This is a genomic window from Streptomyces sp. NPDC022552 (assembly GCF_055561875.1).
The window spans coordinates 1-57,190 of sequence record NZ_JBVHGJ010000006.1 but is presented as its reverse complement, the minus strand read 5'-3'; the positions used below and the strand labels follow the sequence as shown (position 1 = coordinate 57,190).

Annotated in this window: 52 protein-coding genes (1 of these 52 cut by a window edge); 29 read left to right on the top strand and 23 right to left on the bottom strand. The window is 71.8% G+C overall.

The window, feature by feature from the left end; all coding sequences use genetic code 11:
- The 3 genes from ACZ3OF_RS17945 to ACZ3OF_RS17935 all read right to left on the bottom strand — a co-directional run.
- A protein-coding gene (locus ACZ3OF_RS17945) for a hypothetical protein (RefSeq protein ID WP_361445744.1) crosses the window boundary here: on the bottom strand, positions 1-149 show its 5' portion. 196 nt of this gene lie to the left of the window's left edge; 149 of the gene's 345 nt are visible here — the first part of the coding sequence; the start codon lies at positions 147-149; its stop codon lies beyond the left edge, outside the window.
- A 107-nt stretch (positions 150-256) separates the two neighbouring features.
- Entirely contained in the window at positions 257-1,780 is a 1,524-nt protein-coding gene (locus ACZ3OF_RS17940; protein WP_467305483.1) for a carboxylesterase/lipase family protein, read from the bottom strand.
- Between the two features lie 81 nt (positions 1,781-1,861).
- Complete coding sequence (locus ACZ3OF_RS17935; RefSeq protein ID WP_467305481.1) at positions 1,862-4,498, bottom strand: SpoIIE family protein phosphatase; 2,637 nt, start codon at positions 4,496-4,498, stop codon at positions 1,862-1,864.
- Between the two features lie 177 nt (positions 4,499-4,675).
- Here ACZ3OF_RS17935 and ACZ3OF_RS17930 point away from each other — a divergent pair, with 177 nt between their 5' ends.
- On the top strand, positions 4,676-6,040 hold the full coding sequence (locus tag ACZ3OF_RS17930; RefSeq protein ID WP_361675718.1) for an NAD(P)/FAD-dependent oxidoreductase: 1,365 nt from the start codon (positions 4,676-4,678) through the stop codon (positions 6,038-6,040).
- Positions 6,041-6,085: 45 nt separating this feature from the next.
- Here ACZ3OF_RS17930 and ACZ3OF_RS17925 read toward each other — a convergent pair whose 3' ends face one another.
- Complete coding sequence (locus ACZ3OF_RS17925) at positions 6,086-7,168, bottom strand: magnesium and cobalt transport protein CorA (RefSeq protein WP_467305838.1); 1,083 nt, start codon at positions 7,166-7,168, stop codon at positions 6,086-6,088.
- Positions 7,169-7,348: 180 nt separating this feature from the next.
- Here ACZ3OF_RS17925 and ACZ3OF_RS17920 point away from each other — a divergent pair, with 180 nt between their 5' ends.
- Both ACZ3OF_RS17920 and ACZ3OF_RS17915 read left to right on the top strand, forming a co-directional pair.
- Positions 7,349-8,698 carry a serine hydrolase domain-containing protein gene (locus ACZ3OF_RS17920; protein WP_467305477.1) on the top strand — a complete coding sequence of 450 codons (1,350 nt, stop codon included), beginning with the start codon at positions 7,349-7,351 and terminating at the stop codon, positions 8,696-8,698.
- A gap of 87 nt (positions 8,699-8,785) precedes the next feature.
- Entirely contained in the window at positions 8,786-9,379 is a 594-nt protein-coding gene (locus tag ACZ3OF_RS17915; protein WP_361675727.1) for a hypothetical protein, read from the top strand.
- Positions 9,380-9,381: 2 nt separating this feature from the next.
- Here ACZ3OF_RS17915 and ACZ3OF_RS17910 read toward each other — a convergent pair whose 3' ends face one another.
- The 5 genes from ACZ3OF_RS17910 to ACZ3OF_RS17890 all read right to left on the bottom strand — a co-directional run bounded on the left by ACZ3OF_RS17910 (position 9,382) and on the right by ACZ3OF_RS17890 (position 13,998).
- Positions 9,382-9,978 carry an LURP-one-related family protein gene (locus tag ACZ3OF_RS17910; RefSeq protein ID WP_361675730.1) on the bottom strand — a complete coding sequence of 199 codons (597 nt, stop codon included), beginning with the start codon at positions 9,976-9,978 and terminating at the stop codon, positions 9,382-9,384.
- Positions 9,979-10,092: 114 nt separating this feature from the next.
- A complete protein-coding gene (locus tag ACZ3OF_RS17905) occupies positions 10,093-11,043 on the bottom strand; it encodes a tellurite resistance/C4-dicarboxylate transporter family protein (protein ID WP_467305475.1) in 951 nt (316 codons plus the stop codon).
- A 189-nt stretch (positions 11,044-11,232) separates the two neighbouring features.
- Positions 11,233-12,144: a carbohydrate kinase family protein gene (locus tag ACZ3OF_RS17900; RefSeq protein WP_467305473.1), complete on the bottom strand. Its 912-nt coding sequence runs from the start codon at positions 12,142-12,144 to the stop codon at positions 11,233-11,235.
- A gap of 76 nt (positions 12,145-12,220) precedes the next feature.
- A complete protein-coding gene (locus tag ACZ3OF_RS17895) occupies positions 12,221-13,000 on the bottom strand; it encodes a class II aldolase/adducin family protein (RefSeq protein ID WP_467305471.1) in 780 nt (259 codons plus the stop codon).
- Positions 12,997-13,998, bottom strand: coding sequence for a C-terminal binding protein (locus ACZ3OF_RS17890; protein WP_467305469.1), 1,002 nt, complete (start codon positions 13,996-13,998; stop codon positions 12,997-12,999). Before ACZ3OF_RS17890 ends, ACZ3OF_RS17895 begins: the two co-directional genes overlap by 4 nt.
- 215 nt (positions 13,999-14,213) lie before the next feature.
- On the opposite strand from ACZ3OF_RS17890, the gene ACZ3OF_RS17885 reads away from it, so the two are divergent.
- Positions 14,214-15,113 (top strand): Lrp/AsnC family transcriptional regulator, encoded by a 900-nt coding sequence (locus tag ACZ3OF_RS17885; RefSeq protein ID WP_361675745.1) that lies wholly within the window; start codon positions 14,214-14,216, stop codon positions 15,111-15,113.
- Positions 15,114-15,155: 42 nt separating this feature from the next.
- Entirely contained in the window at positions 15,156-16,082 is a 927-nt protein-coding gene (locus ACZ3OF_RS17880; protein WP_361675748.1) for a universal stress protein, read from the top strand.
- Between the two features lie 224 nt (positions 16,083-16,306).
- On the opposite strand, the gene xylB is transcribed toward ACZ3OF_RS17880, so the two are convergent.
- Positions 16,307-17,794 carry a xylulokinase gene (gene xylB, locus ACZ3OF_RS17875; RefSeq protein ID WP_361675751.1) on the bottom strand — a complete coding sequence of 496 codons (1,488 nt, stop codon included), beginning with the start codon at positions 17,792-17,794 and terminating at the stop codon, positions 16,307-16,309.
- Between the two features lie 166 nt (positions 17,795-17,960).
- Between xylB and xylA the strand changes: the two genes are divergently transcribed.
- The 13 genes from xylA to ACZ3OF_RS17810 all read left to right on the top strand — a co-directional run bounded on the left by xylA (position 17,961) and on the right by ACZ3OF_RS17810 (position 33,055).
- Positions 17,961-19,145 (top strand): xylose isomerase, encoded by a 1,185-nt coding sequence (xylA, locus tag ACZ3OF_RS17870; RefSeq protein WP_467305465.1) that lies wholly within the window; start codon positions 17,961-17,963, stop codon positions 19,143-19,145.
- A 290-nt stretch (positions 19,146-19,435) separates the two neighbouring features.
- Positions 19,436-20,077, top strand: coding sequence for a GntR family transcriptional regulator (locus ACZ3OF_RS17865; RefSeq protein ID WP_361445792.1), 642 nt, complete (start codon positions 19,436-19,438; stop codon positions 20,075-20,077).
- Positions 20,078-20,081: 4 nt separating this feature from the next.
- The gene (locus ACZ3OF_RS17860; RefSeq protein WP_361675757.1) at positions 20,082-20,990 is read left to right on the top strand and encodes a dihydrodipicolinate synthase family protein; all 909 of its coding nucleotides are present in this window, start codon (positions 20,082-20,084) and stop codon (positions 20,988-20,990) included.
- The gene (gene araD, locus ACZ3OF_RS17855; RefSeq protein ID WP_361675760.1) at positions 20,987-22,795 is read left to right on the top strand and encodes an L-arabinonate dehydratase; all 1,809 of its coding nucleotides are present in this window, start codon (positions 20,987-20,989) and stop codon (positions 22,793-22,795) included. Before ACZ3OF_RS17860 ends, araD begins: the two co-directional genes overlap by 4 nt.
- Before the next feature lie 89 nt (positions 22,796-22,884).
- On the top strand, positions 22,885-23,841 hold the full coding sequence (locus ACZ3OF_RS17850) for a carbohydrate ABC transporter permease (RefSeq protein WP_361675762.1): 957 nt from the start codon (positions 22,885-22,887) through the stop codon (positions 23,839-23,841).
- Positions 23,838-24,767 carry a carbohydrate ABC transporter permease gene (locus ACZ3OF_RS17845; protein WP_467305460.1) on the top strand — a complete coding sequence of 310 codons (930 nt, stop codon included), beginning with the start codon at positions 23,838-23,840 and terminating at the stop codon, positions 24,765-24,767. The genes ACZ3OF_RS17850 and ACZ3OF_RS17845 overlap by 4 nt, the downstream gene beginning before the upstream one ends.
- Complete coding sequence (locus ACZ3OF_RS17840) at positions 24,764-25,939, top strand: Gfo/Idh/MocA family protein (protein ID WP_467305458.1); 1,176 nt, start codon at positions 24,764-24,766, stop codon at positions 25,937-25,939. Before ACZ3OF_RS17845 ends, ACZ3OF_RS17840 begins: the two co-directional genes overlap by 4 nt.
- Positions 25,930-26,775, top strand: coding sequence for a DUF6807 domain-containing protein (locus ACZ3OF_RS17835; RefSeq protein ID WP_467305456.1), 846 nt, complete (start codon positions 25,930-25,932; stop codon positions 26,773-26,775). The genes ACZ3OF_RS17840 and ACZ3OF_RS17835 overlap by 10 nt, the downstream gene beginning before the upstream one ends.
- Entirely contained in the window at positions 26,772-28,367 is a 1,596-nt protein-coding gene (locus ACZ3OF_RS17830) for a glycoside hydrolase family 43 protein (RefSeq protein ID WP_467305454.1), read from the top strand. Before ACZ3OF_RS17835 ends, ACZ3OF_RS17830 begins: the two co-directional genes overlap by 4 nt.
- Positions 28,364-29,704, top strand: a complete 1,341-nt coding sequence (locus ACZ3OF_RS17825) for an ABC transporter substrate-binding protein (protein ID WP_361675774.1) — start codon at positions 28,364-28,366, stop codon at positions 29,702-29,704. Before ACZ3OF_RS17830 ends, ACZ3OF_RS17825 begins: the two co-directional genes overlap by 4 nt.
- On the top strand, positions 29,701-30,540 hold the full coding sequence (locus tag ACZ3OF_RS17820; RefSeq protein WP_361675777.1) for a rhamnogalacturonan acetylesterase: 840 nt from the start codon (positions 29,701-29,703) through the stop codon (positions 30,538-30,540). The genes ACZ3OF_RS17825 and ACZ3OF_RS17820 overlap by 4 nt, the downstream gene beginning before the upstream one ends.
- Entirely contained in the window at positions 30,537-31,844 is a 1,308-nt protein-coding gene (locus ACZ3OF_RS17815) for a pectate lyase family protein (RefSeq protein ID WP_467305450.1), read from the top strand. The genes ACZ3OF_RS17820 and ACZ3OF_RS17815 overlap by 4 nt, the downstream gene beginning before the upstream one ends.
- Positions 31,845-31,945: 101 nt before the next feature.
- Positions 31,946-33,055: a pectinesterase family protein gene (locus ACZ3OF_RS17810; protein WP_361675780.1), complete on the top strand. Its 1,110-nt coding sequence runs from the start codon at positions 31,946-31,948 to the stop codon at positions 33,053-33,055.
- 122 nt (positions 33,056-33,177) lie between these two features.
- Here the strand turns inward: ACZ3OF_RS17810 and ACZ3OF_RS17805 are convergent, their stop codons facing one another.
- The gene (locus ACZ3OF_RS17805) at positions 33,178-36,078 is read right to left on the bottom strand and encodes a glycoside hydrolase family 48 protein (protein ID WP_361675783.1); all 2,901 of its coding nucleotides are present in this window, start codon (positions 36,076-36,078) and stop codon (positions 33,178-33,180) included.
- A gap of 259 nt (positions 36,079-36,337) precedes the next feature.
- Here ACZ3OF_RS17805 and ACZ3OF_RS17800 point away from each other — a divergent pair, with 259 nt between their 5' ends.
- From ACZ3OF_RS17800 to ACZ3OF_RS17785, 4 genes are all read left to right on the top strand, one after another.
- Positions 36,338-37,846, top strand: a complete 1,509-nt coding sequence (locus ACZ3OF_RS17800) for a cellulase family glycosylhydrolase (protein WP_361675786.1) — start codon at positions 36,338-36,340, stop codon at positions 37,844-37,846.
- 15 nt (positions 37,847-37,861) lie between these two features.
- A complete protein-coding gene (locus ACZ3OF_RS17795; RefSeq protein ID WP_361675789.1) occupies positions 37,862-39,625 on the top strand; it encodes a glycoside hydrolase family 6 protein in 1,764 nt (587 codons plus the stop codon).
- A gap of 145 nt (positions 39,626-39,770) precedes the next feature.
- Entirely contained in the window at positions 39,771-39,983 is a 213-nt protein-coding gene (locus ACZ3OF_RS17790) for a DUF4287 domain-containing protein (protein WP_361675791.1), read from the top strand.
- A gap of 357 nt (positions 39,984-40,340) precedes the next feature.
- Positions 40,341-41,192, top strand: coding sequence for an MBL fold metallo-hydrolase (locus ACZ3OF_RS17785; protein WP_361675794.1), 852 nt, complete (start codon positions 40,341-40,343; stop codon positions 41,190-41,192).
- Positions 41,193-41,222: 30 nt separating this feature from the next.
- Here ACZ3OF_RS17785 and ACZ3OF_RS17780 read toward each other — a convergent pair whose 3' ends face one another.
- The 3 genes from ACZ3OF_RS17780 to ACZ3OF_RS17770 form a co-directional block, all read right to left on the bottom strand.
- The gene (locus tag ACZ3OF_RS17780) at positions 41,223-41,489 is read right to left on the bottom strand and encodes a hypothetical protein (protein WP_361682125.1); all 267 of its coding nucleotides are present in this window, start codon (positions 41,487-41,489) and stop codon (positions 41,223-41,225) included.
- A gap of 52 nt (positions 41,490-41,541) precedes the next feature.
- The gene (locus tag ACZ3OF_RS17775) at positions 41,542-42,948 is read right to left on the bottom strand and encodes an FAD-binding oxidoreductase (protein ID WP_361682122.1); all 1,407 of its coding nucleotides are present in this window, start codon (positions 42,946-42,948) and stop codon (positions 41,542-41,544) included.
- A gap of 64 nt (positions 42,949-43,012) precedes the next feature.
- Entirely contained in the window at positions 43,013-43,522 is a 510-nt protein-coding gene (locus tag ACZ3OF_RS17770) for a DinB family protein (RefSeq protein WP_467305443.1), read from the bottom strand.
- Positions 43,523-43,955: 433 nt separating this feature from the next.
- Here ACZ3OF_RS17770 and ACZ3OF_RS17765 point away from each other — a divergent pair, with 433 nt between their 5' ends.
- The 3 genes from ACZ3OF_RS17765 (at position 43,956) to ACZ3OF_RS17755 (ending at position 47,681) form a co-directional block, all read left to right on the top strand.
- Positions 43,956-46,454, top strand: coding sequence for a SpoIIE family protein phosphatase (locus tag ACZ3OF_RS17765; protein WP_361682114.1), 2,499 nt, complete (start codon positions 43,956-43,958; stop codon positions 46,452-46,454).
- 132 nt (positions 46,455-46,586) lie between these two features.
- Positions 46,587-46,844, top strand: coding sequence for a type B 50S ribosomal protein L31 (locus ACZ3OF_RS17760; RefSeq protein WP_361445846.1), 258 nt, complete (start codon positions 46,587-46,589; stop codon positions 46,842-46,844).
- Between the two features lie 69 nt (positions 46,845-46,913).
- On the top strand, positions 46,914-47,681 hold the full coding sequence (locus ACZ3OF_RS17755; protein WP_361682111.1) for an alpha/beta fold hydrolase: 768 nt from the start codon (positions 46,914-46,916) through the stop codon (positions 47,679-47,681).
- 39 nt (positions 47,682-47,720) lie between these two features.
- Here the strand turns inward: ACZ3OF_RS17755 and ACZ3OF_RS17750 are convergent, their stop codons facing one another.
- The 3 genes from ACZ3OF_RS17750 to ACZ3OF_RS17740 form a co-directional block, all read right to left on the bottom strand.
- Positions 47,721-47,918 (bottom strand): hypothetical protein, encoded by a 198-nt coding sequence (locus ACZ3OF_RS17750; RefSeq protein ID WP_467305438.1) that lies wholly within the window; start codon positions 47,916-47,918, stop codon positions 47,721-47,723.
- 90 nt (positions 47,919-48,008) lie between these two features.
- Positions 48,009-48,506, bottom strand: a complete 498-nt coding sequence (locus ACZ3OF_RS17745) for a peptidylprolyl isomerase (RefSeq protein ID WP_361445852.1) — start codon at positions 48,504-48,506, stop codon at positions 48,009-48,011.
- Between the two features lie 57 nt (positions 48,507-48,563).
- Positions 48,564-48,782, bottom strand: a complete 219-nt coding sequence (locus ACZ3OF_RS17740; RefSeq protein WP_361682105.1) for a hypothetical protein — start codon at positions 48,780-48,782, stop codon at positions 48,564-48,566.
- Positions 48,783-48,954: 172 nt separating this feature from the next.
- Between ACZ3OF_RS17740 and ACZ3OF_RS17735 the strand changes: the two genes are divergently transcribed.
- Entirely contained in the window at positions 48,955-49,476 is a 522-nt protein-coding gene (locus ACZ3OF_RS17735; RefSeq protein ID WP_467305434.1) for an AMIN-like domain-containing (lipo)protein, read from the top strand.
- Positions 49,477-49,530: 54 nt separating this feature from the next.
- Here the strand turns inward: ACZ3OF_RS17735 and ACZ3OF_RS17730 are convergent, their stop codons facing one another.
- The 5 genes from ACZ3OF_RS17730 to ACZ3OF_RS17710 all read right to left on the bottom strand — a co-directional run bounded on the left by ACZ3OF_RS17730 (position 49,531) and on the right by ACZ3OF_RS17710 (position 53,877).
- Positions 49,531-50,031: an NUDIX domain-containing protein gene (locus ACZ3OF_RS17730; RefSeq protein WP_361605979.1), complete on the bottom strand. Its 501-nt coding sequence runs from the start codon at positions 50,029-50,031 to the stop codon at positions 49,531-49,533.
- A gap of 165 nt (positions 50,032-50,196) precedes the next feature.
- Entirely contained in the window at positions 50,197-51,090 is an 894-nt protein-coding gene (locus ACZ3OF_RS17725) for a YhjD/YihY/BrkB family envelope integrity protein (protein WP_361682096.1), read from the bottom strand.
- Between the two features lie 126 nt (positions 51,091-51,216).
- Complete coding sequence (locus ACZ3OF_RS17720) at positions 51,217-51,585, bottom strand: luciferase domain-containing protein (RefSeq protein ID WP_361682093.1); 369 nt, start codon at positions 51,583-51,585, stop codon at positions 51,217-51,219.
- A 289-nt stretch (positions 51,586-51,874) separates the two neighbouring features.
- Entirely contained in the window at positions 51,875-52,483 is a 609-nt protein-coding gene (locus ACZ3OF_RS17715; protein WP_361682091.1) for a hypothetical protein, read from the bottom strand.
- Positions 52,484-52,680: 197 nt separating this feature from the next.
- Entirely contained in the window at positions 52,681-53,877 is a 1,197-nt protein-coding gene (locus tag ACZ3OF_RS17710; RefSeq protein WP_467305428.1) for a PP2C family protein-serine/threonine phosphatase, read from the bottom strand.
- 349 nt (positions 53,878-54,226) lie between these two features.
- Here ACZ3OF_RS17710 and ACZ3OF_RS17705 point away from each other — a divergent pair, with 349 nt between their 5' ends.
- Genes ACZ3OF_RS17705 through ACZ3OF_RS17695 form a run of 3 tightly spaced genes read left to right on the top strand, consistent with a single transcriptional unit; the run spans position 54,227 to position 56,731 of the window.
- A complete protein-coding gene (locus ACZ3OF_RS17705; RefSeq protein WP_467305426.1) occupies positions 54,227-55,099 on the top strand; it encodes an AAA family ATPase in 873 nt (290 codons plus the stop codon).
- Positions 55,096-56,499 carry a vWA domain-containing protein gene (locus tag ACZ3OF_RS17700; RefSeq protein WP_467305423.1) on the top strand — a complete coding sequence of 468 codons (1,404 nt, stop codon included), beginning with the start codon at positions 55,096-55,098 and terminating at the stop codon, positions 56,497-56,499. Before ACZ3OF_RS17705 ends, ACZ3OF_RS17700 begins: the two co-directional genes overlap by 4 nt.
- Positions 56,500-56,524: 25 nt before the next feature.
- Complete coding sequence (locus tag ACZ3OF_RS17695; RefSeq protein WP_361682082.1) at positions 56,525-56,731, top strand: helix-hairpin-helix domain-containing protein; 207 nt, start codon at positions 56,525-56,527, stop codon at positions 56,729-56,731.
- 10 nt (positions 56,732-56,741) lie between these two features.
- On the opposite strand, the gene ACZ3OF_RS17690 is transcribed toward ACZ3OF_RS17695, so the two are convergent.
- On the bottom strand, positions 56,742-57,190 hold a 449-nt coding region (locus ACZ3OF_RS17690), incomplete at its 5' end, for an Hsp70 family protein (protein WP_467305420.1).

Genomic DNA, 57,190 nt, shown 5'->3' with positions numbered 1-57,190 from the left:
GCCGCCTTCACGGTGCCGAGGAGGGCGCGCAGCGCGCGGGAGGTGTCGTCCATCCCGAATCCGTGGTCGCTGCCGTTCTCCGGGTCGAACAGCGGCCGGAGACGGTCCTCGATGAACGCGGTGATCCGCTCGAAGTGCTGGACGTCCATCGGGTTCTCCCTGTCCTGCCGTTCCCCCGCGGGGGCGGTCGGCCTGTCGCGTGCTTCTGTCGTCCGCGCGGTGTTCCGTCCCGCGCCCGCTGATTATCCCGTGTCCCCTACCGAAGCGACGGTGGGGCCATCCGTACGCCGTTCCAGAGGGCGTGCGCGGGTGCCGCGCCCTCCGCGCGGTCGCCCGGCACGTCCCAGACGTGGACGGTGGGTGCGGTGGCATCGCTGAGCGGGGCGGTGAACGGGGCCCAGCCCGGGTCTCCGGTGGCGGCGAAGGCCGCCCAGGCGTGGACCATCCGCCGGGACAGGGCCCGGTCGTCGGTGTCGGCGGGGCCGCCGGTCAGGAAGTCGACACCCATGGCGTCCAGGGTCCCGAGGGCGAAGGGCACGTCGGCCGCGTGCCAGGCGCGTACCGGGCTGCCGTCGGGGCGGGTGCGGCGCCGGTCGAAGCGGGACAGGAACGTGCGGCCGCCGGCTCGGGCATGGGCCTCGGCGAGACGGACGGTGGGCACGGTGAAGACCGCGTCGCCCGCGAGGGCCAGGAAGACGTCGAGTACCGGTGCGTCGGGCATGAGGGCGCGGTACGCGGCGACCAGGGCCGGGGAAAGACCGTAGTCGGCGGCGAACCGGGCGAGTCCGTCGTCGGTGGTGACCGTCGGCATGCTGCCGACGTGGTGCATCAGCCAGTACTCCTCGGTGGTGTGGCAGACGAGGAGGTCGACGGGGTGTGCCGTGCCGTCGGCGGTCGGGGCCTCGACCGGGTCCCGGGTCAGCAGGACGCCGTCGAGGACGGGGCCGTAGAGGACGGTGTCGTAGTGGAGGAAACCGGAGGCGGCGTCGCCGGCGTACCGCGCCACCACCCGGTCGGAGGCGTCGACGAGATCCTGCGGCGTGGTGGAGACAAGGCCCTGGGCGGTGGGGGTGACACCGGCGGCCTCGGCCACCTCTCGGGCCAGGCGCTCGGCGAACTCCGGCGGGAAGAACGCGTCGGGAACGCTGTGGGCGATGGCACGGCGGAACAGTCCGCCGGCCCGTGCACTGCTCATCAGACAGGCGATCGAGCCGCCGCCCGCGGACTGTCCGGCCACGGTGACGTTCTCCGGGTCGCCGCCGAAGGCCGCGATGTTGTCGCGTACCCACTCCAGTGCGGCGATCTGGTCGAGCAGTCCCCGGTTGTCGGGGAAGCCGGGCACGTGCCCGAAGCCCTCGAAACCGATTCGGTAGTTGCAGGTCACCACGACGGTGCCGGCGCGGGCCAGGGCGGATCCGTCGTAGTCGGGCTGGGCGGAGGAGCCGAAGGTGTAGGCGCCGCCGTGGATCCAGAAGAGGACGGGCAGCGGCTCCGAAGTCTCCACCGGGGCCCAGACGTTGAGCGTGAGGACGTCTTCGTCGTCCGGCTGCCAGGCCGGGGAGCCGGGCAGCTCCGCCGACTGCGGGGCGACGGGGCCGAAGCGAGTGCACTCCCGTACCTCGACCCAGGTCTCCGCCGGCCTCGGCGCCTGGAAGCGCCCGGCGCCGAACGGCGGTGCGGCGTACGGAATGCCCAGGGTGATCCGCAGCCCGTCGGCGACCGTGCCGCGCACCGGTCCTCGCTTCGTCACGACGGTGTGGTCGGCGGTACCCGCACGCACAGGTGGATCTCCCTCTCGTCGCCGTCGGCCTCTCCGCGCGGCAGCACACCCTGACACGCGGCGCGGAGGCCGGACAATCGATTAAAGATCTTGAGCGAGGCCCTGGGGGGTGTGCGCGTCGGTGCCGTCGCCCTCCAGGGGCTGTTCGGCCCAGATGACCTTGCCCTCGGCCGTGTAGCGGGTCCCCCAGCGCCGGGTGAACTGGGAGATCAGGAAGAGGCCGCGGCCGCCCTCGTCGGTGGTGCGCGCGTGGCGCAGGTGCGGCGAGGTGCTGCTGGCGTCGAAGACCTCGCAGATCAGGGTGCGTTCGAGAATCAGGCGCAGCCGGATGGGGCCGGAGGCGTGCCGGATGGCGTTGGTGACGAGTTCGCTGACGACGAGTTCGGTGGTGAAGGCGAGTTCGTCCAGGCCCCACGCGGTCAGCTGGCGGGCGGCCATCACACGCGCGCGGGCGACGACGGCCGGGTCGGCGGGGAGGTCCCAGACGGCGACCTGACCGGCCGCCAGACCGCGGGTCCTGACGAGGAGGAGGGCCGCGTCGTCGGTGTACGGCCTGCTGGGCGCCAGTTCGTCGACGATGCTGCGGCAGAGTTCGTCGAGCGGCAGGTCACGGGATTCCAGGACGCGGCGCAGCCCTTCCTTGCCCGCTCCGGGCGCGGCGATGATCCCGTCGGTGTAGAAGGCCAGGACGCTGCCCTCGGCCAGCGGCAGCTCGACGGATTCGAAGGGCAGTCCGCCGACGCCGAGCGCCGGTCCGGGCGGGAGTTCCGGGAAGGTGACCGTGCCGTCGGGCGCCCGCACGGCGGGCGCGAGGTGGCCGGCGCTCGCCAGGTCGCAGCGCAGACCGACCGGATCGTAGACGGCGTAGAGGCAGCTGGCGCCGACGCCCGCGGGGGTGGCCGCGCCGCCGAGCTCGCCCACGGGGCCCTCCCGGGTGACCTGCAGGACGAGGTCGTCGAGATGGGCCAGGAGGTCCTCGGGCCCGAGGTCCAGATCGGCGAGGGTCCGTACGGCGGTACGGAGCTGACCCATGGTGGCGGCGGCCTCGATCCCGTGGCCGATGACCTCGCCGACGACGAGGGCGACCCTGGCACCGGACAGGGGGATGACGTCGAACCAGTCGCCTCCGAGGCCGGACAGTTCGTCGGCCGGCCGGTAGAAGGAGGCCGCGTCGACGGCCTCCTGGACCGGAACACCGTGCGGCAGCAGGCTGCGCTGGAGTACGAGCGCGGCGGCACGCTCGCGGGTGTAGCGGCGGGCGTTGTCCAGACAGACGGCGGCGCGGGCCACGAGCTCCTCGGCGACCCGCAGGTCGTCCTCGTCGAACGCCTCGTCCTGTCGGGCGCGGAAGAACGTGGCCACGCCGAGGGTGACGCCTCGGGCGAGGATCGGCACGACGATCGCCGTGTGCGGCTCGGGGGCGAGGGGCGCCTTCGGCTCGGCGTCCGTGGGCTCGGATTCCGTCGGCTCGGCGTTCGTGGGCCCTTCCGGTGGGCCGGCGTTCGTGGGCCCTTCCGGTGGGCCTGCGTCCGGTGGCTCGGAAGCCGTGGGCGCGGTGTCCGGCGCCTCGGCGTCCGGTGGCTCCTCGCTCCGGGACAGGGGCACGGGGATGGCCGCGTCGCGTGTCGTGGCGTCCAGCGTGGCGGCACGCCAGGAGCGGCCGTGGGCCAGGGAGCCGATCTGGGGTGACGACGGCAGGTACCCGCACGGCTCCCCCGGCTCCACCATCACCTCGATCCCACCGGGGACGGTCTGCACGCCGGCACGCATCAGCTGTACGGACGTGGCGGCGGCCGTGGGCCCGGGGGACGGCTCGGCGCCTCTGACGACGGTGTCCAGCAGATCCACGGCGACGAAGTCCGCCAGTCCGGGCACCGCCACGTCGGCCAGGTCCTGGGCGGTGCCGAGCACGTCCAGGCTGCGGCCGATGCGCTCGCTGGCCAGGGCCATCAGGGCGAGCCTCAGTCGGGCGCGGTAGCGGTCGGTGATGTCGACGACCGCGTAACAGACGCCGAGGACGCGGCCGTTGTCGTCCTCCAGCCGGACCATCGACATGGCGTGGGCGTGGTCCCGGCCGGGATGGGACCGGGGCCGGCCCACGTGCTCGTACCCGAGGACGGGCTCACCGGTCGCCAGCACCTGGCGCATCTTCGACTCGACGAGGTCAGCGTTCATCCCAGGCTGGATCTCCGCGAAGCGCCTGCCGCGCCGCTCCTCGACCGTGCCACCACCGAACTGCTCGAGGGCGGTGTTCGACCAGACGCACCGCAGGTCGGTGTCGACCAGGCAGAGCCCGACGGGCATCCGGGTGACCATCCGCTCCAGGAGGGCGGGGCCCATGGTCCACTTCCGGGACGGTGCCGCACCCACGGCGACGACGATCCATCGGGCCGGGCCCGCCTCGCCGGGCAGCGGCAGCACGGTGACGTCCACGGCGATCGTGCGGCCGTCCCGGTGACGTGCGAGCAGGACGCCCGACCAGCCGCCTTCCCGCTCCGAGGCCTCGAGGATGCCGGGGAGCCGGGCGGCCTCGTCCGCCGCGAGCAGGGCGCCGACGCGTCGGCCGCTCAGCTCCGCCGCGGGGTAGCCCAGCAGCTGCTCGGCCGCGTACGGGCGGCCGACGACCGCTCCGTGCTCGTCGAAGACGAGGACCACGGAGTCGGCGACGCCGAACACCGCCTCGTGCGCGGTGGTGTCTGTGCCCTCAGGTCTCCCCACGGCCGTCGGCTCCGTTTCTCACACACCCGCCCTGTTTTTCCCTTCTACCACACTATGACCATGCTCCGACCGTTAGGTCCGATTCTGGCGTCACCCCTTCGGCGGACGGTCCGGGTTTTCGATCGGCCCGAGAGGTTAGTCAGCTCTCTAGGACCGACGATCCGGGAGGCGGGCAGCGTGACGCGACCGAAGATTCTCGTGGTGGGCGCCGGCTTCGCCGGGGTCGCCTGTGTGCAACGGCTGGAGCGGCGGCTGACGAGCCGCGAGGCGCGGATCTCGCTGCTCTCGCCCTTCTCGTACCAGCTCTACCTGCCGCTCCTCCCCCAGGTGGCCTCGGGCGTGCTGACCCCCCAGTCGGTCGCGTTGTCGCTGCGGCGCAGCAAGCGTCACCGCACGCGGATCATCCCCGGCGGCGCGATCGGCGTGGACACCAAGGCGAAGGTCTGTGTCGTACGGACGATCACGGGTGAACTCATCGACGAGCCGTACGACCATCTGGTCCTGGCGCCCGGCAGTGTCACCCGCACCTTCGACATCCCGGGTCTGGGGGAGCACGCGCGGGGCATGAAGACGCTCGCCGAGGCGGTCTACATCCGTGATCACGTGATCGCCCAGCTCGATCTGGCCGACGCCGGGCACGACGAGGCGGAGCGGGCGGCGCGGCTGTGCTTCGTGGTGGTGGGCGGGGGCTACGCGGGGACGGAGACGGCCGCCTGCCTGCAGCGGCTGACCCACGCCGCGGTCCAGCGCTATCCGCGGCTCGACCCGAAGCTCATCAAGTGGCATCTGGTGGACCTCGCGCCCAAGCTCATGCCCGAGCTGGGCGACAAACTGGGCCGAGCGGCGCTGGAGATCCTGCGGCGGCGCGGGATCGAGGTCTCGCTCGGGGTCTCGGTCGCCTCCGTGGACGCCGAGGCCGTGACGCTGACCGACGGGCGGGTGCTGCCCAGTCGCACCCTGATCTGGACGGCGGGCGTCGCCGCCAGTCCGCTGATGGCCACCCTCGGAGCCGAGACCGACCGGGGCCGGCTGGTCGTCGGCTCCGACATGGTCGTCCCCGGCGTGGACGGTGTGCACGCCCTCGGCGACGCCGCCGCCGTACCGGACCTGGCCAAGAACGAGAAGGGCGCGATCTGCCCGCCGACGGCCCAGCACGCCATGCGGCAGGGAAAGCAGGTCGCCGACAACGTCGTCGCCGCGTTGCGCGGCGAGCAGACATACCCGTACCACCACCGGGATCTGGGCCTGGTGGTGGATCTGGGCGGACGGGACGCCGTGTCCAAGCCGCTCGGCATCGAACTGCACGGCACCCCCGCGCAGGCGGTGGCCCGGGCGTACCACTGGTCGGCGCTGCGGACCAATGTCGCCAAGACACGGGTGATGACGAACTGGCTGCTCAACGCCGTGGCCGGGGACGACTTCGTCCGTACGGGATTCCTGTCGTCCCGGTCCGGCACGCTCGCGGACTTCGAGCACACGGACGCCTATCTCACGCCGGAGCAGGTACGGGCCCACACCGCGGCCCTGAACGCTCAGGTCTGACAGCGCTCCACCGGGGCTCGGGGCGTCGGGCCGTCCGCCCGGGCGTCAGAGCCAGCCGTTGCGGCGGAAGCTGCGGTGCAGGAGGAAACACGCGACGGCCATCGCGCCGACGACCAGCGGATAGCCGTAGGTCCAGCGCAGTTCGGGCATGTTGTCGAAGTTCATGCCGTAGACCCCGCAGACCATCGTGGGGACGGCGATGATCGCGGCCCACGCCGTGATCTTGCGCATGTCCTCGTTCTGGGCGACCGTCACCTGCGCGAGATGGGCCTGGAGGATCGAGTCGAGGAGCGCGTCGAACGACGTGATCTGCTCCGTGATCCGGGAGAGATGGTCGGCGACGTCACGGAAGTACGGCTGTATCTCCGCCGAGACCAATGGCAGCGGCGACGCGGCCAGGGCCTGCAGCGGGCGGTCGAGCGGTGCGACCGCCCGCTTGAGTTCGAGGAGTTCCCGCTTCAGCTGGTAGACGCGGCCCGCGTCGCCGCGGGAGGCCTGTTCGCTGAAGACGGCCGTCTCGACGGCGTCTATGTCGTTCTGTACGGCGTCGGCGACCGCGAGGTAGTCGTCCACGACGTGGTCGGCGATGGCGTGCAGAACGGCCGCGGGCCCCTTGGCCAGCTGTTCGGCGTCCGCCTCCAGCGCCTCCCGCAGCGGGCCGAGCGAACCGTGCCGCCCGTGCCGGACCGTGATGACGAAATCCGGTCCGGTGAAGACCATGAGCTCGCCCGTGTCGACGACCTCGCTGGTGGCGGTGAGCTCTTCGTGCTCCACATAGCGGACGGTCTTGAAGACGGCGAAGAGCGTCTCGTCGTACCGCTCCAGCTTCGGCCGCTGGTGCGCGTGCACGGCGTCCTCGACGGCGAGCGGATGCAGGCCGAACAGCTCGGCGAGCCCGGCGAACTCCTCGACGGACGGCTCGTGCAGCCCGATCCACACGAACCCGTCGCCCGACTTGCGGACCCGTCGCACCGCCTCTTCGGCGGGGCAGGCCCCGCGCTGCCGCGCCCCGTCCTCGTACAACACACAGTTGACGACCGAGCTGCCCAGCGGCGAGCGTGCCGGATGGCTCAGGTCGACGGTCCGGCGGTAGGCACGGCGGACGGTGCGCCTCAGATTGCGGATTATCGGCACGTCAGGCTCCTCGGGACGATCAGCGGACAGTGTGCCACCGACGGACCGTGGGGCGGGACTCCTGACAAATGTCACACGTTCCTGTGAACAAGATCCTCCCGGGGGTGGAGAGCGGGCCGGGGGACGGCGATCAGGATGAATCCACCGCACTCGTCGAGGAAAGAGGATCCACCCATGTCTTCGTCCCACAGGGCCCGGCTCACGGCCGTCGCCGCGGCCACTCTGATCACCCTCTCCGTCTCGGCGTTACCGGCTCGGACCGCCGTCGCCGCGGAGCCCGGCTCCGCCGCAGCCGCGGCCTCCGCGGCGGTGACGCCGGCCGGTCGCGGCCATCTCGACCGCGCGGCGCTGCGCGGTTCCCTCGACGCGTTCCACAAGGCCGGGATGTACGGCGCCTATTCGGCGGTCCGTGACGGATCCGCGCAGTGGCGGGGAGCCACCGGCTTCGCCGATGTCGACAGCCGCCGGCCCACCAGGCCGAACTTCGAGCACCGGGTCGGCAGCATCACCAAGACCTTCACGGCCGTCGCCGTCCTGCAGCAGGCCGGCGCCGGGCGGATCGACCTCGACGCTCCCGTGGGCCGGTACCTCCCCGACATCGTGCCCGGCGAACGCGGCCGGCTGGTGACCGTGCGGATGCTGCTCAACCACACCAGCGGCATCGCCGACTACGTCCTGCCCGCCTTCCCCGGCATCCTCGAGAATCCCGGCAAGGCCCTCGACGAGAACCGCCTCCGTCGCATAGCCCCCGAGGAGCTCGCCCGCCTGGGTCTCGCGGCGCCGCCCGTCGCGGAACGCGGGACGCACTCGTACTCCAACACCAACTACATCCTCGCCGGGCTGCTCCTGGAACGCGTGACCGGCGAGAAGGCCGAGGCGTACATCACCCGTAACGTCATCCGGAAGGCCGGGCTGCGCCACACGTACTTCCCGAGCTCGCCGTCCCTCAAGGGACCGCACTCCCGGATGTACGAGTCGTTCTTCGGCCTGATCGACCCGCCGCGCGACTACAGCGTCACCGACATGTCGTGGGCGGGCACGGCCGGCGCCCTCGTCTCGACGACGAGCGACCTCAACGACTTCTACCGCACGCTGCTCAGCGGCCGGCTGCTCGGCGCGGCGGAGCTGCGCGCGATGAAGACCACCGTCCCCGCCTACGAGACCCAGCCGGGCGAGGAGCCGCTGATGCGCTACGGCCTCGGCATCTACACCCTGAAGATGCCGAGCGGCGGCTGGTACTGGGGCCATGACGGTGCCGTCTTCGGGGCCGGTACCTGGGCACTGTCCACCGAGGACGGCCGTCGTCAGGTCGCCATCGGCTACAACCTGATGAAGTACCAGCGCTTCGACGAGCAGGGCCGACCGCTGCCCGATCCGATCACGCAGGCGTTGTCCGCCCATGTCGACGGCGCCCTGGCCGGCACGTCCTCGGCTCCGCGCGGTACGGCCGCGGCCCAGCCGGCGCAGGGACCCGCCGGCCTTCTCAACGGCCCGGACGCGCTCCACCAGGCGACCCTGCGGTAGGTCCAACCGGGCGCCCCGGACCGGACGTCCGCGCGGTGGGCGACCCCGTTTTCACGAAGCCGGAGGCATGCGTCATGATCACCGGTCATGAGAGCTCTTGTCGGCATCGAACTGCCGGGCTTCCGACTCGTCGAGCCCGATGTCTGGGTCAGTGACGCGGGTGATGTGCTGTCGCTGCACTTCTTCGCCCTGCGTCCGGACCTTCCCGCGTCGTTGGACGACGGCCCGTCGCTGCGCGCCGCGCTCACCCGCGTGACCGCGGACGCCGGCGGCGGGCTGATCGAGGCCTCGGTGAAGTCACTGGGCGAGCTGCCCGCGCTGCGCCAGATACTCAAGCTGCCGATGCCCGGGCAGGCCCATGGGCAGGTCTTCATCGGCAGTTTCACCGTTCCCCGTGCGGAGTGCAGCACGGTGGTGAAGATCCAGGCGCCCGAGCGCGGGACGACCGGGATGCGCGAGGCGATGGTGATGGCGCAGGTCGGTCCCGACGCGTTCTACCGGGCCCATCCCTACGCCCCGGAGGTCCAGGGCGGTCTGCCGTTCCACGCGGCGGACCACGCCCGGTACGACGCCGAGTTCCCCGACCATCCGCTGACCCGGGTCAGGAACGTCCTCGGCGCGCTGGCCGAGGGCGTCAGCGTGGCACCCGAGTTCGCGGCGCTGCCGCCGTTCACGGGCTGACGTCACCGGGACTGCAGGGCGTCCAGGGCGACGGCCTGGGCTATCGCCAGGCGGCGGTCGAGGTGCTCGTCGTGGATGGAGAGGACGTAACGGTCCCGCAGGCCCAGCCGCTTCTCCACCGACATGACGGGGCGCTCCGAGGCGGCGAAGTCGAAGTGGTACGGCCAGGCGAACGGCACCAGGTCGACGAAGGGGACGACGTTCCAGGCGCGGCGCAACAGGGCCACGGCCCTGTTGCGCTCCACGCCCGTGGTCTCGGCCCATGCGCCCTCCTGGCTCATGTGCCAGGTGCTGCGCAGCAGGGAGGCGGCGAAGTCCTTGCGCAGCCTGCCGACGAGGGTGCCCGAGGCCGCGTGGATGTCGTACGTCGCGCCGAGGTCCACGATCTGCCGGGCCTGGAAGGTGAAGAGGACCTGCCGCTGGGACTCGTCCGTGTAGAACGTGATTCTTTCCTTCAGAGCCATGCGCTTCTGGTGGGCGAACGCGACGATGTCGCCTTCCGCGCCGTCCGGTCCTGCCGCGTGCACCACGTAGCGATTGGCCATCGGTGTGAGCTTCTGGCGGATGTGAAAACGGTGCTGCGACTGTTCGAGACCCATGGTGCGCTCCCCCTCGTCGGTGACTTCCCGACGATGATCGCGTCCTGCGCGCACCGGCCGCAGTCACCGAAAGTCGTTCCCCGGGGAGACGAAGGGATCGGCTGCCCCCGGGGCCTAGGTTCCCCGCGGGGCGACCGCCCGTCGGGGAAGAGCGCGCACCGTTGCCACGAGGGTGACGAGCCAGGCGGCCGCCGCGGCCCACAGCAGGACCTGGCCGAGGGGGTCGAGCCAGTCGACGGCCGCGGCCGTCGACGTGGAGAGACAGGCGGCAGCCGTCATGCCCATCGGGAAGACGGTGGCCCAGCGCCGTGCGTCGTAGTCCAGGCGCGGTCGCAGCAGCTCGGCGAGGAGCAGGACGACGTACCAGATCAGGTCGAGGACCAGCAGGAACAGGGTGAGGCCCCGCAGGGAGGTGTGGGTCACGCCCGTCCACACACCCGTGGCGAGCAGCTTGGAGCCCGCGAGGGCGGAGATGGCCATGGCCCCTCCCGCCACCCACTGGTCGCCGGCGCCCGCGCCGATCTGCCCGAAGTCGAAGCGGACCAGGGCCGCGAGGTAGAGCAGCAGCCCGAGGACGAAGAAGACCAGTGACGTCCGGGCGAGCCAGTCGCCCGCCGAGGGTGTGAGGATGGCGCCCAGGACCGCGAGCGCTTCGGTGGCGACGCAGATCAGGAACACACCGCCCGGCATGCTGCTCCGCAGATGCCTCAGGACCGCCGTGAGCAGCACCGCCCACAGGACCGCCGATCCGGCGAGGAGCACAGCGGCCAGGTGGGTCCAGTCGAGGAGGGCCACGCGGGCGCCGAGCACGGTGGTGGCGGCGACGGCGGTCAGCGCGGGCGGGGTGTCGGCCTCGGCGACCCAGCGGGGACGGCTGTGCAGCAACCGGGTGGCGAAGTCGAAGGCGAGCAGCAGCCACAGTGCGCCCGCGAGGCCGAGGAGCGTGCGGGACACCGTCTCGCGGCCGGTCAGATGGAAGCCGACCGAGATGATGCCGGTGGCCATCACCGCCGCGCCCGCGGCGGGTGGCAGTTCGGCCCACCAGCGGGCAGTGCGCTCGTTCATGATCCCCATCGCAACGGCTCTCCACCGTGTCCGCCACTCGGCGCGCGCGGAGGAGCCGAACAACACCCGGTGGGCGGCCTCGGCGAGACGGTTCCGGCGACGCGGGCCCCGGCCCCCGGCGAGGCGGTGCCCGCGGCGAGGTGGTGCCGGTGGACGGGCCTGGTGCCGGGCCCGTCCACCGGGCGGAGGTCAGGCCTGGGCGGTCGCCAGGAGTGCCTCGGGGGTGATGAGCGCGGTGGAGCCCGGAGCCGTACAGGCATGGGCTCCGGCGACCGCACCCAGGCGGGCGCAGTCCAGCACGTCCCGGCCGGCGAGCCTGCCGTAGAGGAAGCCGCTGACGTACGCGTCGCCGGCGCCGTTGCTGTCCACCACGGGGGCCTCGGGGGCGACCGCCGGGATGTGGTGCGGCGTCGGGTCGCCGTCCCGGGTCAGGACGTAGGAGCCGTCCGCACCCGCGGTGGCGACCACGGTCCGGGCGCGGCCCTCGCGCAGGATCTCCCGCATCAGCGCCGGCGTGTCGTCGCCCGCCCCCGCCGCGCTGAAGAAGACGAGGTCGGAGCGGAGGGCGAACTCCCGGTGGTGGTCGCTGCGTCCGTCCCAGTCGTGCAGATCGGTGGAGACGGGGACACCGAGCTCCTCGATGTCGTCGTACAGGAAGCGCGCGAAGTTCATGATGGAGACATGGACGTGCCGCGCGCGGCGCAGGCGGGGCAGGTAGTACTCGCTCGGCATGCGCAGGTCCGCCGGGTCCCGGCCGTCGTAGAAGGACATCCGGCGTCCGGTGGCGTCCACCAGGTTGACCGCGCGCCGGGTCCCGGAGGGCGAGATCACCGGGTCGAACTCCACGTCCCCCTCGGCCATGCGCCGCCGTACGAGCGTGCCGATCCAATCGTCGCCCACGCAGTCGAGGAGTGCGACCCGCAGGCCGAGGGCCCGGGTGCCGAGGGCCACGTTCCCGCCGGTGTGCCCGGGCCACTCCTCGATCGGCCCGACGTGGACCGAGTCGGCGAGGGGGACCGGCAGGGCGTCGACCCGGATGACGGTGTCCACTCCGCTGCCACCGACCACCACGACGTCGTACCGGTCGTGTTGTTGACTCACTCTGCCGCCTCTCAGGTCCCGCCGGGACCAGTATGGCGGGTGGGTGGGACGGCGGAGCCGCCGCGCCGCCGGCCGGTCAGTCCTTGTAGTCCGGGCAGGTCCGGTCCAGGAGGCGGAGCATCGCCGACCACGCCAGGCCGTACGCGTCGTCGTCCTCGAAGTCCGACGCCGCCTCGCCTGTGAGCTGCCGGGCGGTGTACTCGCAGACCTCGGCGGGTGGGACGACCAGGGGGACGCCGCTCGACTGGGCGGCTACCTGGATCTCGCAGGCGCGCTCCAGGTAGTACATGCGCAGGAACGCCTGGGCCGCGCTCTCGCCGACCGTCAGCAGGCCGTGGTTGCGCAGGATGAGGGCGGGGTGGGTACCCATGTCGTCGACCAGGCGGCGCTGTTCGTCGAGGTTGAGGGCCACGCCCTCGTAGTCGTGGTAGCCGACGCGATCGTAGAACTCCATAGACATCTGGTTGAGCGGGAGGAGCCCGCCCTCCTGCGCGGCGACGGCGCAGCCCGCCTTGGTGTGGGTGTGCAGGACGCAGTGCGCGTCGGCCCGGGCCGCGTGGATCGCGCTGTGGATGACGAAGCCCGCCGGGTTGACCGGGTGGGGGGTCGGCTCGACGGGGTTGCCGTCGAGGTCGATCTTCACCAGGTTGGAGGCGGTGATCTCCTCGAAGAGCAGCCCGTAGGGGTTGATGAGGAAGTGGTGGTCGGGCCCGGGCAGTCGCAGGGAGATGTGGGTGAAGATCAGGTCGGTCATCCTGAAGTGGGCCACGAGCCGGTAGACGGCGGCGAGTTCGCGGCGCAGCCGGAGCTCCTCGGCGGTCCTCGTCCGTGCGGCGTGCGGCGTTGCGGTGGTCATGCGAGGACTCCTTCGAGGGCGGTGGCGGTGGGGTCGACGACGGGGGTCAGCGGGCGGCCGGTGCGGTGCCAGGCGATGACGTTCTCGACGGGCCCGCACACGTACGCGCGGCGCGAGGTGTCGGACAGGAAGGCGCTGTGCGGCGAGAGTTGGATGCGTGGGTGGCCGCGCAGCGGGTCGTCCGCCGGGGGCGGCTCGACGGGGAAGACGTCGAGCGCCGCGCCGGCCAGGTGCTCCCGGTCCAGGGCGTCCAAGAGGGCGGCCGCGTCTACGAGTTCGCCGCGCGCGACGTTGACGAGGAAGCCGCCGGGGCGCATGCGTCCGAGCAGCGCTCCGTCGACGAGGCCGCGGGTGGCCGGGGTGAGCGGGACGTGCAGGGAGAGGATGTCGGTCGCCGCGGCCAGGTCGCCGAGGTCGCCGTGGCGGGCGATGCCGGCCGGCCAGTGGGCGGGGTCGGCGTGCGGGTCGTAGGCGGCGACGCGTCCGAAGACCGGGGCGGCGAGCGCAGCGAAGGAGCGGGCGATCCTGCCGAGGCCGACGAGCCCGAGGGTCAACTCGCTCGCCCGGCGCGGGAGTCGGTCCTGGGCCGTGAACTCCGCGTTCCAGCCGCCGGAGCGGACGAGGGCGTCGGCCTGTGGGAGCCGCCGGACGAGAGAGAGCGCGGAGGCGAGCGCGTGGACGGCGACGTCCTCGGTCGCGGCGTCGGGCAGGTTCGCCACCCACACCCCGCGCCTCCGGGCCTCGGCCGTGTCGACCATGTCGTAGCCCGCGGACATGGTGGCGAGGATCCGCAGCCCGGGGAGCCGGTCGAGGAGCGCGGCGTCGATCCGCGCGTAGCCGACGATCAGGGCGACCGCGTCTTGGGCCGCCTCCGCGAGGGCGTCGGCGTCCCGCGTACCGGCGACACGGACCTCGAACCCCGCCTCGGTGAGCAGTCGGAGCCCCGGCTCGGGATCCAGGTCGTCGGTGTCGGTGAAAACGGCGACGGGCTGATTCACCCGGCCCCCTTCCGTTCGTGCTGTTACGCGACGGCTGATTCGTCGGTTGTTGACGGCATCAACTTACGTTTCATCCGCACAACTGTCCACCGACGCATGCTGCGGCGGTTCGTGAGCCGTGTCACGAACGGACCCGCTTCCCCGGCCGGTGGCCGAGAATGTCAGCGGACCCGGGGCCGACCGCCTCGCGGCCGCCGAGCCGAGGAGATCACCGGGTGGAGCTGGACGCCATCGACCTGGCCGTCGTACGCGCGCTGCAGAAGGACGGGCGTCTCGCGTACGAGACGCTGGCCCAGCACGTCGGTCTGTCCCGGCCCGCGACCCGCGCGCGGGTGCAGCGCCTCCTGGAGTCGGGCGCGGTCCGTGTCGTGGCCGTCGTCCATCCCTCGGTCCGCGGACTGACCGCGTCCGCGCATCTCTCGATCGACGTCGACGGCGCGGCGGAGCCGGTGGCGCGGGCGATCGCCGAGCTTCCCGAGGCCCCGTTCGTCAGCCTGACGGCGGGGCGGGGGGCCATCATGACCGAGCTGCGCACCGAGGGTTTCGAGGCACTGGAACGGACCATCGAGCGCGTGCGTTCCGTGCCCGGTGTCGCGGTGGTCGACCCGCTGATCGGCACCCGTCACCTCAAGGACCCGTACCTGCTGGCGGAGGATCCGACAGCGTCGGACCTGGACGACACCGACCTGCGGATCCTCGACGCCCTGGAACAGGACGGCCGCCTCCCCTTCGCCGACGTCGCCGAACGCGTCGGCCTCTCTCCCGGCGCCACCCGCGCCCGGACGCTGCGCCTCCTCGAAGGCGGCGTGGTGAAGGTGCTGGCGCTGGTCCGCCCCGAGGTCCTGGGAATGGGGTACGCGTGCGGCTTCGCGGTGCGCGTCGAGGGCGCGCGGGCGGCCGTGGCCCGGCAGCTCGCCGCGCGGGAGGAGGTCACCTTCCTGTCGGCCTGCCTCGGCCGCGCCGAGCTGGTCGGCACGGTCACGGCGGGCTCCCTGGGCTCCGTACGGGCGGCGCTGGACGCGATGCGGGCGCTGTCTGGCGTACGGGCCGTCGAGAGCTGGATCCATCTGGAGCTGGTCAAGGAGCGGTACGACCTCGGCGCACCGGCGGCGTAGGCCCACCGAGCGGGGTGGCGGACGGCGGGGAATCATGCCCGTATGAACGAAAAGCCGGTTGTCGTCGGCGTGGACGGGTCCGAGCACAGCCACCTGGCCCTCGAATGGGCCCTGAGCGCGGCACAGCGGCTCGACGCGCCCCTGGTGGTCGCCCATGTGCGCTCCGAGGCGCTCCAGCTGGGGACCGCCCGGATCGCCTCGCTCGGCGAGGCCCCTGACATCCCCGACACCGTTCTCGACGGTGTCCGCGCCTGGGTGGAGGAGCAGGGCCCGCGAGTGCCGGTGCGGTACGACTCGCTCGACGGCACGGTGTCGGACGCCCTGCTCGACGCGGCCAGGACCGCGCGCTTCCTGGTGACCGGATCCCGTGGACGAGGGGGCTTCGCGAGCCTGCTGCTCGGTTCCTCCGGCCGGGCCCTGGCCGCCTCCGCCCCGTGCCCGGTCGTCGTGGTGCCGCACGAGGCGCGGACCGCTCCGCTGGAAGGCGATGCCGAGGCGGGCCGGGTCCTCGTCGGGCTCCACCCGGAGGAGACCGGCGACGAGGTCGTGGACTTCGCGTTCCAAGCGGCCCGGCAGCGGGGCGTGGCCCTCGAGGTGGTGACCGCCTACCGGTTGCCCCCTTCGCCGATCATGCTGGTCGGCCCGCCGGCGCCCGCCCTGCAGATGCCGCCGCCGATGCCCGTGGACGAGACCCCCGAGCTGGTCAAGGAGACCGCGGGCCTCCAGGAGGACCGGTTGCGGGCGTTCACCGAGCGGTACCGGGACGTCGAGGTCGTCCCCGTGGTCGTCCCGGCGGACGCGGCCGGGCGGCTCGTCGACGACTCGCGGCGCGCGGCCCTGGTCGTCGTGGGCCGGCACCGCAAGCACCGGGTCGCGACGCTCCTGATGGGATCGGTCGCCCACGCGGTGCTCCACCACGCCCACTGCCCGGTCGCGATCGTCCCGCCCGACCAGCCCGCGTCGGGCTGAGGGGCGCTGACGGCCTGTCGTCGAAGCGCGTCGGTTCACGCGGCCGGAACGGACGGGCGGAGGCCGACCGCGCGCGGCCGGATCGACCGGCTCCCGCGCCGCTGGATCGACCGGCTCCCGCGCGGCCGGATCGACCGGCTCCCGCGTGGCCGGCACGGGCCACGCGTCCGCCCACCGGCCGGGCAGCCCGTGACCGGTCAGGTGAGGAGGCAGCCCGGGACAGGTCAGGTGAGAAGGCTCGGGGCCGCGCGGTCCAGGACCGTGGCGATCCGGTGCCAGGTCTCCTCGTCGCTGGCGACCGGCTCCAGGATCTCGCCCTCTCCCGTACCCCACGCGGTGGCGAGCGTGACCGGGTCCTCGCCGGTCGCGGCGGAGGCCGCGAGCGCGGCCGCGCCGAGGGCGACGAGTTCGGTCGCGGCGGGGACGACCACGGGGCGGCCGGAGAGGCGACGGATGGTGTCTCTCCAGGCGTGCCCCTGGGCGCCGCCGCCGATCAGGCGCAGCGGACGGCCCCGTACCGCCGCGTCCGCGGGGTCGAGGCCGCAGGCGCCTAGGAGGTCGTCAAGGGCGCGCAGCACGGTGAACGCGGCGCCCTCGTAGGCCGCGCCGAGGATCGCGCGGGGTGTGGTGGTGTGGCGCAGTCCGGTGACGAGGCCGGTGGCGTGCGGCAGGTCCGGGGTGCGTTCGCCGTCGAGGTACGGCAGGACGACGACACCGTCGCCGCGTGCGGTGTCCTCGCGGTCGAGGCCGAGCAGCCCGGCGAACCGGTCCACCGCGAGGCTGCAGTTGAGGGTGCAGCCGAGCGGGAGGTATGTGCCGTCCGCCGCGGCGAATCCGGCCAGGCCGGGGGCGGCAGGCCGGGTCCGGGTGGCGGCGAAGACGGTCCCCGAGGTGCCGAGGCTCACGACGGGATGGTCCAGGAGCCCCGCGCCGCCGAGCCCCAGGCCGACGGCCGCGGCCATGTTGTCCCCCGTACCGGCGGCGACGGCGGCGCCGGCCGGAAGTCCCAGAGTGCGGGCGGCGGCCGGGGTGAGGGTGCCGACGCGGGTGGCGCCACTCGGGGCGACGGCCGGCAGCAGGGTCTCGTCGAGGCCGAGGAGTCGGAGGATCTCGGGGTCGTAGGCACAGCTCGCGGTGGAGTACCAGCAGGTGCCGGAGGCGTCACCGGGGTCGGTCGCTGCGACTCCCGAGAGGCGCTCCGTCAGGAAGTCGTGAGGCAGGCGGACGGCAGCCGTGGCGGCGGCGACGGAGGGCTCGCGGGCGCGCAGCCACTGCCACTTGGCGGCGGTCATCGAGGCGACCGGCACCGACCCGGTCCGGGCGAGCCAGCTGTCCGGGCCGCCGAGCGCGGCGGTGAGTTCGACGGCCTGCGGGGCGGATCGGGTGTCGTTCCAGAGCAGGGCGGGGTACAGCGGACGGCCCGCGGGATCGAGGACGACGAGGCCGTGCTGCTGGCCCGCGACGGCGATGCCCGTCACGGCGGAGGGGGGCGTGCCGGCGTCGGCGAGGGCCGCGGCGACCGCCTCGCGCAGTGCCGACCACCACTGCTCGGGGTCGCTCTCGCGGGCTCCGCCCTCCCCCGTGACCGTGTGCGCGGCCCGGCCGGTTCCGCGTACGGCGCCGGTGTCCGGGTCCACGACAAGCGCCTTGGTGGACTGGGTGGAGCTGTCCACACCGATCACGACCGGGGGCGCGGAACGCGTCGCCGCCATGGGCCTCACCTTTCGTCGAACCGCGTGCTCACTCTGGCGCGGAGGCGTGTCCACTCTGGCGCGGACTCACGCCGTGGCGTATTAGTTATCTCAGAAAACAAATAGGGGGGCCAGGCCTCGCCGCGCCCTTCTTTCCTCCCGAGAACGGCAAGAAGAAGGACAGACCATGACGGAACGCTTCTCCCCCGCTCGCTTCTCCCCCACGCCCGAGGACCGGTTCACCTTCGGCCTGTGGACCGTCGGCTGGCAGGGCCGCGACCCCTTCGGCGAGGCCACCCGCCCCGTGCTCGACCCCGTCGAGTCGGTCGAGCGGCTCGCCGCACTGGGGGCGTACGGCGTCACCTTCCACGACGACGACCTCATCCCCTTCGGCGCCTCGGACGCGGAGCGTGAGGCCGTGGTCAAGCGCTTCCGGTCGGCGCTCGAACGCACCGGCCTGAAGGTGCCGATGGCCACGACCAACCTCTTCACCCACCCCGTCTTCAAGGACGGCGGTTTCACGGCCAACGACCGGGACGTGCGCCGTTACGCCCTGCGCAAGACGATCCGCAACATCGATCTCGCGGTCGAGCTCGGCGCCACGACGTATGTCGCCTGGGGCGGTCGCGAGGGCGCCGAGTCGGGCGCGGCGAAGGACGTCCGGGTGGCGCTCGACCGGATGAAGGAGGCCTTCGACCTGCTCGGCCAGTACGTCACCGAGCAGGGCTACGAGCTGCGCTTCGCGATCGAGCCGAAGCCGAACGAGCCGCGCGGCGACATCCTGCTGCCCACCATCGGCCACGCGCTCGCCTTCATCGAGCGCCTGGAGCGCCCCGAACTGGTGGGGGTGAACCCGGAGACGGGCCACGAGCAGATGGCCGGGCTCAACTTCCCGCACGGCATCGCCCAGGCGCTGTGGGCCGGCAAGCTCTTCCACATCGATCTCAACGGCCAGTCGGGCATCAAGTACGACCAGGACTTCCGCTTCGGAGCGGGGGATCTGCGCCAGGCGTTCTGGCTGGTGGACCTGCTGGAGACGGCGGGGTACGAGGGGCCGCGGCACTTCGACTTCAAGCCGGTCCGCACGGACGGCTTCGACGGGGTGTGGGAGTCCGCGAAGAACTGTATGCGCAACTACCTGATCCTGAAGGAGCGCGCGGCCGCCTTCCGGGCCGACCCCGAGGTCCAGGAGGCCCTGGCCGCATCCCGGCTGCCCGAACTCGCCGTCCCCACGGCCTCCGACGGTCTCGCCGGCCTGCTCGCGGACTGCGGCGCGTTCGAGGACTTCGACGTGACGGCGGCCGCCGAGCGGTCCATGGCGTTCGAGCGCCTGGACCAGCTGGCGCTGGAACATCTGCTGGCGGTCCGCTGACCGCGTCACCCCCCACCTCACGACCACGACGGGCGCCCGGGCCACGGACCGGGCGCCCGTCGCCGTACTCCGCCGACCTGCGGCCCCCAAGCCCCGGCCCGACCCCAGCCCCAGGCCCCAGCCCGACCGGACACCGAACCCCAGGCCGACCTCGACGAGAGAAGGCAGCAAGCGCTTTCCAAGAATCCTGCGCGAAGCATTGACGAAACATCAACACCCCCCTAGCTTCGTCGGCGTTGCACTTCGTACGTCATATATGAGACGCGATACACAAGATCTGAGAGTGCCTCATGACCTTCGCCCCCAGTCCCATCCCCTCCCGCACCCAATACGTCCTGGAGGCGATCAAACACGACATCCTGACCGGCGGCCTGAGTCCCGGCCAGGCGCTGGTGGAGACCGAACTCGCCGCCCGTTTCGGGGTGTCGAAGACCCCGGTGCGCGAGGCCCTCAAGACCCTGGCCGGCAGCGGTCTCGTGGTGATGAGCCAGTACAAGGGCGCGACGGTACGGATGGTGGACGCCGACATGGCCCGCGCGGTCTACGACGTACGGCTCCTGCTGGAGCCGGAGGCGGTGCGCCGCACCGTCGACGCCGGTTCGCCCCTCGACGAGGCACGGGACGCCCTCCGACGGGCCGAGACCGCCGAGGATCCGGCCGAACGCTCCCTGGCCAACCGGGACTTCCACCGCGCCCTCTACCTGCCCTGCGGCAACCCGCTGCTCGGCCGGATGCTGGACGAGGTCCGCGACCAGGCCGCCCTGGTCTCCACCGTGGCATGGGCCGCGACGCCTTCCTGGGAGCGCGAGGCGGCCGAGCACGAGGAGATCCTGCGGCTCGCGGTGGCCGGCGATTCCGCCGGAGCCGGGCTCGCCGTGCACGACCACATCGCCTCGTTCGTCGAGCGCGCCTTCCCCGAAGACGGTGAGTGACCGAGTGACCAGGAACTTCGAGACCGAGAAGGCCGCGCTCGCCGACGTGGTGGCGATCCCGGTGACCCCGTTCGCCGAGGACGGCTCGGTGGACACCACCGCCCACCGCGCGCTCCTGCGCCGCATGATCGACGCCGGCATCCGTACCCTCACGCCGAACGGCAACACCGGTGAGTTCTACGCCCTCACGCCCGGGGAGCGTCACCTGGTCACCGAGGTGACGATCGAGGAGGCGGGCGAACGGACCGCCGTCCTGGTCGGTGTCGGCCACGACGTGCCGACCGCGATCGCGGCCGCCCGGCACGCCCGGGAGGCCGGAGCCGGCATGCTGATGGTCCACCAGCCGGTCCACCCGTACGTCTCCGAGGGCGGCTGGGTCGACTACCACCGGGCGATCGCCGAAGCCGTTCCGGAACTCGGCATCGTGCCGTACATCCGTAACGCGGCGCTCGGCGGCGAGCGGCTCGCGGAGCTCGGCGCAATCTGCCCGAACGTCATCGGGGTGAAGTACGCGGTCCCGGACGCCTCGCGGTTCGCCGGCTTCGCCCGCGACGCCGGTCTCGACCGCTTCGTCTGGGTGGCCGGGCTGGCCGAGCCGTACGCCCCTTCGTACTTCGCGAGCGGTGCCACCGGTTTCACCTCGGGCCTGGTCAATGTCGCGCCCTCGGTGTCCCTGGAGATGCTCACCGCCCTGCGGGCCGGCGACTACCCGGCGGCGATGAAGGTGTGGGAGCAGATCCGGCGCTTCGAGGAGCTCCGCGCCGCCAACGGCAGCGCGGACAACGTGACCGTCGTCAAGGAGGCGCTGGCCGCGCTCGGCCTCTGCCGTCGCGACATCCGGCCGCCGAGCCGCGAACTGCCCGAGCGGAACCGGGCCGAGGTCGCGGCGATAGCCGCCGGGTGGCAGGCATGAGCGCCGCCCACGAGTCCCGAGACCGGGACCCCGACGAGCCGCGTGACCATGCCGCTCGTGCCCCCGAAGACCCGGGCCCCCAGGTCCGGCGCCGCCCCGAGGAGCTCCGCAGTCATCGCTGGTACGGAACCGAGGGACTGCGCTCGTTCAGCCACCGGGCCCGCACCCGGCAGCTCGGCTATCTGCCCGAGGAGCACCTGGGCAAGCCGGTCGTCGCGATCCTCAACACCTGGTCCGACATCAACCCCTGTCACGTCCATCTGCGGGACCGCGCGCAGGCGGTGAAGCGCGGTGTGTGGCAAGCCGGTGGCTTCCCGCTGGAGTTCCCCGTCTCCACGCTCTCGGAGACGTTCCAGAAGCCGACGCCGATGCTCTACCGCAATCTCCTGGCGATGGAGACGGAAGAGCTGCTGCGCTCCTACCCCGTCGACGGGGCCGTGCTGATGGGCGGGTGCGACAAGTCGACGCCTGCGCTGCTGATGGGTGCGGCCACGGTGGACCTGCCCACGGTGTTCGTCCCCGCGGGTCCGATGCTGCCGGGGCACTGGCGTGGCGAGACCCTCGGTTCCGGTACGGACATGTGGAAGTACTGGGACGACCGGCGGGCCGGTCTGATCGGCGACGACGAGATGGCCGAGCTGGAGAACGGGCTCGCCCGCTCCCCCGGCCACTGCATGACGATGGGCACGGCCTCCACCCTCACCGCCGCGGCGGAGACACTGGGCGTGACGATGCCCGGCGCCTCGTCCATCCCCGCCGTGGACTCGGGTCACGACCGGATGGCGGCCGCCTCGGGGATGCGGATCGTCGAGCTGGTCCGGCAGGACCTGCGGCTCTCGCGGATCCTCACCCGTGAGGCGTACGAGGACGCGGTCGCCGCCGTCCTCGCGCTCGGCGGGTCGACGAACGCCGTCATCCATCTGATCGCGATGGCCGGGCGGTCAGGGGTGAAGCTGACGCTGGACGACTTCGACCGGATCGCGCGGACAGTGCCGGTGCTCGCCAATCTCCGCCCCGGCGGCCAGTACCTGATGGAGGACTTCCACTTCGCCGGTGGCATGCCGGGCTTCCTCTCGCGGCTCACGGACGTGCTCCACCTCGATCGCCCGACGGTAGCCCACGCGACCTTGCGGGAGCAGCTCGACGGCGCGCTCGTGCACAACGACGAGGTCATCAGGGAGCGGGTGCGTCCGCTCGCGGACGAGGGCGGGGTCGCGGTGCTGCGCGGCAATCTGTGTCCGGACGGTGCGGTGATCAAGCACATCGCCGCCGAGCCGGAGCTGCTCAAGCACACCGGTCCGGCCGTGGTGTTCGACGACTACCGCACCATGCAGCGGACCATCGACGATCCGGAGCTCGGGATCACGCGCGACCACGTCCTGGTCCTGCGCAACTCCGGGCCCAAGGGCGGTCCGGGCATGCCGGAGTACGGCATGCTGCCGATCCCCCGCCATCTCCTGGAGCAGGGAGTGCGGGACATGGTCCGGATCTCCGACGCCCGGATGAGCGGTACGAGCTACGGCGCCTGTGTGCTGCACGTGGCACCGGAGTCGTACGTCGGCGGGCCGCTCGCCCTCGTCCGCACCGGCGACCTCATCACCCTGGACGTCGAGGCGCGCACGCTCCACGCGGATGTCGACGAGGAGGAGTGGGAGCGCCGGCGGGCCGCGTGGGCTCCCCCGCCGAAGCGTTACGAGCGCGGCTACGGCGCGCTGTACTCCGAGCAGATCTCCCAGGCCGACACCGGTTGCGACTTCGAGTTCCTGGCGAGGCCGGGAACGACTCCGGATCCCTACGCGGGCTGACGCCCGGGCCGGTCCACCCCAGTTCCACTTGTTCGGTATCCCGAACACCGTCTGCGAAGCGCTTCGCGCCCGAGAACGGAGCCGCCGTCATGGCCACAGCCGTGACCCCACCGCCCAAGGCACCCGCGAAAACACCCCCGGCACCCGCTCGCCCCCGTCGCCGTACGGGAGCGACGCCACGGCGCCTGCCGTATCTGCTGATCGCCCCGGCGGCGCTGCTGATGCTGGGCTTCATCGCCTATCCCGTGCTCAGCGTCTTCTACTACAGCCTGCAGCACTACAACCCGACGAAGCCCTGGCGGAACGGTTTCGCCGGCTTCGACAACTTCACCCGGATCTTCACCGAGGACCCGCACTTCTGGGGCACGCTGAGCTTCAGCCTGAAGTGGGTCGCCGTCGAGGTGACGCTGCAGCTCCTCTTCGGACTCGCGCTCGCCCTGATCGTCAACCAGACCTTCGTCGGCCGGGCGCTCGGCCGGGCGCTGGTCTTCTCCCCCTGGGCCGTGTCCGGGGTGCTGACCTCAGCGATCTGGGTGCTGCTCTACAACTCGCAGACGGGCATCACCCGTTATCTCGCGGACATGGGCATCGGCGAGTACGGGACGTCCTGGCTCTCCGACACCTCCACGGTCTTCTCCGCGGTCGTCGTCGCCGATCTGTGGCGCGGGGTGCCGTTCTTCGCGATCCTCATCCTCGCCGACCTCCAGTCCGTTCCGAAGGATCTGTACGAGGCGGCCGAGGTCGACGGGGCGGGCCGGATCCGGCAGTTCATGCACATCACGCTGCCGCACCTGAAGGACGCGATCATCCTCTCCACGCTGCTGCGCGCCGTGTGGGAGTTCAACAACGTCGACCTCCTCTACACCCTGACGGGCGGCGGTCCCGCGGGCGAGACGACCACGCTCCCCCTCTACATCGCCAACACCAGCGTCGACGCCCACAACTTCGGTTACGCCTCCGCCCTGACGACGGTGGCGTTCGTGATCCTTCTCTTCTGCTCGATGGTCTATCTGCGCCTGAGCAAGTTCGGAGGCGAGAGCAAGTGATTGCCCAGGACGCACCCTCCACGGCACCGGCGGCGCCGGACATCGAGGCCGGCACGACGGCCGCCGCACCCCCGACCCGTACGCCTCCGATCCTGTGCCGCAAGCGGCGGCGCGCCTGGGACGAGGCCCCGCGCTGGCAGATCTACGTGCCGCTCGGCATCTATCTGCTCTTCACCCTCATCCCGTTCTACTGGATCCTGCTCTTCGCGGTCCGCCCGGCGGGCTCCACCTCGCTCCTGCCGTGGCCCATGACCACCACGCACTTCGAGAAGGTGTGGAACGAGCGCAGCTTCGCCACGTTCTTCCAGAACAGTCTCCTCATCGGGCTGGCGACGCTGGTGATGACCACGGTCGTCGCGCTCGCCGGCGGCTATGCGCTGGCCCGGTTCGACTTCCGGATCAAGAAGGGCTTCATGCTGGCCCTGCTCTGCTCCCAGTTCGTGCCCGGCGCGCTGCTGCTCGTCCCGCTGTTCCAGATCTTCGCCAACCTGAACATGATCAACTCGCTGGGCAGCGTCATCCTCGCGGAGACCGTCTTCCAGCTGCCGCTCTCGATGATCCTGATCAGCGGCTTCATCAGGAACGTGCCGTACTCCCTGGAGGAGGCGGCCTGGGTCGACGGGTGCAGCCGGTTCAGCGCCTTCCGGATCGTGGTGCTGCCGTTGCTCCGCCCGGGTCTGGTGGCGGTCGGCTCGTTCGCCTTCGTCCACTCCTGGAACCACTTCCTGTTCGCGCTGATGTTCCTCAGCAGCCAGGAGAAGCAGACGATCCCGGTCGGCCTCAACACGCTGATGGGCGCGGACAGTGTGGACCTCGGCGCGCTCGCCGCGGGCGGTGTGATCGCGGCTCTGCCCGTGGTGATCGTGTTCGCCTTCATCCAGAAGTGGCTGGTCACCGGCTTCAGCGCGGGGGCGGTGAAGGGATGACCACCTCGACCACCGTCCGCGAACCCCTCCCGGTCGTCCTGGCCGGCGCCCGGGGCCACGGCCGCTCCCATCTGGTCAACATCCGCCGGCTCGAACGCCTCGGCCTGGTACGGCTCGCCGGCGTCTGCGAGCTGCGGTCGCTGGACGCCGAGGAGCTGGACGGCTTCGGTTCGCCCGAGCAGTCCGACGACTTCGGCGCGCTGCTGGCCTCGACGGGCGCCCGGATCGCGGTCGTCTGCACCCCGATCCAGACCCACACCGACCTGGCCCTGGTCGCCGCCCGCCATGGGGCGCATCTGCTCCTGGAGAAGCCCCCGGCTCCGTCGTACGCCGAGTTCCGCCGGATGGCCGACGGGGTCGCCGCGGCCGGGGTGGCCTGCCAGATCGGCTTCCAGTCGCTCGGCTCCCATGCCGTACCCATGATCCGGCGGCTGATCGGGGAGGGCGCCATCGGCGAACTCCTCGGCGTCGGCGGGGCCGGGGCCTGGGTCCGCGACGAGGCGTACTTCCGGCGCGCTCCCTGGGCCGGGCGGCGGCGGATCGACGGTGTCGACGTGGTCGACGGAGCCCTGACCAATCCGCTGGCGCACGCGGTGGCGACGGCGCTCGCGCTGGACGGCAGCACGCGCGTGGAGGACGTCGAGTTCATCGAGACGGAGCTGCTGCGGGCGTACGCCATCGAGTCCGACGACACCTCGTGCGTACGGATTCTCACCGCCCGTGGGACCAGGGTGAGCGTGGCCGCGACGCTCTGCGCCGAGACGCCCTCGGAGCCGTACGTCGTGGTGCACGGGACCCGGGGCCGGATCACCTTCTGGTACAAGCAGGACCGGGTGCTCCTCCAGCGGGCCGGGCACGGACCCGAGGAGTCCGTCCACGGGCGGACCGACCTGCTGGAGAACCTGGTCGCCCATCTCACCGACGGCACCGAACTGCTCGTACCGCCCGAGGAGACCGGCGCGTTCATGCGGGTCGTCGAGGCGGTCCGGCTCGCTCCCGACCCGCTGGAGCTCCCGGCGGACGCCTGGCGCTCGGAGTCCGGCGGGGGCGCGCCGCGCCGCGTGGTGCACGGCATCGCCGGTCTGGTCGCAGCGAGCGCCGACACCCTCAGCCTCTACTCCGAACTCGCAGCCCCCTGGGCGCCGCTGACCCGGAAGGCGGTATGCCGATGAACGCCCCGACGGTCCTGCGCTGCGCGGGCCGCCCGGTCGCCCGCTACGTCCTGCGGCCCGAACTGGCCGCCGGCCACGCGCCGCGGCCCCATCTGCACCCCGTCTCGACACTCGGCGGCGTCACGGTCACCGAGCGGCTGCCCGCGGACCATCCGCACCACCTGGGTGCCGGGGTCGCCGTCCCCGACGTCGCGGGGTTCAACTTCTGGGGCGGGCGTACCTTCGTCCGCGGCCAGGGACCGACCGTCCTCGACAACCACGGCGTACAGCGGCACGACGGGTTCGAGCTCCGGAACCCTGACGGCTTCGTGGAGGAGCTGAGCTGGGTCGGCGGGGAGCGCGTCCTGCTCCGTGAGCACCGGACGGTCTGCGCCATCCCGCTCGACGACACGGCGTGGGCGCTGGATCTCACCTTCTCGCTGACGAACGCCTCGGGCGAGGAGCTGTCCTTCGGCAGCCCGGCCACGAACGGCCGGCCCGGTGCCGCCTACGGCGGATTCTTCTGGAGGGCTCCCCTGGAGGGCGCCGCACCGGATGTCTTCGGGGCGGACGCGGAGGGCGAACGGGCCGTGCACGGCGCCCGCGCCGACTGGGTCGCTCTCGCGGGCCGGAACTGGACCCTGGTCTTCGCCGGGGCCACCGAGGAGACCCGCCGCGACCCGTGGTTCGTGCGCGCCGCCGAGTACCCCGGAGTCGGTTCCTCCCTCGCCTCCGAGGAGCGCCTGGTCCTCGCCGCCGGCGGGACGGTGGTGCGCCGCGTGGTCACCGTCGTCGCCGACGGGCGCCTCGACCGCGACGGCGCGGCGGCCCTGGTGCGCAAGGCGGTGACGGTGTGAACGAGGACGTACCCACCGGGGACCTCGGGGACGGGACGTACCGCAATCCCGTCCTGGCCGCCGACTGGTCCGATCCGGACGTCGTGCGGGTCGGCGAGGACTACTACCTGACCGCCTCCAGCTTCGGCCGGGCGCCCGGCCTGCCGATCCTGCACTCCCGCGATCTGGTCAACTGGACGCTCGTCGGCCATGCCCTGGAGCGGCTGGCCCCGGAAGCCTCCTTCGCCGCGCCCCAGCACGACCGGGGCGTGTGGGCGCCGTCCCTCCGCCACCACGACGGCCGGTTCTGGATCTTCTGGGGCGATCCCGACCACGGGATCTGGCAGATCAACTCTCCCTCCGTACGGGAGGGATGGAGCACGCCGCACCTGGTGAAGTCGGGCCGAGGCCTGATCGACCCCTGTCCGCTGTGGGACGAGGAGACCGGCGAGGCGTATCTCGTGCACGCCTGGGCGAAGTCCCGCTCGGGCGTCAGCAACCGGCTCACCGGCCACCGGATGAGCGCCGACGGCACCGAACTCCTCGACGGCGGGAGGACGATCGTCGACGCCGACCGTGTCCCGGGCTGGTTCACGCTCGAAGGCCCCAAGGTGTACCGGCACGACGGCTGGTTCTGGATCCTCGCCCCCGCCGGGGGTGTGGCCACCGGCTGGCAGGGCGCCTTCCGCTCCCGTGGGTTCTTCGGCCCGTACGAGGAACGGGTGGTCCTGGAGCAGGGCGGTACGGACGTCAACGGCCCGCACCAGGGCGGCTGGGTCCGTACGCAGCGCGGAGAGGACTGGTTCCTGCACTTCCAGGAGCGGGGGGCGTACGGCCGGGTGGTCCATCTCCAGCCGATGCGCTGGGGCGACGACGGCTGGCCGGTCCTCGGCGACGCGGGCTCTCCGGTCCTCGTCCACCGGAAGCCCGCGCTGCCGCGGCAGCCGCTCTCGGCGCCGGCCACGGACGACGACTTCCCGGGCGGCCGCTACGGACGGCAGTGGCAGTGGACGGCCAACCCGAGGGAGGGCTGGACGACCCGGCACTCCGCCGACGGTCTGTGGCTGAACTGCGGCCGCACGGAGGAGATGGAGGATCTGCGCCGACTGCCGCACATCCTCACCCAGCGACTGCCCGCCCGGACCTGCTCGGTCGAGGTCGACCTGCGTCTGGACAGCGAGGAGCCGGGCGCCCGCGCCGGGCTCACGGTCCTGGGCGACGCGTACAGCTGGATCGGGCTCCGGCGCGAGGCCGACGGAACGGTCCGGCTGGTGCACCGGTTCGCGCCGGTCTCGGCCGAGCGGGAGCGGGAGGCGGCGTTCGCGCGGCCCGCCCCGGACGGCCGGGCCCGGCTCAGGGTCGAGATCGGCGAGGGTGCCCGTTGCCGGTTCTCGTACGACACGGGGAACGGGCTCACCGGCTCCGGCCAGGTCTTCGCGGCCACTCCCTGGCGGTGGGTGGGCGCCCTGGTCGGACTCTTAGCCGCCGCTCCGCCGGGCACGGGCCCCGCCGGTACGGCCGTCTTCACCAGGTTCCGCATCGCCCCGAACGGCATCGCGCCGAACAGCTTTCCCCCGAACGACATTCCCCCGAGAGAAGAGAGCCGACGATGACCATCTTCCGCAACGGGCGGCGCAGAGCCGCCGGTGCCCTCGCCCTCACCACCGTCCTCGCGCTGACCGTCACCGCCTGTGGCGACGACGGCAGCGGCGCCGCCGGCGACAAGGGCAACGAGGGTTCGGGCAAGGGAGAGATCACCTTCTGGGACAACAACGGCGGTGTCCGCACCGACGTCTGGAAGGAGATCATCAAGGACTTCGAGAAGGCCAACCCCGACATCAAGGTGACGTACGTCGGCATCGCCTCGACCGAGGTGCAGTCCAAGTACGACACCGCCATCCAGGGCGGTGGCCTCCCGGACGTGGGCGGCGTCGGCGCCGCCATGCTCGCCGGGATCGCCGCCCAGAACGCCCTGGAGCCGCTCGACGCGCGGGTCGAGTCGAGCGCCCTGAAGGGCAAGCTCAACGCCGGCATGGTCGACAGCGTCAAGTCGGCGGGCGGACAGGACAAGCTCTACACCGTCCCCACCTCCGCGAGCAACGGCGTGCTCTACTACCGCACCGACCTCTTCCGGGCGGCCGGTCTGGAGGAGCCCACCACCTGGTCGAAGTTCTACGCGGCGGCCGACAAACTGACCGCGAAGGACAAGAACAAGTTCGGCTACACCATCCGCGGCGGCGCCGGGTCGATCGCCCAGGCGCTCGACGCGATGTACGGCCAGAGCGGCATCAAGACCTTCTGGGACGGCGACAGGACGACCGTCAACGACCCGAAGAACGTCGCGGCCCTGGAGAAGTACGCGGCCCTGTTCAAGAAGAACACCCCGGCGGCCGACGTCAACAACGACTTCACCAAGATGGTCGCCCAGTGGGACAGCGGCGAGATCGGCATGCTCAACCACAACCTGGGCTCCTACAAGGACCATGTGAAGGCGCTGGGCACCGAGAAGTTCCGCGGCATCCCCAACCCGACGACGGACGACGGCACCCGGGTGCAGGTCTCCAACCCGGTCGACGGCCTCGGGCTCTTCTCCTCCAGCAAGAACAAGGCGGCGGCCTGGAAGTTCATCGAGTTCGCGGCCTCGCACGAGTCCAACAGCAAGTGGAACGAGTCGGCCGGCGCCATCCCGGCCAACACCGAAGCGGCCGAGGACCCCTGGATCCAGAAGGCGGAGCCGACGAAGCTCGCCGCCGAGGTGCTCTTCAGCGGCGAGGCGACCATCGTCCAGCTGCCGTACTACCTGCCCGACTGGAACACCATCTCCAAGGCCGACAACGAGCCCGCCTTCCAGAAGGTGCTGCTCGGGAAGTCCACGGCCAAGGCGTTCCTGGACAGCCTGGCCGAGCAGCTCAACACGGCTCAGGCCGAATGGAAGTCGCAGAAGAAGTGACGTCCGCGCCCACGCGCCGCCGGGTGCTCGCGGCCGGGGCGGGCCTCGCGCTCGCCCTGGCCGCGGCACCCGCCGCGGCGGCCTCCCTCCGCGTTCCCCGAGGACACCCCCGCATGCGCGCGCTCCACATCGCAGGTGACTCCACCGCCGCCCAGAAGTACGCCGACGCCGCGCCCGAGACCGGGTGGGGCATGGCGCTCCCCTTCTTCCTGCACAAGGGCGTCACGGTCGCCAACCACGCGGTCAACGGGCGCAGCACGAAGAGTTTCCTCGACGAGGGCCGGCTCGGCGCGATCCTGCGGGTGATACGGCCCGGGGACCTGCTGCTGATCCAGTTCGCCCACAACGACCAGAAGGTCACCGACCCGACCCGCTACACCGAGCCCTGGAGCAGCTACCAGGACAATCTGCGGCGGTACGTCGCCGGGGCCCGGGAGCGCGGGGCGGTGCCCGTCCTCGCCACGTCCGTCGAGCGGCGCAGGTTCGACACCGACGGCACGGCCCTGCGGACGCTCGGGGAGTACCCGGCGGCCATGAGGGCGGTGGCCCAGGAGGAGGGTGTCGATCTGCTCGACATCCAGGAGCTGTCCCTGGCGCTGTGGCAGAAGCTCGGCCCCGAGGCGACCAAGACGTACTTCAACTGGACGCCGGCCGAGCAGGACAACACGCACTTCAACCCGCCCGGTGCGATCGCCGTGGCCCGGCTGGTCGCGGCCGAGCTGCTGCGCACACGGGTGCTCGCACCGCGCGACACCCACCGTCTCGACGCGGAGATCCCCGCCGGGTGGATCACCTGGCCCGACGCGAACCCCCATCCTGAGGAGAACCGATCATGAGTGGACGCAGACACCTGTGCCTGACGGGAGCGACCGCGCTCGTCCTGGCCGTCACCGGCGGCCTGATGGGGCCGGCCACCGCGCAGGCCGCGACTGCCCACGGCGCCTCCGACCCGGCCCGCCGGACGCTGCCCGCCGGGGACGGCTGGGGTTCGGAGGGCACGGGGACGAGCGGCGGCGCGGCGGCCGTCGCCTCCCGGGTCTTCACCGTCACCACCTGGGAGGAGTTCCGGGCGGCCCTCGCCGTCCCTGGCACCGAGCCGAGGATCGTCAAGGTCAAGGGGACGCTGAACGCGACGGCCGCGGGCTGCTCGGCGTTCGAGGCCCCCGGCTACGACTTCCAGCGGTACCTCGCCGACTACGACCCGGCCGTCTGGGGCCTCGACACCGTCGTCAGCGGCCCGCAGGAGGACCTGCGGGCGGCCTCCGCGAAGGCGCAGGGCGAGGCGATCAAGGCGTACGTCCCCGCCAACACCACTGTCATCGGCGTCGGGGGGAACGCCGGAATCGTCGGCGGGAGCATGCAGATCCAGGGCGTCGACAACGTCGTGATCCGCAATCTGACCGTCGAAAGCCCGCTCGACTGCTTCCCGCAGTGGGACCCCACCGACGGAGCAACGGGCGCCTGGAACTCCGAGTACGACAGCATGGTCGTGTACGGCTCCACGCACGTCTGGATCGACCACAACACCTTCACCGACGGTGCCCACCCGGACAGTTCACTGCCGAGGTACTACGGCGAGGTGTACCAGCAGCACGACGGCGAACTGGACATCGTGCGCGGCGCCGACCTGGTCACCGCCTCCTGGAACGTCTTCGCGGACCACGACAAGACGCTGATGATCGGCAACAGCGACAGCGCGGGGGCCACCGACCGCGGCAAGCTGCGGGTCACGCTGCACCACAACCTCTTCAGGAACGTGATCGAGCGGGCGCCGCGGGTCCGCTTCGGCCAGGTCGACGCGTACAACAACCACTTCGTGGTGCCGGCCACGGGCTACGCGTACAGCCTCGGCATCGGCCAGGAGTCCCAGCTCGTCGCCGAGAAGAACGCGTTCACCGTCCCGGCAGGTGTCGGCGTGGGCACGATCCTCAAGAAGTGGAAGGACGCCCCGGTCACGACCGTGGGCAACCTCGTCAACGGCCGGCCGGTCGACCTCCTCGCCGTGCACAACGCCGAATTCCCCGGCGAGATCCTGCGTGACGGCGCGGGCTGGACGCCCACGCTGCGCGGCCGCGTCGACAACCCGCGGGCCGTTCCGGGCCTGGTCGACCACCGCGCGGGCGCGGGCAGACTCCGCTGACCGGGGCCGGGGCGGCCCCCTCGGCCACCCGCCCGGCCACGCCGCCCCGGCCTCTCCCTCTCGCTTCCCACCTTCCCCAGCACCCGCGAAGGAGCTTCGTCATGCCTCCGCTCAGTCGCCGTGTCCTGCTCACGGCGGGCGCCGGCGCGGCGCTCTCGCTCGGCCTTGCGCCGGCCAGGGCGTCAGCAGGGTCCCGTCGCCCGTTCGGGCGGTACGGATCGCCCGCCGGCCGGCTCACCGCGCGCACCCTGTACGTCCACCCCCACGGCCTCGGTGACCACATCACGGTCCAGGCCGCGGTGGACGCCGCCGACGGGCCCGGCTGGACGCTGGTCGTCGCCCCGGGTACGTACCGCGAGACCGTCTCCGTCAGCGCCGCCCGCACGGAGATGACCTGGATCGGGGCGAGCGAGGATCCGCGCGATGTCGTCGTGGTGTACGACAATGCCGCCGGTACGCCCCGCCCCGACGGCACCACCCACGGCACGTCCGGTTCGGCCACCACGACGGTCCAGGCAGCGGGCTTCACCGCGCGGTGGATCACCTTCGCCAACGACTTCCTGCGCTCCGACCTGCCCGGGAACCCCGGCACGCAGGCGGTCGCGCTCAAGGTGCAGGGCGACCGGTCGGCGTTCTTCCACTGCCGGTTCCTCGGCCATCAGGACACGCTGTACGCGGACTCGCTGTCCCTGCCCGCCGTCGCCCGCCAGTACTTCTCCCACTGCTACGTCGAGGGTGACGTCGACTTCGTCTTCGGTCGGGCGCGCGCGGTCTTCGCGTACTGCCACCTCCGTACGCTGCTGCGTCCCGACCTGGCGAGCGCCCCGCACGGCTTCGTCTTCGCCCCGTCGACCGCCGGCGCCAACCCGTACGGGTTCCTCGCGGCTCGTTGCCGGGTGACCAGCGAGGCTCCCGACGGCTACTACAAGCTGGCGCGCCCCTGGGTGCCCAGCTCGGACACGACGGCCCGGCCGTCGCTCGTCGTCCGCGACAGCGTGCTCGGCCCCGGGATCGACGCCGCGGCGCCGTACACGAACATGCGGGACACCCATCCCTGGCAGGCCCAGCGCTTCGCCGAGTACCGCAACACCGGTCCGGGAGCGGCGATCACCGATCCCGCGAACCGTCCCCAACTCACCCCTTACGAAGCCGCGTCGGCGACCCGGAGTACGTACCTCGGGGACTGGCGGCCCTCCCCCACCCGCCTCTGAACCCCACGGATCCCCGCCACGGTCGGACGGTGTGGGCCGGCAGAGGGCCGAGGGCCGGGCGGACCCGCGTCACGGGCCCGCCCGGCCTCGTCGTACGCGGAGCCGCCTCCCGCGGGGCGCTGCTACTCGAGCAGCTCCGCGTACGCGCCCATGGCCAGGGCGATGTCCGCCTGGGCCCAGAACCGGTGGTACGTGAAGACGGGCGCGGCGCCGCCCGCCAGATAGGCCTCGATCTTCGGCCAGGCCGGGTCGTCCTGGTAGAAGGAGCGGATCGAGGCGAAGGTGGACGAGGAGTTCACCGGGTCGGCGTTCGGCATGGTGCCGGTCCAGCCGCTCGGCACGTACACGGGGTCGTCGAACCGGTTGTAGTCGGCGCGGGTCTCCGGGACGGCGATGCCCAGCGGGTCCTGGTGGTGGGTCCACATGCCGTCGAGGAGGGCCTTCGCCACCCGCTTCGCCTCGGCGTGGCCGGACCTGGCGGCGTAGTAGGTCAGGGTCTTGGCGTAGGCGGCCGCCACGCCCACGTCGTCGGTGTAGTCGGCGACGGTGACATGGAGGCCCGCGTTGGCGCCCGGGTTCGCGGCGTTCCAGGTGTCGGGGGCTCCGGACCACTGGAGGGTGGAGGGGATGCGGTAGGTGCCGTCGGGGTTGATCGTGGTCTTCGACAGCGCCCAGCCGACCCACTTGTCGAGCACGGTCCTGGCCGCCGCGTCACCGGTCTGCCGGTAGTACTCGGCGACCCGCTCCATGGACCAGGCCTGGAAGCCGAACCACTGATTGGACGCCGGGTCGTGGTAGACGGGCTTCTCGTCGTAGAAGAGGCCGTGGAAGGTGGGCGTGCCGGCCGGGGGCTGTGCGTAGCGGCCCTGCCAGCTGTTGGTCGCTCCGCCGGCGATGGCGCCCTCGTCGGACTGGAGCCAGCGGTAGAACTCCAGCTGCCGGTCGAGGCTGGTCGCCCAGTCCGCCGCACCCGTCGCCGACCTGGGCTTGAGCGGGGCGTACTCGCTGAGCGCGTAGGCGGCGAGCGGGTTCTGGTAGCCGCCGTGGGCGTGGCTGGAGCCGATGCGCCAGGACCAGCCCGCGCCGGTGTCGGTGGCGCCGCCCCAGGCGTAGTACCAGGACATCAGATAGTGGGCGCTGTCCTTTCCGGTGCCGGCCGGGCAGGCCGTCGGCCCGATGCAGTTGCCGGACTTCTTGAAGTACTTGTCGAACATGGCGTACCGCAGGTAGTCGCCCATCTTCGCGGCCTTGGCGACGGTCGCGGCGACCTGTCCGCCCTTGCCCTGCTCCTTGGCCCAGATGTCGGCCCAGTAGGCGGCCTGGACGGCTCGGGCGTCGGCGTCGGGGGCGTTGGTGAACTTCCACTGCTCGGCATAGGAGGCGTCCCCCGTGAAGAGGTCGAGGTAGCCGTTCCTGCCGCCGAACGTGAAGGTGTCGCAGGTGGGGTGGGGGACGGTCTCCCAGACGGACTCCTGGGGGCCGCGCTGGAAGGTGTTGATGTACGAGGGTCCGGTCGCCGTGGGTCCGGCGGAGCACTTCCCGGGCTCGTTGCCGTAGCCGTAGACGTTGTCGACGTCCTGGAGCCAGTGCATGCCGTAGATGTCGTCGGTGCCGTAGGCGGTCTTCAGCTCGCCGGCGATCGGGTCGGCGCCCGCGGTGACTCCGGAGTCGAGCCGCGCAGGGTACTGCGACGGCAGGTCGTGCTCGGGTGCGTAGGTCGCGGGCTTGGAAGCGTTGTAGGCGCCGGTCGTGGGCTGGTCGGCATGGGTGGGGATCATGAACTTCTCCATGGTGTCCCACGCGCCGTTGAAATCGGTCCAGTCGCCGGTGATCTTCCCGTACATCGCCTGGAGCCAGATCAGATAGCTGTACGCCTCCGAGGTCGTCTCGTGCCCGTGGTCGGGGGCCTCGACGATGAGCGTCTCGACGGAGTGGTACGGGACGCCCTCGGGAGAGAAGTAGCCGTTCGCCGGGTTGGTGATCTTCCCGTGGAGATCGAGGAAGCGGGCGTCGTACGTGGAGTCGGCGGCCAGCTGGGCGACGGTGACCTCGGCCTTGGTGTGGCCGGGGGCGGTCGCGGTGAAGACGGCCGATCCGGTGCCGGTGGCCGCGGCGGCGACGGTCACCTTCCGGGCGGTGTTCCAGTTCGACGGGGTGAAGGTGAGGCCGGCGGGGGTGGCGGTGAGGTTGCTGTTGCCCGAGGTGCGGGCGACGCTCACGGTGACGTCGGCCGACGGCCGGGTGGAGAGCTTCAGGTCGAAGGTGCCGGTGGCGCCCTGGCGTACCCCGAACTGGGCGGGGGTGGCGACGAGGGCGGGTCCGGCGGCCACGGTGATCCCGACCGGGGCCGACTCGGCGGACGCGCCGAGGCTGTCGTACGCCTTGGCGTAGAGCGAGTGGGGGCCCGCGGCGAGGCCGGTGGCGCCGAGGCTGAAGGGGGCGGTGGTGTCCGTGCCGAGCAGAGTGGTGTCGCTGTAGAACTCGACCTTGTCGACGGTGGCCTGGTCGGCGGCGGCCGCCGTGGCGGCGAGCGGGACCGGGTCACCCGCGGTGAAGACGGCCCCGGGGGCGGGGCTGGTGAGCACGGCGACGGGTGGCCGGTGGGCGCCGGTGCAGGGGGTGCCGTTGACGGCGAAGCTGGTCGGGGCGGTGTTGGTGCCGCTGTACGTGAACTGGGCGCCGGTCGTGACGGCTCCGCCGGCCGCGATCGTCCTGTTCCAGTCCGCGTGGGCGACGGTGACCGTCTTCCCCGACTGGGACCAGGCGCCGTTCCAGCCGTTGGTGAGCTTCTGGTCGCCACTGTAGGCGTAGGTCAGGGTCCAGCCGTCGAGCGGGGTGGTGGCGCGGTTGGTGAGGGTGAGCTCGGCGATGAAGCCCGAACCCCAGTCGTTGGTCTTGTGGTCGACGCTGCACTGCACCGCCGCCGCGTGGGCGGCTGTGCCGTCGACGGCGGTCAGGCCCAGGGGCAGGGACAGCGCCGCGACCAGTGGGGTCAGCAGCCGGCGTGATCGTCCTGGTGGCATGCGGGTGGTTCTCCTCGCGGCTCGGGAGGGGGCGTGCGAAGGCATGGGCACAAGCTCTGAACCAGTGGGAGCGCTCCCACAATGCAGAAGCGACGGAGGGGCGTCAAGGTGCTCGAAGAGTCGAACACATTCGACGGACGACTTCGTCAACTCCTCTTTTGCTTGAGGCCAGTTGGCGCTACGGTCTGGCCCCACCAGTGGGAGCGATTCCGTCAGTCGGCGCGTCGTGAGGACGCGCCCTCGCTGCAAGGAGTCGCTCATGCGACATCCCCCACGTCTGTCGGCGCTGCTCGCGGGAGCGGCGCTCACGATGGCGAGCACCGCTCTCGCCGTCGCCGGTTCGGCCTCAGGAGCAGTGGCCGCACCTCTCTGCACGGTGAAGTACGAGGTCGTCGGCCAGTGGACCGACGGCTTCCAGGGTTCCGTCACCGTGACCAACAACAGTGCCGCGCTGAACGGCTGGAGCGTCGGTTTCGACTTCCCGGCCGGACAGAAGGTCGGTCAGGGCTGGGGCGCCAAGTGGTCCCAGTCCGGCGCGAGGGCCACGGCCGTCAACGAGAGCTGGAACGGCTCTCTGGGCACGGGCGCCGGCGTCACGGCCGGGTTCATCGCCTCCTGGTCGGGCGCCAACACCGCGCCCACGTCCTTCACGCTCAACGGGACGCCCTGCGATGTCGCCCCGGGGCCGAACCCCACCCCCACCCCGACCCCGACTCCCACCCCCACTGATCCCACCGACCCGCCCGACCCCGTCTCCGGTGCGCCCGAACTGAGCGTCGCCGGCACCCGGCTCACCGACCAGAACGGCGCGAACCGCCGGCTGCTCGGCGTCAATCGCTCGGGGGGCGAGTTCATGTGCGTCCAGGGCCACGGCTTCTTCGACGGCCCGGTCGACGACGCGTCCGTCCGTGCCATCGCGGAGTGGGAGGCCAACACCGTCCGCATCCCGCTCAACGAGGAGTGCTGGCTGGGCCTGGAGAACGTCAAGCCCGAGTACCGGGGCACGAACTACATCGACGCCGTGAAGGGGCTCGTCGAGCGCGTACTCGCGCACGGCATGACCCCGATCGTCGAACTGCACTGGACCTACGGGCTGTACACCGGCAATTCGGCGGGCTGCTCCGACGTCCATGCCTCCTGCCAGAAGCCGATGCCGAACGCCCGGTACACGCCGGCCTTCTGGACCTCGGTCGCCGACACCTTCAAGAACGACCGCCGGGTCGTCTTCGACCTGTTCAACGAGCCCTATCCCGACCGGGCGGCCTCCACTGCCGCCCAGGCCTGGAGCTGCTGGCGCGACGGTGGCACCTGCCCCGGCATCGGCTACGAGGTCGCCGGCATGCAGGACCTCCTGGACGCGGTCCGCGCGACGGGCGCCCGGAACCTCTTACTCGTGCCGGGCATCGCGTACTCCAACGATCTGAGCCAGTGGCTCGGGCACCGCCCCACCGACCCGGCGGGCAATCTGGCCGCCGCCTGGCACGTCTACAACTTCAACACCTGCTCCGACGAGACGTGCTGGGACCGCACGCTCGCCCCGGTCGCCGCGCAGGTTCCCCTCGTCGCGGGCGAGATCGGCGAGAACACCTGCGGCCACGCGTTCATCGACCGAGTCATGAAGTGGTTCGACGACCGCGGGCTCTCGTATCTCGGCTGGACCTGGAACACCTGGAACTGCTCCTCGGGGCCGGCCCTGATCACCTCGTACGACGGCACACCCACCACATTCGGCATCGGGCTGCGCGACCGTCTGCGCGCCCTGAACTGAAAGGCACACCACGACATGAGCCGCACCACCATCCGTACCACCAGCCGCGCGACGAGCCGTACCGCCCTGCTGGCGGCGATCGGGCTGATCACGGCCACCGGCGCCACCGCCACCGTCATGAGCAGCACGGCCGGGGCGGCCGCGGCCGGCTGCCGGGTCGACTACCAGGTCACGAACCAGTGGAACACCGGCTTCGGGGCCAACGTCACCGTCACCAACACCGGTGACCCGCTCGGCTCCTGGACCCTGGAGTGGTCCTACGCGAACGGCCAGCAGGTCACCCAGGGCTGGAACGCCACGCTCACCCAGTCCGGCGCCGCCGTGACGGCCAGGAACGTCTCGTACAACGGCAGCCTGGCCACGGGCGGCTCGACCTCCTTCGGCTTCAACGGCTCCCACACCGGCACCAACGCCGTCCCCGCGACCTTCACGCTCAACGGAGTCGTCTGCAACGGCGCCACCCAGCCGCCGACGACCCCGCCGACCACTCCCCCGACGACGCCACCGACCACGCCGCCGCCGGCCGGCTCCAAGACCGACAACCCGTACGCCGGCGCCAAGGTGTACGTGAATCCGGAGTGGTCGGCCAAGGCCGCCGCAGAGCCGGGCGGCACCAAGGTCTCCAACCAGCCGACCGGCGTCTGGCTGGATCGTACGGCCGCCATCGCCGGCGTGAACGGCGGCATGGGACTGCGCGACCACCTCGACGCGGCACTCACGCAGAAGGGCGGCGGCGAGCTCGTCGTCCAGCTGGTGATCTACAACCTGCCGGGCCGGGACTGCGCGGCGCTCGCGTCCAACGGCGAACTGGGCCCGACCGAGATCGACCGGTACAAGACCCAGTACATCGACCCCATCGCCGCGATCCTGGCCGACCCGAAGTACGCGGGCCTGCGGATCGTCACGACGGTCGAGATCGACTCGCTGCCGAACCTGGTGACCAACGTGTCGGGCCGCCCGACGGCCACCGCCAACTGCGATGTGATGAAGGCCAATGGCAACTACATCAAGGGCGTGGGCTACGCGCTGAACAAGCTGGGCTCGATCGCCAACGTCTACAACTACGTGGACGCGGGCCACCACGGCTGGCTCGGCTGGGACGACAACTTCGGCGCCTCCGCCGAACTCTTCAGGACGGCCGCCCAGGCCGAGGGCTCGACGCTCGCCAAGGTGCACGGCTTCATCGTCAACACGGCCAACTACAGCGCGCTGAAGGAGGACCACTTCACGATCGACGGCTCCGTCAACGGGGTGTCGGTGCGCCAGTCGAAGTGGGTGGACTGGAACCGGTACACCGATGAGCTGTCCTACGCCCAGGCGATGCGGGCCAAGCTCGTCTCGCTCGGCTTCGACTCCAACCTCGGGATGCTGATCGACACTTCCCGCAACGGCTGGGGCGGCACGGCACGCCCCTCCGGGCCCGGAGCGCTGACGGACGTCAACACCTATGTGAACGGCGGCCGTTACGACCGGCGCATCCACCTGGGGAACTGGTGCAACCAGTCGGGCGCGGGCCTCGGCGAACGCCCACAGGCGGCTCCGGCCGCCGGCATCGACGCGTACGTCTGGATGAAGCCGCCGGGCGAGTCGGACGGCGCGAGCAAGGAGATCCCGAACGACGAGGGCAAGGGCTTCGACCGCATGTGCGACCCGACGTACACGGGCAACGCCCGTAACGGCAACAGCATGTCGGGCGCGCTCGGGGACGCGCCGCTGTCCGGGAAGTGGTTCTCGGCCCAGTTCCAGGAACTGCTGAAGAACGCCCACCCGGCGCTGTGACGCCCGGCGCCGGCCGGAGTCCGGGACTCCGGCCGGCGCCACTCCCCCGTGACCCACGTCACACGCCTCAACCGATCACTTCACGCGGCACATCCGGTCCTACGTACGAGAACACACCGCAACGACATGACAGGAACAGGACGCCATGGCTGACGCAGTGAAGGGCCCCGCGAGCTACTTCCCCTCGATCGAGAAGAAGTACGGCCGCCCGATCGCCGAGTGGAAGGAGCTGATCCGCTCCTCGCCGCTGACCAGGCACATGGAGCTCGTCTCCTGGCTGAAGACCGAGCACGGCCTCGGACACGGCCACGCCAACGCCCTCGTCGCGCACACGCTCGCTGAGGACAGCGGCAAGTGACCCCACGCCCGTTCCCTCCACTCGCGCGACCGGCCGGGGCCGGCCGGATGTCCTGCCCCGCCCTGTGAGCGCCCCGGACGAGCGCGGCGTGCTCACCCCTCGGCCTTCCCTGTACGACTACGCCCTCCCTGATCTGCCGCCCCGGCCACGGACCACCTTCGCCCAGGTCAGGGGCGGCAGCCGGGAGTACGCAGAGACGCTCGGCCTTCCGTGGCCGGGGGCCGACCGGGCCAGACCGCGCACCCTTCGTCGCTCACCGCAGCCGACCGTCACTCGTTCTGCGTTTGACGACAGTCCGGCACGGGTCTGCACTGGATTCATGGACGCTGCAGCGACTCCGGCCTAGGGAGAGCAGCGATGGCAACCGTGGAGAGTTTCGACCTTCTGCAGCCGTACAAGATCGCCGAGGAGACGTTCGTCATCCCGTGGGCCCTTGAGGCCCCGCCGGTCGGCCACTTCCCGATGAACTCGATGGTGATCCGGGGAGCCGAACCGGTCCTCGTGGACACCGGGGCGCCCGCGGTGCGCTCCCAGTGGCTGGAGGCAGCCTGGTCCGTCGTGGATCCCCTGGACGTCCGGTGGATCTTCCTCACCCACGACGACCGCGACCACGCCGGCAACCTCCTGGCGGTCCTCGCGGAATGCCCGAACGCGACCCTGCTGACGACATGGTTCTCCATCGGCCGCATGGCCGAGGAGTGGGAGACCCCCATCAACCGGTGCCGCTTCATGACCGACGGCGACACGATCGACGCGGGCGATCGCACCCTGGTCGCCAAGCGACCGCCTCTGTACGACAACCCCACAACCCGCGCCCTCTTCGACCCGAAGGCCAACGTCCTGTGGGCCGTGGACACCTTCGCCACGAACGTGCCAACCCCTGTGCCCGAAATGGCGGCGCTGTCGCCGGACGAATTCCGCGACGGCCAGCTCTTCGGCGGACGCCTGGTCTCCCCCTGGGTCGCCCTGCTGGACTCCCAGAAGTTCGGGACGGTCGTCACCGACTTCCAACGCCTGAACGCCGAGGTCATCGCCGGCTGCCACTGCCCGGTCCTCCGCGGAGCCCAGATCCCCGAGGCCTACGACCTCCTTCGCCGGCTCCCCGGAATCCCACCATGGGCAGAGTTCACCCAGACCGACCTGGACCAGTGGATGGCGGTTGCCGAGAGCTCGGTTCCGCCGGAGCAGCCGCGGCCGTCGGGGACGTGAGCGGCCGGACCCCTGACACGCCCCGGCGAGCTAGCGGGTGTCGCCCTCCCAGTCCCAGTGGACGGCGTCGCCTTCCCGGGGTCCGTACCGGGCGTGGCCGCCCGGGCCGTAGGAGCCGATCTCCGTGGCGAGGGCGGCCCCCTCCTCGAGCTGTCGCGTGGTCCATCCCGTGACGTCGAGCAGGAGGCCGTCCAGGGGTCCGGCCACCAGCTCGCGGTAGACGTGCCCGGGTCTGGGGCCGGGATGGGGATCGTCATGGTCGGCGCCGTACACACGCCCTCTCATCAGCTCGTCCATACCCGGCAGCATCGCACCCGGCACTGACACTCGCCCGGTCGCGCCCGTGAGGTCAGGCCGCCGGGGCGATGTTCTGGTTCGAGCGGAAGACGTTGCCGGGGTCGTACTCCCGTTTGAGGGCGCGCAGCCGGCGGAGCTTGTCGGGCCCGTACGCCTGCTCGACGCGGGCCGCGCCCTCGTCCATGAGGAAGTTGACGTAGACGCCCGCGTGGTACGGCTCCAAGGCGGACCACCAGGCACGCGCCCAGGCCCGCTCGTCGTCGAAGCCCTCGGCGTCGAAGCAGTTGCCGTTGATGTTGAACGTGTGGCCCACGCCCCGCCCGCTGCACGCGGTCTCGTCCTCACCCACGCGGGCGACCGCACCACCCAGGTGGAAGATGTTGCACGTCGAGAGCGGGGACGTGAGCTGCAGGGCGTGGGCCGCGCTGATGCCGATGACCTCGTCGTCGAGCCGCTCGATGTCGCAGGAGCGGACGTAGTACCACCAGCCCGGGCGGAACGACGGGTCGAACATGGACTGGTGCTGGAGGAACGGCTTGGGCGCGCAGAGGTCGAGGAGCGGCGTCCCGAAGCTCCGCAGCGGCCGGAGAACCCGCTGGCCGGTCTCGATGTCACCGGCGTAGCAGCTGATCACCGCGATGACGGGCCTGCCGTGCAGTTCGGGCGGGATCGCCGGGAGAGGCGGGGCCTTGCGGTGGACGACGATGGTGGTCAGCTCGTCAGGGACGTCGGTGATCCACTCGCGGTAGAAGGCGAGCACGTGCGGTGCCTCTTCCAGCGGCCACAGGATCGGGCCGGCGAGCACGGTGGGTCCCACCGGGTTGAGCCGGAACTCGAACTCGGTGACGACGCCGAAGTTGCTGCCCGCGCCGCGCAGACCCCAGAAGAGTTCGGGCTCGTGGCTCTCGCTCGCCGTGACGAAGGTGCCGTCGGCGGTGACCATGTCGGCGGAGAGCAGTTGGTCGACCGTGAGCCCGTACTTGCGCATCAGCCAGCCGATCCCTCCGCCGAGGGTCAGCCCGGCGAGTCCGGTGTGCGTCACGATCCCCGCGGGCACGGCCATCCCGAAGTGCTGCGTCTCGCGGTCGAGCGCCCCTAGCAGGACGCCTGCCTGGGCTCTGACCGTACGGTTCACCGGGTCGACGCGGATGCCGTTCATGGCCGACAGGTCGATGACGAGGCCGCCGTCGGCGAGTGACTGGCCGGGGAAGCTGTGGCCTCCGCTCCGTACCGCGACCGGCAGTCCACTGCGCGTCGCGCTGTCCAGCGCCGCGGCGACGTCGGCGACCCCGGTGCAGTACGCGATGAGGGCGGGGAACTTGCTGATGGACCCGTTCCAGATGCTCCGGGCGTCGTCGTAGGCGGGGTCGCCGGGGCGGACGAGCCTGCCGGAGAACGTTCGCTCCAGCTCCTGGAAGGCTGCCTCGTCCACGTGCGCGGCTGCGGGAGCTGCGCCCATCGTCACTCCTCGGCCGATCGGGCCCCTCCTGCCAGGCTCCCACCGGCCGGAAGCCGGTGCCAGCTCAGGCGCCGACGGTTCCGTCGACGCCCTCGCGGAGGAGGTCCGCGTGCCCGTTGTGGCGGCCGTACTCGAGCAGGACGTGCACCATCACCATCCGCAGCGACACGTCCTCGCCCCAGCGGGGCTGGTGTCCCGCCAGGTCCAGGGACGCGGCCTCACGCTCGATCCGCCGGGAGGTCTCGACCTCGGCCTCCCAGGCGGCGAAGGCCTCGGCGCGGGTCGACCGGCTCGCGTCGTAGGCGGCCTGGAAGTCGGTCTTGTCGGACCAGACCATCGGAGCCTCGCCGTCCTCGAAGACCCGGCGGAACCAGGCGCGTTCCACCTCGGCCATGTGCCGGACGAGGCCGAGCAGCGACAGCGTGGACGGCGGCATCGACGAGTCCTTCAGCTGGTCGTCGTCGAGCCCCTCGCACTTCATGGCGAGCGTCGCGCGCTGGTGGTCGAGAAAGGCGCGGAGGGTTTCGCGTTCGCTGCCGAAGTGGGGCGGCGAGATGCGCGGGTCGCTGGTCACGGGTGCTGCTCCTCGTCAAGATCCGTCGCGTGCCCCGAACCTACCCGGATCGGCCGCGCGTTCACTCTCCGGGTGGGCGCTGCCGCTCCGCCGTCACGGAGACGACGAGCACCCCGGCCAGCCCCGCCCACACCGGCACCCCCCGCGCCGCCGACCGTGGCGCCTCCCACCGCACCGAGCGCGAGCGCCGCGCCCGCCCCGGCGCCCAGGGCCCGCCGGTCGGTGGCGAAGGCCCAGGCGCGGCGGCCGGCGCCGGGCGTACGTATCTCGAGCACCGCGGTCATCACGGAGCGTCCATGCCACCTGCCTCTCCCCGCCCATGGTCGCGCAGACCGCGGGGCCCGCACAGAGGCGTGACCCGGCGTGACCGGGGCGAGGCGCCGCGCGACCACCCGAGATGCGGAGCCGCACGGCCGGGGAGCATGCTGGCTGTGTGACGTCGCACCGCGAGGCCGGCCCCGCCCCGTCGGCCCGGACCGGGGACGTTCCTGAGAACGTGGAGGCCGACGGGCGGCTGCTCGACGCGCTGCCTCTGGTTCTGGCCGAGGGCGCGCTCCGGTCGATCGAGGCGGTCGGCGGTTACGCCGGCGCGGTCTACCTGCGCTCCGGGACTCCGGACCTGCTCCGCATGGCGGTGCTCGCCGGGCTCCCCGGCGAGCTGTTCCGGCCCTGGTGGCGCATGCATGTGAATCGTCCGTTCCCGGTGGCCGAGGCCCACCGTTCGGGCCAGCCGGTGCACCTCGCCGACGTCGAGGAGGCGATGCGCCAGTTCCCCCAGCTCGTGGCGAGCCTCCCCTTCCCCTTCGCCTCCCTGTACGTGCCGATCGTCAGCGGCCGGGAACGCTTCGGGGTGCTCGTGGTGCTGCGCACGCCGAGTCCCGGCGTGCCGGTGAACACCCGGGACCGGATGCGGATGGCACGGGAGGCGCGCCGCCTCGGGAACGTCCTCATGGAGCTCTCCGAGAGCGGCACCGTCGTCGAATGGCCCGATGAGCCGGTGTGTGTCCAGCTTCCCTCGGGCGGTACGAAGCCCGTCCGCATCGGCTACTTCGACTGGGACCTGACCAGCGGAATCGTCACCGCCGACGCCGGGCTGCGGGCGATCATCGGTGAGAGCTCCGACGACCCGTTCCCCGGGACCATGGAGGCGCTGACCGCGCGCCTCGCGCCCGAGGACAGTTACGCGCTGTGGACCATGGCCCGCCGCGCGGCCGAGTCGGGGGCGCAGGTGGCACGCCGGATCCGGCTCAAAGGGCCCGACGGCGGGCTCCACCTCCTGGAGGTCTCCGCCCGCGCCGCGGGCGATCGCCCGGGGCGGCTGAAGGGCTCCCTGGTCGACCTCGGTACCGGCCTGGTCGGCTCCGACGCCACAGACCGGCTGCCACGGGCCATCATCGCCATCGACCGCCTGGGTCGGATCACCTACGTGAACCATCTCACCGAGGCGCTCCTCGGCCGACCCCGCTCGTCACTTGCCGGGCGGGGCATCTGGGACGCCCTGCCGTGGCTCGGCAATCCCGCGTACGAGGAGAATCTGCGCGCGGCCCTGCTCTCCGACGAGCCCGTGCACTTCCTGGCCCACACGGCCGACGGCGAATGGCTTTCGGTATCGCTCTACCCGGGCCACGACGGCGTCACGGTGGTGCTGCTCCCCGAGAGCGACCCCGCCTATCAACCGGAGTCCGTCGCCCAGCCGGACACCGGTCTCGGCTCACCGGCGGACCGGGCGTCGGCGCTGTACCGGCCGGTGGCGCTCGCCATCGCGCTGACCGAGGCGGTGACGGCCCGCCAGGTGTCGGCGGTGGTCACCGACGAGCTGCTGCCCGCGTTCGGCGGGCGGCAGCTGGCGATCTATCTGCTGAGCGATCGTCATCTCTACCTCGCGTGGGAGACCGGGTTCCCGGCCGGTTTCCTCGAGCCTTTCGACGGAGTGGGTCTCGACGCCCGGCTGCCGGGCGTCGAGGCGCTCACCACCGGCCGACCGCTGTTCTTCGAGTCGATCGAGCAGATGTCCCTGGCGTATCCGGACGTTCCGCTGGACGCGCTCACCGGCGCACGGGCCTTTCTGCCGCTCATCGCCTCGGGCCGGCCGGTCGGCTCGTGCATCCTCGGCTTCGACCGGCCGCGCGGCTTCAGTCCGGAGGAGCGTACGGTCCTGACCGCGCTGGCCGGGCTCATCGCGCAGGCCCTGGAGCGCGCCCGGCGGTACGACAGCGAGTCGGCGCTGGCGCGGGGGCTGCAGGACGCGCTGCTCCCGACGCGGCTGCCGGTCCTCGACCACGTGGACACCGTGGCGCGCTACCTGCCCGGTACGAAGGGCATGGACGTGGGCGGCGACTGGTACGACGTCATCGAGATCGGGCGGGGGCTGCTGGCCCTGGTGGTCGGCGACGTCCAGGGCCACGGTGTCGCCGCCGCGGCGACGATGGGGCAGCTGCGCAGCGCGGTACGGGCCTTCGCCCTCGCGGACCAGTCCCCCGAGGACGTGCTGAAGGGCACCAACCGGCTGCTGATCGACCTCGATCCCGGGCAGTTCGCCAGCTGCTGCTACGCGGTGCTCGACCCTGCGACGGGTGTGGTCAAGGCCGTCCGCGCCGGGCATCCCCAGCCGCTGCTGCGGCGCCCGGACGGGACGACCGAGGTCCTGGAGCTGGCCGGCGGTCTGGTCCTGGGGATCGACACCGAGGCCACGTATCCGGTCACCGAACTGCACCTGGAGCCGGGGGCCGTCCTCGCCCTGTACACCGACGGCCTGGTGGAGCGCCCGGGCCGGGACATCGACGAGGGCGTCGAGTGGCTGCGCCGTACGTTCGCCGTCACGGGCGCGATCCCCCTCACGGAGACGGCGGACCGGCTGATCCGGGACGCCCGGCAGGCCACCGACCGCCCGGACGACATCGCCGTTCTGCTCGCGGCCCGCTGGACGCACTGAGCGGCTGCCGTGGCCGAGGGCGGCCGCCGTCGGCCGGCCGGGCGCCCTCACCCGGTCGGCCCGTGGCGCTGGTCGGCGGGGCCGGGGGCGGAGAGGCTGGGGACACCAGACATGGCAGCCCGAGGAGGACGCGTGCAGCAGGACAAGCAGCCGGAGTACCGCCCCGTGGTCTTCCGCGACCGCACCGCCGGGTTCGCCTTCCTCACCCGGTCCACGGCGACGAGCGAGCAGACCATCGAGTGGGACGACGGCAACACCTATCCCGTGGTCGATGTCGAGATCTCCTCCGAGAGCCACCCGTTCTACACGGGCAAGGCGCGGACGGTGGACACCGAGGGACGGGTCGCGAAGTTCGAGCGCCGGTACGGGGAGGGCGGCGAGGAGTCCTGAGCCGGGACTGTCGGTGCCGCCCCGTAGGGTGATCGGGTCGGGACGAGAAGAACGGTACGGGGGTCGGTCGTGCGGGAGTTGTTCCTTGCGGACGTGCGGGCGCACATCAGATGGATCGAGCTCCCCGGGGAGGGGCCCGTGCGGGTCTTCCTGCACGGCCTCGGCTGCACGGGGGCGTCCGACTTCGCCCATGTGGCGACGCATCCCGCGCTGCGGGGCGGCTCCGCGCTGCTCGTGGACCTGCTCGGCTACGGACTGAGCGACCGGCCCCGGGACTTCGGTTACGGCATGGCGGCGCAGGCCGCCGTCGTGGCGCGGATCCTGGAGCATCGGGGCTCGGCGGGCGTGGAGTTGGTCGGGCACTCGATGGGCGGGGCGGTGGCCGTCCGGCTGGCGGCCTCCCGGCCGGACCTGGTCGGGCGGCTCGTGGTGGCGGAGCCGAATCTGTATCCGGGCGGGGGCGTGTTCAGCACGCCGGTCGCCGCCCAGGACGAGGAGTCCTTCGTCCGGGACGGCTTCGCGCGGATGGTGGCCTCCGTGGACCGGCCGGACTACGCGGCGCGGTTGCGCCTCGCCGATCCGCTCGCGGTCCACCGCAGCGCGGTCGCGCTGGTCGAGGGTGCCTCGCCGCCGGAGGGCGATCTGCTGGCCGGGCTCGATCTGCCGCGTGCCTTCATGGTCGGCGAGTACAGCCTCCCGGACGCGGACGCCGAGCGGATGCGCACGCTCGGCGTCCCGGTGTTCGAGGTGCCCGAGGCCGGACACAACCTGATGCTCGACAATCCGGACGGGTTCGCGGAGGCGCTGGCGCGCGCCCTGGCCGTCGACCGGGACTGACCCCGGCCGTGGCACCGGTCCTTCGCGACCACCCGGTGCTCACCTCAGCGGGCGGAAGAAGGTGCGCGGTTCGGCGGCGACCTGCTCGGGTTCCTCGTGGGCCATGAAGTGCACGCCGCGCCGGGGTGTGCTCCAGTGCCGCAGGTCGCGGAAGGTGCGCTCGGCGAGGCTGCGCGGGAAGCCGGCGTAAGCCGGTTCGTGGTTCAGGGTGACCGCGGCGGGTACCAGCGACGACACCGACGGCCCCTCGGGCGGAGTCCCACCGGAAACGGTTGACCGCCCCCGCGTGGTGCTCTGCGGGGGCGGTCCATACGGATCGGTATCGGCTCAGGCCTCGACGACGCCGGACGCGGCAACGGCGATCTTGGCGCTGGTCGCGCCGGAGCGGGAGCCGAGGGACTCGATCTTCTTGACCAGGTCCTGGCCCTCGACGACCTCACCGAAGACGACGTGCTTGCCGTCGAGCCACGGGGTCAGGACCGTGGTGATGAAGAACTGGGAGCCGTTGGTGTTGCGGCCCGCGTTCGCCATCGACAGCAGGTACGGCCGGTCGTGCTTGAGGTCGAAGTTCTCGTCGGCGAACTTCTCACCGTAGATGCTCTTGCCGCCGGTGCCGTTCTGGTTGGTGAAGTCGCCACCCTGGAGCATGAACTCGGGGATGACGCGGTGGAACGGGGAGCCGGCGTAGCCGAAGCCGTGCTCGCCGGTGGCGAGCTCACGGAAGTTCTTCGTCGTCTTCGGGACGACGTCGTCGAACAGCTTGAAGACGATGCGGCCCGCGGGCTCGTCGTTGATCGTGATGTCGAAGTAAACGTTGTTGCTCATGGGGACATCCTGTCATTCCCGCTCACGCTGCGCGCGCACGGGCTGCCCTTCGGAGGGTCACATCAGTCCGCCGGCGTCCGGCGTCTGGGGGAGGGTGTCGGCGACGAGCGGGGCGGCTTCGTCCAGCAGGGGGCCGACCGGAGTGTCGCTCTGCAGGAGACCGGTGGTGCCGGTCGCGCCGTGGTCGGCAGCGGAGGCGTGCGGCGGCGGGGTGACGAGAGCCGTGACGACACCGGCGGCGAGGGAGGCGATGGCGAGCATGCTGCGCTTCTTCATGCCCTGGTCAACTGCCGAGAAGCCGAGGGGTTACGGTCCGCGACCCATGTGAACGGAACGCGCACTCCTCATCACAACAATTCCTACCAAATCCACTGCAACCGTATGGTTGTGGTGGATGTCTTCCCCAGTGACACCTCTTGTCCCCACAGCAGCAGAGATGGGGGACGTCATGCTTCACCGTCAGAGCCTCGCGGCCATGGCCGCCGGCATCGTTCTGGCCGCGGGGATCGGTGCCACGATCCCCGCCGGCGCCTCCACGGAGCGGTCAGGGGCGGCGGCCCCACCCTCGACCGCCCTCGTGGTCAACGCCCGCTGGGGCGGGCACGCCACCTTCGACCGGCTCGTCCTCGACGTCCGGGGTGCGATGCCCCCGGTCACCGTGACGCCGGTCTCGGCACTCCACTACGACGGCTCGGGCCAGCGGGTTCCGCTCGCGGGAAAGTACTTCCTGGAGATCAGGCTCTCCCCCGCCGCCGCACACGACGAGTCCGGCCGGTCCGTCTACCAGGGCCCCCGGCTCCTGAAGATCTATCTGCCGACGCTCAAGGGCGTCGCCCTCACCGGCGACTTCGAGGGTGTGGTGAGCATCGGGGCGGCCTTCGACACCAAGCCCGTCTACAAGGTCCGCACGCTCCACTCCCCCGAGCGCCTCGTGCTCGACATCAACCACCCGGTCGGCTGCCGGGCCTGAGGGAGGACGCCCGGCGGGGCCGTACCTCTGTCGTCCCCGCCGGGCGGTCCGTTCTCAGAGGTCGACGCCCGTCTCCACGTACACGGTCGTGCCGGCCCGCCGTGCGCGGTCGATCTCGGCGAGCCGGGCGAAGCTCACCGGCGACATCTCCCGCTCCCACTCGGCGAGGCTGCGGATGCGGAACTCGCTGTGCTCGTCCGGGTCGAGGACGACCCCGGCGAGCTGTTCGTCCGTCAGGACGCCGCCGTCGAAGATGAATCCGATGTGATTGGCGGGCCACTCCTCACCCCGGTCGGAGACGAAGTGGGTGCCGAGGAGCCTCGGCTCGCCCTCGAAGACGATCCCGGTCTCCTCGTGGCACTCGCGGACCGCGGTCTGCCACGGCGTCTCCCCCGGGTCCATGTTGCCGCCGGGCCACTGCCACAGCTCGGTGCTGTAGGTGGCGCGCAGCTGGAAGGGCCGGCCGTCGGTGTCGGTGAAGTACAGGCAGGCGTACGCCGTCGCCCTCGGCAGCGTCGCGATGTACTCGGCGGGCGGCAGCCAGGTGTTCGCCATGGGTCAGCTCTCTTTCGACGGACCGGGTGGATCGTCTCCATCCAACCGGTCGCGCCACCGCGCCCCCGCGCCTCGCGATCATCTCCACCGGATCGTGTGATCACGGAGCCGGCGGACCCGTCCGGTACGGGGCGGCATGCGAGCCGGCCCCGGTCGGGCATGGCGTCACACGTGGTCGTCCGGAAGCTCGACCGGAAGCTCGGCCGGAAGCCGGTCGATGTGGCGCAGGACCAGGTGTTCGTGGATGAGGCGTCCGACGAGGGCCCCGCCGTAGACCACGAAGCCGACGCCGACGAGCCAGGACTGCAGCACGAGGACGGTGCCGAACTGTCCGTACGTGAAGGCGTTGGAGGCGATCAGCGGCGAGAAGACGAACTGGGAGAAGATCCGCAGCCCGAACAGCCCCAGGGCCGTGCAGACCGCCCCTGGGGCGAGGGCGCGCCAGCGGATGCGTCCGCAGAGGAGGAAGCGCTGCGACCACCAGAAGAACAGGAAGGCGCCGGTGACGTCGCTGACGGCGACGAGGACGACGGTCGCCGTGGAGGACTGCGCGGGCACGGGGGCGGTGACGAAGAGGAGGAGCGCCACGACGAGGACAGCGAGCCAGACGACGTGGCGCCACATGGTGTGCCAGCGGGCGGTGGGCAGGTCCCAGACGCGTTCGTAGCCGGTCTGGACGGCGGAGCCGAAGGTCACCCCGAACGCGGCGAGGGCGGCGAGACCGAAGGCCGTGGTGCGCTGCAGGGCCTGCCCCGGCTTGCCGAAGAGCTGTTCGACCTCCTCCTGGGACACCTCGGAGACGCCGAGCCCCTGGATCAGCCAGCGGGCGAAGCCCTGGCCGCTGGCGAGGTCGGCGGCGGCGATGACGATGAGCAGCGGGACGAGCGTGAGGAGGCTGAGCGCCGCGAAGCCCATGGCGCGGTGCATCAGCTCCACCTCGCGGCCGCGGTTCCAGGCGAGGCCCACGACCGAGGTGAGGATGGACCGGTGGAGCCTGCGGAACCAGTGGCCGTGCTCGGTGGGGGCACCGTCGTGGGGCGCACCGGGAGTGGGGGGCATGCCACGGGGAGTACCCGTCCGGACGGGGGAACCCTCCGACATGCCGCCGAATGGGGGTCGGGGCTCGTCGGTGGGGTGGGGTGGGCGGGCCGTTCGTGAGCGCACCCGCCCCTGTGCCGGTGGGGTTCAGGATCGGGCGGACGTGAGGCAGGTGCGTGTGCAGCCGTCCGGTGCGCCGTCCGGTCGGCCGGAGGAGGCCTGGAGCGCGGCGCTGACCAAAGTCGCCAGCAGGTCGATGTCGGATCCCATGTCCAGACGGACCGTCACCCACCCCGAACCGGCGCGCAGTCGCACGGCGCTCGACCCGAGGAGGGCGGGACGCAGTTTCGCGATCATGGCTCGGGTGAGGTGGACGTCGGCCTCGTGCTCGCCGTGGAAGTGCACGATGTCGTGCGTCGCGCTACGCAGCCCGAGCTCGGCGCCGCACTGGGCGCGGCCGGGGGCCAGCGAGGGCCAGCTCATCAGGCGTTCACTGGCGTGCCGGGCGGTGTTCATACCCAGGAGCGTGCCGGGACGAAGGGCCTTGCACAAGCGTCCGGCGGAAAGAATCGCGCCGAGGCGTGAAAACCGGCCGTTCCTGGTCACACACGGCATCCGCCGTCTCACAACGCGCCGCATGGCGAGCGCCGTTCGGGGGCGGTCGGGCCGATCGGGGCGGTCGACGCGGTCGATGCGATCGATGCGATCGATGCGGTCGATGCGGTCGATGCGGTCGATGCGATCTGGCCGGTCGGTGCGGTCAGGTCGGGATGCCGAGGAACGAGCCGGCGGAAGCGCCACGCGTTCAGGAGGGCGGGGCGACTCCGGCGTAGACCACCTCGAACTCCTCGACGCTCCTCGTGATCACGCGCGCCTTCGCGGTGGCCTCGCCCCTGATCGCCGCCACTCCGGCGCGGGAGGCCGCGAGTGCCTCGCGGTCGCTCCAGACGACGCCCACACTCGCCCGGCCCCTGGCGCGGTCCACGAGCAGGGATCCGCCCTCGAACCCGGACAGGGCCTCCATCCTCGGGAGCGCCATGTCCCGGAAGACCTCCGCCAGGGCGTCCGTTGCAGCGGGGTCCAACTCCAGGCGTGCCAGCCGGAACCACGCTCCGGGTCCGACGGACCGCGGCGGCCGGGCTACCGCCGCCTCCCAGTTGTCGACAGCCACGGTCTGGGCGAACGGCGCGAGCTGCTCGGCCCGCCGCTCGCGCAGCAGTTCGTCGCTGGTGTCGCGGGAGCTCTCGTCCTCCCACCACGTGGCCGTCAGGAGCTTGCCGAGCTCCCGGTCGACGAACAGCCCCATGCCCCGGAAACCCGGCTGTTCCGACACCAGGGCGCGGCCTTCGGAGGCGATCGTGTCGACCGCGGCGTCGAGCTTGGCCGGATCTCCTGTCGCATACAGCGTGCGCACGTACACAGCGGTCCCTTCGTCCTGCCGGGCGTCATGCCGGCGAGGGCTCGCCGGCATGGGCGGGCGCGGGTGGACCGCCTCCCGGTATCCATGCGATGGCCTGGACGGGACGACGGCAAGGGGGCCGGGGCGTCCGGGTGAACGCGCCCGGCCCGGGCGCACCCGCACCCCGTCCGCGCAGTGCCGCGGCCGTCCGACTACGACTGCGAGCGCTCGCGGATGCGGGCCGCGAGGACGGCGACGTCGTCCTCCGCGCGGTGGGCGTCCAACCGCTGGAGGACCTCCTCGACGAGCTCCTCGGGGCTGGAGCCGGGACGCACGCGCAGGGAGGACAGCCGGGCGAGCGAGACGTCGATGTCCTCGCCGCGCCGCTCGACCAGGCCGTCCGTGAAGAGCACGAGCGTGTCGGCGGGGACGAGGGTGCGGGTCACGGGTTCGTAGCCGCCGACACCGGTACCGAGCGGGGGACCGACGGGAAGGTCGACGAGGTCCGCGGAGCCGTCCGCGGTGAAGACGACGGGCGGGAGGTGGCCGGCGCTGGCGAAGGTGGCCGAGCCGCGCGCCGGGTCGACCTGGACCAGCAGACAGGTCGCGGGGCGCAGTCCGCCGTCGTCGGCGACGACGGAGTCGAGCTGGCGGAGCACGCGGTGCGGCGGCAGGTCGGTGGAGGCCACGTCGCGCAGGGCCGAGCGGTACGCGTTCATGTCGACGGCGGCGTCGAGGCCGTGCCCCATCACGTCCCCGACGACGAGCAGACTGCGGCCGAAGTGGAGCCGTACGCTCTCGAACCAGTCGCCGCCCACGAGCGTCCGGGCGCCGACCGGCAGGTAGCGCCCCGCGACCTCCAGATTGGGGTGCGGCCGACCCGGCTCGGCGACCAGGGCCTGCTGGAGGTGGAAGGCGGTCCGCTCGGTGGCGGCGAGCCGGCGGGCGTGGCCCAGGTGGACGGCGGCGAGCCGCGCCGCGTCGTGGACGGTGGCGGTCTCGTGCTCGCCGAGGTCGTGGGCGCGGGCGCTCGCGGCGCTCACGGACCCGATGACGCGGCCCTGCCACTGCAGGGGCGCGGACACGACACGGACGGGGACGCCACCGGGAGCCATGTCCGCATAGGTGTGTGGCGGCCCCTTCTCCTGCGACGGCTCCACCCGGTCGACGAGCTTGGGGTCCCCCGCCACCGCGACACGTGACCAGCCGGGCTCGTCCTCGGGCCGGACGTCCACGGCCGCCGCCTCGAAGCCGTGGCGGCAGAGGAACCCGGCCAGGTCCTCGCAGACGCTCCGCTCGTCGGGGTGCGAGCCGATCTCCTCGATGGCGTCCGTCGCGGCTTTCAGCCGGGCCAGGACCGCCGCATGCTCCTCGGCCAGGGAGGCCTGTTCCCCCGCTCGCTCCGACAAGACACCTCCACCGCCGCGACGGCCCCGAGCAGCGCACACATCCCATTGGACCAGCGGCGCGACATGCCCGCGCGCCACCCCGGCCGGACCAGGAGTCCATCACATTCCGTGATCCTTTAGCCAGATCTTTCCGCCCCTACGCTACGCCGCGCCGGTGATCCCGTCCGGTGTTTGGCTGCCACTCCCGCGCGCACGAGGGCATCGACCGCGAGCCGTTCGAGGGCCCGCCCGTCGCGCCCGTGACCTTGGCCGCACGTGCGGTCGGGACGGTTGTGCAACGCGGCGGGAACTGATCCAGTACGCATATGGCTACCGGCCAGTACGGAACCACGCGGCTCCTGGGGGAACGATGACGACGACCGGGTACTTCAGCTCCGTCGATGACGTCGCCGAGCGGCTCGCCGCGACCGGCTATCTGGCATCGCCCGCCGTCGCGACCACCGTCTTCCTCGCCGACCGGCTGGGCAAGCCGCTGCTGGTGGAGGGCCCGGCCGGGGTGGGTAAGACCGAGCTGGCCAAGGCCGTCGCCCAGGTCGCCGACGCCCGGCTCGTACGGCTCCAGTGCTACGAGGGCGTCGACGAGTCGCGGGCCCTGTACGAGTGGAACCACGCCAAGCAGCTGCTGCGCATCACGGCGGGCCGCGACGAGTCCTGGGACGAGACGCGCACGGACATCTTCAGCGAGGAGTTCCTGCTCCCCCGGCCGCTCCTCACCGCCATCCGCTCCGCCGAGCCGACCGTGCTGCTCATCGACGAGACCGACAAGGCCGACATCGAGGTGGAGGGGCTCCTCCTCGAAGTGCTCAGCGACTTCCAGATCACCGTGCCCGAGCTGGGCACGATCACCGCGACCCGGCGCCCGTTCGTCGTCCTCACCTCCAACGCCGTCCGCGAGCTGTCCGAGGCGCTGCGCCGCCGCTGTCTCTTCCTCCACATCGGTTTCCCGGAGGAGGAGCTCGAACGCCGGATCGTGACGTCGAAGGTGCCGGGGCTCGACACGGCGCTCGTGGCGTCGCTGGTGCGGGTGGTCGGCGCGCTGCGCGCGATGGACCTGCGGAAGGTCCCCTCGGTCGCGGAGACCATCGACTGGGCCCGGACGCTCCTCGCCCTCGGCGCCGACACTCTGGACGAGACGGTGGTCCGCGACAGTCTGGGCGTGATCCTCAAGCATCAGGACGACATCCAGAAGGCGGCCGCCAAGCTCGACCTGGACGTGGTGTGACCACGGCGCCGGCCGGGGTGACGCACCGGCTCACCGGTCTGGTGCACGCGCTGCGGGCGCACGGCCTGTCGATCGGTACGGGCGAGAGCGTGGACGCGGGGCACGCCCTGGAGGCGGTGGGCTTCACCGACCGGGAGCGGATGCGGGAGGCACTCGCCGCCACACTGCTCCATATGGAGGGCCAGCGCCCGCTCTTCGACCGCGTCTTCGACCTGTACTTTCCCCTGACCAGCACCCACCCGGACGCGGACGGCTCCGACCCTTCCGCCTCCTCCGCCTCTTCCGCCGGGGAGTTCGACACGGCGGCGCTACGGGAACGACTGGCCGCCGCCCTGGCCGCCGACGACGGTTCGGCGCTGACACGGCTCGCGGGCGAGGCGGTGGGCGGCCTCGGCGGCTACGGTTCCGCGCCGGGCTCGGACGGCTGGTCCTCGTACCAGACTCTCGCCCGGCTCCGGCCGGAGACACTCCTCGCCCGCGTACGGGCCATGCTCCGCGACGGGGCCGTGGGCGGGCCGGAGTTCACCGACCGGCTGACGGACGACGAGATCCGTCGGCGCATCGAGGCGTTCCGTGAGCGGGTACGGACGGAGGCACGGCGTCGGGTCGCCGAGCGGCAGGGCCGGGACCGGGTCGCACGGCGCGCGGTCGCGAGCACGCCGGACAGTGTCGACTTCCTGCTCGCCGGCCGGGCTCAGCTCGACGAGCTGCGGACGACGGTGCGGCCGCTGGCGCGCAAGCTCGCGACCCGCCTCGCGGCCCGGCGGCGGCGCGCCGCGCGCGGACGGATCGATCTGCGGCGCACGCTGCGCGGCTCGCTGTCGACCGGAGGCGTACCGATGCGGCCGGTCCTGCGGCGCCGCCGTCCCGCGCGCACCGAACTGGTCCTGCTCTGCGACGTGTCGGGGTCCGTCGCGGGGTTCGCGAACTTCACCATGCTGCTGGTGCAGGCGCTGCACGACCAGTTCAGCAGGGTGCGGGTGTTCGCCTTCGTCAACCGGGTCGACGAGGTGACCGATCTGATCGCGCGGGGCGCGGCGGACCCGGCGGGGCTCGGTGCGCGCATCCTCGACGAGGCGGTACTGACCGGATGGCACGGTCAGAGCGACTACGGGACCTCGCTGGGCGAGTTCGACGAGCGGTACGCCGACGCCGTCGGCCCGCGCACGGTGGTCTTCGTCCTGGGCGACGCCCGTACGAACATGAGTGACCCGAACCTCGCGGCGCTGAAGCGGATCGCGGACCGGGCCCGCCGGGTCCACTGGCTCAACCCCGAGCAGCCCGCACTGTGGCCGACGGGGGATTCGGCCGCCCTCGCCTACGCCGAACTGGTCGACATGCGCCCGTGCCGGAACGCTCGGCAGCTGAGTGATCTCATCGGCAAGCTCCTGCCGGTCTGAGCACCCGCGTGGCACCATCAAGCAGGTGACCACGCCCGAGGAATCTGCCACGGACCTGCCGCACGGGATCGGTGCGCCCGCCACGCGGGCGCTGACCGGCGCCGGGTACACCACGCTCGACGCGCTCGCCGGGGTGCCGAGGGCCGAACTCGCGGCCCTCCACGGCGTGGGCCCGAAGGCCCTGCGTGTGCTCCAGGAGAGCCTGGAGGAGCGCGGCCTGTCGCTCGGCTGAGCCTCAGGCGTCAGGCTCCGCCGCCCTTCCGCTTCTCCACGTCCTCGTCGTCGACGATCTCGGCGTCGACGACGTCGTCGTCGGCCTTGGCCTCGCCCTGCGGGGCGTCGCCGCCGGCGGCCTGCGCCGCCTGGGTATCGGCGTACATGGCCTGGCCGAGCTTCTGGGAGACGGCCGCGACCTTCTCGGTGGCCGTACGGATCCCGGCCGTGGTGGTGTCGTCGTCGGACTTGCTCTTGAGCTTCTCCTTCAGCTCGGCGACGGCGGTCTCGACCTCGGTCTTGACCTCACCGGGGACCTTGTCCTCGTTGTCCTTGAGGAACCTCTCCGTCTGGTAGACGAGCTGCTCGCCCTGGTTGCGCGTCTCGGCGGCCTCGCGGCGGCGGTGGTCCTCGTCCGCGTACTGCTCGGCCTCCTGGCGCATCCGGTCGACCTCGTCCTTCGGCAGCGAGGAGCCGC

Coding starts and splice junctions, on each gene's coding strand:
- ACZ3OF_RS17725 (WP_361682096.1), bottom strand. CDS start 51,090: ATGCCCCCCACTCCCGGTGCGCCCCACGACGGTGCCCCCACCGAGCAC.
- ACZ3OF_RS17775 (WP_361682122.1), bottom strand. CDS start 42,948: ATGGGCGCAGCTCCCGCAGCCGCGCACGTGGACGAGGCAGCCTTCCAG.
- ACZ3OF_RS17840 (WP_467305458.1), top strand. CDS start 24,764: ATGACCACCTCGACCACCGTCCGCGAACCCCTCCCGGTCGTCCTGGCC.
- ACZ3OF_RS17920 (WP_467305477.1), top strand. CDS start 7,349: ATGTCTTCGTCCCACAGGGCCCGGCTCACGGCCGTCGCCGCGGCCACT.
- xylA (WP_467305465.1), top strand. CDS start 17,961: ATGACGGAACGCTTCTCCCCCGCTCGCTTCTCCCCCACGCCCGAGGAC.
- ACZ3OF_RS17740 (WP_361682105.1), bottom strand. CDS start 48,782: ATGAAGAAGCGCAGCATGCTCGCCATCGCCTCCCTCGCCGCCGGTGTC.
- ACZ3OF_RS17810 (WP_361675780.1), top strand. CDS start 31,946: ATGCCTCCGCTCAGTCGCCGTGTCCTGCTCACGGCGGGCGCCGGCGCG.
- ACZ3OF_RS17915 (WP_361675727.1), top strand. CDS start 8,786: ATGAGAGCTCTTGTCGGCATCGAACTGCCGGGCTTCCGACTCGTCGAG.
- ACZ3OF_RS17705 (WP_467305426.1), top strand. CDS start 54,227: ATGACGACGACCGGGTACTTCAGCTCCGTCGATGACGTCGCCGAGCGG.
- ACZ3OF_RS17800 (WP_361675786.1), top strand. CDS start 36,338: ATGCGACATCCCCCACGTCTGTCGGCGCTGCTCGCGGGAGCGGCGCTC.
- ACZ3OF_RS17745 (WP_361445852.1), bottom strand. CDS start 48,506: ATGAGCAACAACGTTTACTTCGACATCACGATCAACGACGAGCCCGCG.
- ACZ3OF_RS17805 (WP_361675783.1), bottom strand. CDS start 36,078: ATGCCACCAGGACGATCACGCCGGCTGCTGACCCCACTGGTCGCGGCG.
- ACZ3OF_RS17815 (WP_467305450.1), top strand. CDS start 30,537: ATGAGTGGACGCAGACACCTGTGCCTGACGGGAGCGACCGCGCTCGTC.
- ACZ3OF_RS17895 (WP_467305471.1), bottom strand. CDS start 13,000: ATGACCACCGCAACGCCGCACGCCGCACGGACGAGGACCGCCGAGGAG.
- xylB (WP_361675751.1), bottom strand. CDS start 17,794: ATGGCGGCGACGCGTTCCGCGCCCCCGGTCGTGATCGGTGTGGACAGC.
- ACZ3OF_RS17910 (WP_361675730.1), bottom strand. CDS start 9,978: ATGGGTCTCGAACAGTCGCAGCACCGTTTTCACATCCGCCAGAAGCTC.
- ACZ3OF_RS17780 (WP_361682125.1), bottom strand. CDS start 41,489: ATGGACGAGCTGATGAGAGGGCGTGTGTACGGCGCCGACCATGACGAT.
- ACZ3OF_RS17880 (WP_361675748.1), top strand. CDS start 15,156: ATGAACGAAAAGCCGGTTGTCGTCGGCGTGGACGGGTCCGAGCACAGC.
- ACZ3OF_RS17720 (WP_361682093.1), bottom strand. CDS start 51,585: ATGAACACCGCCCGGCACGCCAGTGAACGCCTGATGAGCTGGCCCTCG.
- ACZ3OF_RS17735 (WP_467305434.1), top strand. CDS start 48,955: ATGCTTCACCGTCAGAGCCTCGCGGCCATGGCCGCCGGCATCGTTCTG.
- araD (WP_361675760.1), top strand. CDS start 20,987: ATGAGCGCCGCCCACGAGTCCCGAGACCGGGACCCCGACGAGCCGCGT.
- ACZ3OF_RS17795 (WP_361675789.1), top strand. CDS start 37,862: ATGAGCCGCACCACCATCCGTACCACCAGCCGCGCGACGAGCCGTACC.
- ACZ3OF_RS17785 (WP_361675794.1), top strand. CDS start 40,341: ATGGCAACCGTGGAGAGTTTCGACCTTCTGCAGCCGTACAAGATCGCC.
- ACZ3OF_RS17730 (WP_361605979.1), bottom strand. CDS start 50,031: ATGGCGAACACCTGGCTGCCGCCCGCCGAGTACATCGCGACGCTGCCG.
- ACZ3OF_RS17790 (WP_361675791.1), top strand. CDS start 39,771: ATGGCTGACGCAGTGAAGGGCCCCGCGAGCTACTTCCCCTCGATCGAG.
- ACZ3OF_RS17825 (WP_361675774.1), top strand. CDS start 28,364: ATGACCATCTTCCGCAACGGGCGGCGCAGAGCCGCCGGTGCCCTCGCC.
- ACZ3OF_RS17865 (WP_361445792.1), top strand. CDS start 19,436: ATGACCTTCGCCCCCAGTCCCATCCCCTCCCGCACCCAATACGTCCTG.
- ACZ3OF_RS17835 (WP_467305456.1), top strand. CDS start 25,930: ATGCCGATGAACGCCCCGACGGTCCTGCGCTGCGCGGGCCGCCCGGTC.
- ACZ3OF_RS17905 (WP_467305475.1), bottom strand. CDS start 11,043: ATGAACGAGCGCACTGCCCGCTGGTGGGCCGAACTGCCACCCGCCGCG.
- ACZ3OF_RS17850 (WP_361675762.1), top strand. CDS start 22,885: ATGGCCACAGCCGTGACCCCACCGCCCAAGGCACCCGCGAAAACACCC.